Below are 57,671 nucleotides of genomic sequence, written 5' to 3'. Positions count from 1 at the left end.
AGGCGTTGATGCACACCCCGATGCGCGAGGCGTCGACGCCCGCGGCGGCGAGCGCCTTGGCGCCGGCCTCGACCGCGGCGTCGGTGTAGTCCTCGTCCTTGCCGAACCAGCGGCGGGCCTTGACGCCGGCCAGTCGTTCGATCTGCCCGGCGAGCATGCCCGTCGAGTCGTACACCGGCCGAAGCATCTCGTCCAGCTGATCCGAGGTGACCACCTCGGGTGCTTCGACCGTGCTCACCGACAGGATGGAGACGTTGGTGAGGCGGTACGACGCGTTCTCGCTCATGAAGGTTCCTTTCGAAGGACACCGGCGTCGGGCCGAAAGTCGCACGATCTTACCCACCGGCATCGCACACCCTCCCACGACGATCACGGCCTCGGCACATGGAGTCGCGCTCGTCGTCGGCGACGACGGAAGGGTGCCGCCATCCCCGTGGGAGGACGGGGACGGCGGCACCCGCGGAGAACGCCGAGTTCAGCAGCAGGTCAGCGGTCGGTCAAGGACTGGTCGCGGGCCGGTCAGGAGAGGGCCGGCGGCTGCTCCGGAGACGGTCGGGAGACCGGTCGGCGGTCGGGCGTCTCGCCCTTGCCCGCGGCGGTGTCTCCGACAGCGGAATCCCGGACCGCAGAATCCCCGGCGGCCGTCTCCCCGAGGGCGGTGCTCCCGGAGGTACGGACGACGTCGAACTCGTCCCCCTCGGCGAGTTCGAGGGCGAGCTCACGACGGAACGCCGCCCGCTCCAGTCGCAGGGTGCGGCGGTGCTCCTCGTGAAGGGAACGCGTGAGCGAGACGCACATCGCGATCATGATGAGCGAGAACGGCGCCGCGACGAGGATCGCCATCGTCTGCAACGCCCCCAGACCGTCGGTGAGGGCTCCCTCCCGGGCTCCGACCCACAGCAGCACCGCGGCGACGGCGCCCTGCAGCACACCCCAGAACACGCGGATGCCCACGTGGGGTGCGGGGTCGCCACCGGCGCTGAGCATCGAGACGACGAACGAGCCGGAGTCCGAACTCGTCACGAAGAACACGGTGAGCAGGAGGAGGAACAACCCGATGAGGACGGGTGCGCCGGGCAGTTCACGGAGCATCTGGAACAACGCCCCCTCGGTGGACACGCTGCCGTCGGCGGCGATGAGGCCACCCCCGGTGAGCTGCTGGTAGATCGCCGTGCCACCGAGGACGGAGAACCAGAAGAAGGTGAGCAGCGTCGGCACGAGCAGCACGCCGAGGACGAACTCGCGCACGGTCCGGCCGCGGGAGATGCGGGCGATGAAGATGCCGACGAAGGGCGACCAGCTGATCCACCAGCCCCAGTAGTACGTCGTCCAGGCCCCGAGCCACGTCTCGCCCGGCTCGCCGCGGAACGGCAGGGTGCGGAAGCTCAGGTCGAGGAACCGGGAGAGGTAGGTACCGAGGTTCTGCACCGACTCGCGCAGGATGAACAGCGTCGGCCCGAGGACGAGGATCGCGACCATGAGGACGCCGGCGAGGACGAGGTTGCCGGTGGAGAGCCACTTGATGCCGACGTCGAGGCCGCTGACGACCGAGAGCAGCGCGAGCGCGCTGATGACCGCGGTGAGGACGAGGATGATGCCGATGCCGGCCTCGCCGATGATGCCGATGTCGGTGAGCCCCGCCGCGAGCTGGACGACGCCGAAGCCGAGCGAGGTGGCGACACCGAACAGGGTCCCGACGACCGCGACGACGTCGACGAGGTCACCGAGACGCCCGCGCATGCGGTCTCCGAACACGGGGGCCAGGGCCCACCGGATCGAGACCGGGTAACCGCGGCGATGCACGGCGTAGGCCACGGCGAGGCCGACGACGGCGTAGATCGCCCAGGCGTGCAGACCCCAGTGGAGGTAGGTCGTCGCCATCGCGTTCTGCGCAGCGGCGGCGGGATCGACGTCGAGACCCGGCTCCCCCGGCGCGGGGTGCGCGACGTGGTTGAGCGGCTCGGCGACGCCCCAGAACACGAGACCGATGCCCATGCCGGCCGCGAAGAGCATCGCGAACCACGGCAACACCCGGTAGGCGGGGGGTTCGTCGTCGTTCCCCAGGGTGATGTCGCCGTACCGGGACAGCCCGCAGTACAGGCTGAACGCGACGAACCCGGCGACGAGCAGCACGTAGTACCACCCGATGCTGTTGACGACGGCCGTGTTGATCCCCTGCAGGAACGCGTTGAAGGGGCCCGGCAGCAGCGCCGCGACCAGGACGAACACGACGATGATGGCCCCCGAGGGGCCGAGGACGGGCCAGTAGGCGCCGGAGCCCCGACGTTCGGAGGCAGCCTCGGCCGGGGCGCTCGAGGCGTCGGGGGCGTGGTCCAGCGGTGACGACGTGGGCGGTGAGCCCTGAGACGATGACGGATTGTTCGAGGTCATGATTCTTTCCTCAGCGACGTGGTCGAAACGAGCGTCGGTTGCTCCAGCTCGCAGGTGAGGCCCACGACCGCGGGCGCGAACGCCTCCGCGGGCGGGCGGCCGGGGGAGGACCGGCACCGTGACGACACACGACGAGCCCTGGCCCCCGAGAGACTGGAGCCAGGTTACGGAACGGACGTCCTGGTCGGGGAACGCGGGTGTGGTGCCGAGCGAACGCGGACCCCGCTCCCCTAGGCTGGAGGAACCCGGCCGCGACCGGCGCGGCCCCCTTCGGCGAGGACCTCACATGCCCACCGATGTCGCCTCCCTCACTCGGGAGGAATGCTGGGAACTGTTGAAGCGCGAGGAGTTCGGACGCCTCGCCTACACCCTCGACGGTGAGGCCGCCATCGTGCCCATCAACTACGCCGTCGACGACGGCCGCCTCGTCTTCCGCACGGCCCAGGGCAGCAAACTGTCCGCAGTCCTGCGCGGCGGCACCGTCGCGTTCGAGATCGACGACATCGGCTCCGAGTGGGCCTCGAGCGTCATCGTGCGCGGCTCCGCCGCCGAGCTCCCCGAGGAGGAGGCGCGCTGGGCCGACCAGCTGCGCCTGCGCCCGTGGATCCGCTCCGAGAAGCAGCACGTCGTCGCCATCACCCCGAGCGAGATGTCCGGTCTGCGGTTCCGCATGCACCGCCCCTGGATGTCGATCTACCCACAGGACTGACTCCCCCGGATCGTCGAGGACGTCCCCGAGCGCGCCCCCACGACGCTCGGGGATATCCACAACCCCACCCGTGACGTCGCCCCCGCGCCGGGTGCTGTGGACGACGACACGACCCCTCGGGCCGAGGTCGCAGCCTGGTGACCTGACGACGTCCCGGAGGTCACCGTGTCATTCCACCGCCGCGCATCTCGACCTGACGCATCTCGCCGCCACGCATCCCGCCGCCAGGCAGCTCGACGTGAGATGTCTCGCCACGGCTCATCTCGCCGTGGACCCCTGCGTGCGAGTGGGGCCGGGGGTCTCGCCGCGCTCCTCGTCCTGGTCGTCCTCGTCCTCGGCGGCGGGGCGCACCTCGCGGGCGCCGACCCGGAGAGACCGGAGCGTCGGGGTGCGGACCCCGTGGCAGGAGAGGGTGCCGACGCGGGCGTCGCTGACGTCGGTGGTGTCGCTGACGGCGATGGTGTCGCTGACGGCGATGACGGCGGTGGTGCCGGTGACGGCAGGGGCCCGTGCACCGATCTCGCCCGCCGCTACGCCGACCAGCTCCCCGCGGGGTGGACGCTGGAATGCCGGGCGGCCCTCCCACCCGAATGGTCCCCGGTCGAGGGCGGGTCGTCGATGGGCGACCGGCGCACGAGGCGCATCGTCGTCGTCGACGGGCAGACGGCGGAGTACACCGAGGCCTCCATCGCCCACGAGATCGCCCACGCCGAGGCCTCCGGGTGGCCGCCGCGGCTGCGGGCCGACGTCGCTGCCGCCCTCGGTGGCACGAGCTGGACCGGTCAGGGTGGCCCCGCCTCCCCTCGGGAGGTCGTCGCCGAGAGCAGCGTGCGGTGCCGGGGCCTGCCCATCCACGCACGCTTTCCCCTCGTGCCGTGCGACGTGCTGGAGGCCATGCGCACCGCCGGCGGCGCCACCGGCCCGCTGCCCGTCACCGGCTCGCACCCGAGGTCATGAGGTCATGAGGAGACGCGACGACGCCGGGGCCGGCAGGGACCCGGGCGCGCGGGCCAGGGGCGCCTCAGAAGATGCGGTCGTCGGCGCGCATGGCCCGTTGGATCGGGCCGTAGTCGGCCATCGGGTCCTGTCCGAGGACGCCCGCCCACAGGGGCACGAGGTCCTCCTGATAGCGGTGGCCCTCGCCGCCCGGCACGCGGACCGATCGGGGCATGTCGCTCGCGATCTGGCTGAACGTCACCCACGGGATCCACCGCATCGAACTCGTCACGCGGGTGCTCGCCCGCTCACGGAGCCAGTCGGGCTCGCGCCACAGCAGGTCGGGGGACCACCACACGATGGGGTCGGTCGGGTTCTGCGCGAACGCGATCCGAGGAGTGCGCCATTGCCCCAGGGGCCGGCCGTAGAAGTCGTTGACGGCGTTCTGCCGCTCGGTGATGAAGCGGATGTGGCGGCCGCCGTCGATGACCGGGGCGACCTCGGGCGACCCGGCCCGACGCTGCGCGGTGAGCTCCCGCCACAACCCGCTCGTCCGCGGCGTCCCGGTCCACATCGCCCCGTCGACGCGTCTCAGCAGATCGCTCTTGTCGGCGAACACGGCCTGCCCGCCGTAGGCCCCGAGGGACTCCCCCGCGATGTAGAGCTTGGGCCGTGCGCCCGGGGGCCGACGGTCGACCGCCGCCTCGACCTTGTCGAACAGCACGCGGGCCGCCTTCTCGGCGGTGTCCTGGTCGGTGATGTAGGCGAGGGCGCTGGGAAGGTACGTGTACTGCATCGACGCGATCGCGCTGTTCCCCCGGGTGAGGTACTCGACGGCGCTCGGGTGCCACTCGGGGATCCAGCCCTCACCGGCGGGCATCATCACGACGAGCACCGAGCGGTCGAACGCCTTCGTGCGCTCGAGTTCGGCCACGACGGCGTCCGCCGTCTGCTCCAGGGTGCGGTCGCCGCGCTTGCCCGCGTAGACCCGGATCGGATCCATCGCCTTCTCCCGGGTCACCTGCTCGATACGCGCCCGGCGCGGACCGTCGGCGACGACCGCCTGACCCTGACGACCGAGGGTGTCCCACGTCTCGGGCGATCCCGGTCCGCCGGAGCGGATCGACTCCGTCGGCGGCACCCGCCCGGGTGGGGTCTCGGCGTTCACCTGTGCCGCCTTGCGAGAGGCGTACTCGACGAACTGGGCGAAGAACACGTCGTTCGAGACGAACACGACGAGCCACACGACGAGCGCGAGGGAGATCACGGCCGACAGGAGCCCCGGCAGAAAGCGCTGGGAGGCGCGCCGCACGAACCGGAACAATCCCCGCAGGGCACGGAACAGGAGCACGAGCAGGCCGAATCCGGCCACCCCGGCGGCGATGCCGAGCAGGTGGTCCGAGACGGGGAAGGGTGTGGCTCCGATCCGGCGGGCGATGTCGTCCTGCAGCAGGATGCTTCGGCGCACGCCGTCGACCAGGAGGGCGAGGACGAGGAGACCGAAACCGAGGCGCACGTGTCGCACGGCCCCGGCGCGCATCTGCACGACGAGACCCGTCCGCCGGGCGAACAACCGCAGGAGCCAGGCGATGAGCACTCCCACGCCGTACCCGAGGGTGAGGCAGAGCGCGAGGTTGAAGGCCGTCATCCACCAGGTGCGGGGGATGAAGCTCGGCGACAGGGCCGACAATCCGAGCACACCGGCTCCGAACAACCCGGTCCAGCGCAGGCGCGCCGTGACGAGCCTGTCGGGCGCGGTGGAGGATCCGGCCTCGTCGTCGGCGGAGAGGAGCGTGGATTCCCGCCCCGTCCGCTCCCCCACCACCGCATCTGCCACGCGTGCATTATCCCGACGCCGGTCGTCCACGCCACCATCCGTGACCGGCCGCCTCGGCGGCGCGCCTCCGACCGCAGGCCACCGGGCAGTTGGACGGCAGGTGAACGGTGCCTCGGCGGCGGGAGAAGGGCGAGGCGGGCTCCACACGCCCGCCTAGACTGGCCCCGAAACGGTCGGTCGTTCTCCGGGGGCGGGCGACATCCACGAGCACAGCCCAGCGCCGCGGAAGGAGTCCGCCCTGTTCATCGTCATCGCCCTCGCGCTCGCGCCGATCGCGGCGGTGCTCTTCGCGATCGGCGCCGCGGTGCAGTCCACGGCGGTGGGACGAGCCGTCACGGCTCACACCGCCGGGTCGTCGGGGCAGCGCCTCGTCGGCGGCAGGGCGATGTCCTCCCTCCTGCGCAACCCCACGTGGCTGGGCTCCGTGGGCATCATCGTCCTCGCGGGCGCCCTCCACGCCGTCGCGCTGGCGCTCGCGCCCATCTCGATCGTCCAACCCGTCGGAGTCCTCGCCATTCCGTTCGCGGTGCTCATCGCCTCGCGAGCGGCGCGGCGACGCCCGCCCGGCACCGTGATGCTGGCCGTGACCGTCACCGTCCTCGCCGTCGTCGCCTTCGTCCTCGCCGCGGCGAGCGACGGCGACAACGCCTCCGAGATCGACGCCGTCGAGATCGCCATCTCGACCCTCGGGATCGGCGCGCTCGCGCTCGTCCTCGCCGCGGTCGGCGCGTTCGGGCCCCTGTGGTCGCGGTGCGTGGCCTGGGCGTCGGCGGGGGCCGTCGTCTACGGGCTCGCCTCGGCCCTGCTGCGGACCGACACCATGCTCATCCACCAGGGCGGACTCTCCTGGCACGTGTTCGGCTACACCGTGGCGATCCTCGTCGCCTACGCGGTCGGCGGGTGGATGATCCAGCACGCCCACGCCAACGGTCCGCCCGCCGTCGTCCTCGGCAGCCTCACCGTCGTCGACCCCATCGTCGCCGTGCTGTTCGGCATCGCGTTCCTCGGCGAGGGTGCCCGTCTCTCCTCACTCCACTACGCCGTAATGGTGATCGCCGGGCTCGCGGCCGCCGTCGGCGTGCTCCTGCTCGCCCGTCACCACCCCGAGGGCCACCCGCACCACGAGGTCGATCCCGCCGGCGTCAGCCCCGAGTCCTCCGCCACGCCCGACGTCCCCGACCTCCGCGGCGGTGTCCCCGCCGTCCGCGGCGACGTCCCCGCAGGTCGTGACGTTCCCGTCATCCGAGACGACGTGGGAACCCTCCACGCCTCCGCCACCGTTCACCCCACCGGCGGGCCCGACGGCCACCGCCCCCCGGATGCCCCGGGTCCGCCCACCGCCCGGCACTCCGAGGGCGATCTCGTCCGCACGATCCGGTCCGATCCCACGGCGCGACTCGACCCCGCCACCACGTCAACGCAGCACCCGGCACCCACACGAGAGGAGCACCCCCAGTGAGAATCCTGATCGGGTGTGACACGTATCCCACCGACGTCAACGGCGCCGCGAGGTTCGCCGAGCGTCTCGCCATCGGGTTGCACGGGCGCAGGCACGAGGTTCACGTCGTCGCCCCGTCGACGACCGGCCCGGTCGGCATCGAGGAGCGCGACGGCGTGATCGTCCACCGGGTCCGGTCGGTGCGCTACCCCTTCCATGAGGAGTTCCGGGTCTGCCTCCCGTGGCACATCGGCCCCCAGGTCCAGGACGTCGTGGAGCGAGTGCGGCCGGACGTCGTCCACGCGCAGGCGCACTTCGTCGTCGGTCGCTACGCGTGCCGCAGCGCCGCCGCGCTCGGCATCCCGCTCATCGCCACCAACCACTTCATGCCGGAGAACCTCACCGACCAGCTGCCGGTCCCCGTGCACGGCCGCATCGCCGCGCTCGGCTGCCGACTCGCCTGGCGCGATCTCGCCCGCGTGTTCTCGGCCGCCGAGGTCGTCACCGCGCCCACCCCGCGCGCGACCGAGCTGCTGGCGAGCGAAGCCGGCATCACCGACGCACTGCCGATCTCCTGCGGCATCGACGCCGCCCCGTACGCCGCCGCCACCGAGGCGGCGCCCGCGCACGAGGTGCCGCGGATCCTCTTCGTCGGCCGCCTCGACCAGGAGAAGCGTGTCGGTGAGCTCATCGACGCCTGCGCGCGCCTCGCCCCCGGCACCCCGTTCGAGCTCGAGATCGTCGGCGACGGCACGATGCGTGAGCAGTGGAAGGCCCAGGTGCGCGAGCGCGGGCTCGCGGACCGCGCCACGTTCCGCGGGTTCGTCACGGAGAGTGAACTCCTCGAGGCCTACGGGCGCAGCGACATCTTCTGCATGCCCGGTGTCGCCGAGCTGCAGAGCCTCGTCACGCTCGAGGCGATGTCGGCGGGCAAACCCGTCGTCGCGGCCGACGCGATGGCGCTCCCACACCTCGTCCACCCCGGCCGCAACGGGTGGCTCTACACGCCGGGTGACGTCGACGAACTGGCCCAGCGACTGCAGTGCCTGCTCGATGACCCACAGATGCGTCACAGGATGGGGCAGGCCGGGCGCGAGATCGTCCGTCGGCACAGTCTCGATGAGACACTGGACCGGTTCGAGGGCCTGTACCACCAGGTGCAGTCGAACGCAGGCGCGGGTCGCCGCGCCGCCTGACCCGCCCGGAGGCGAATGACCGGATGAGCAAGGAGAGTCTCGCCGACGCACTCGACCGAATCGCCGCCGACCTGGGGGCCACCCTCGCGGACGCCCGCCTCGCGCACGACGGCTTCGCCGGACTCCCCCGGCGTCTCGACGCCCTCGGTGAGGAGATCCTCGCCGGCCGAACCCGCGTCGAACTCCTCTGGGCCGAACGCCTCGTGGCCGACCTCAGGGCCGAGGCCGACATCGTCCGACGCCGAGCCCCGCGGCTCACGGTCAGTGGGGCGCCCCTGCCACCCCGCCCGCCGAGCGACGACCCCGCCGTCGTCGCGTCGTGGTGGGAGTCGATGACGCCACAGGAACGCGACGACGTCCTCATCTCCGGCCCGGCGTTCGTCGGGGGCGCCGACGGCGTGCCGTTCGACGTCCGCCACCGGGCGAACCTGCTCGTCCTCGACGAGGAGATCGACCGACTCTCGGCGCAGCTCGACCCGGGCGAGTTGATCGCCGGCGGTGCCTACCCCGTCCGACGCGAGACGGTCGGCCTCGGTGCGGAGTCCGACGAGGAACTCCAGCGGGAACGCGACGAGAGCGACCTGCGTGGCCTGTTCAAGCTCAGAGCGCTGTTCACCCCCGAGGCGGCCGAGGACGACTGGTCCGACGACCGGATCCGCGAGGATCTGGCCCGTGTCACCACCCCGGTGGACCAGCGATGGCTGTACCTCCTCGACACGGCCGAGAACCCCCTCAAGGCTGCGGTCCTCCTCGGTGACCTGCACACCGCCGACCACGTCGTCCTCCACGTCCCCGGCGCCACGACGACGGTCGACGCCCGGCTGCTGCGGGAGATGGCGTGGATGTCGAACCTGCGTGCGGAGGCGGGACGCTACGTCGGGGTCGATCGCGTCGCCATCCTCGACTGGATCGGCTACCAGGCGCCCCAGGACATCGCGGTCCGACGGCCGCTGGGCGACTCCGGCCTGCCCCTGTGGCTGCCCGGCCAGGCGGCCGACCCGCACTACGCCCAGGAGGCCACCCCCGCACTCGTCCGGTGCGCCGAGGGGTTGCGCACGATCTGCCGGCCCGACACCCGGCTCGTCGGGTCCGGGCACTCCTACGGGGGCTCGGTCCTCGGCCTCGCGCTCGCTGCCACCGACGTCTTCGACGCCGCGGCCGTCACCGGGTGCCCGGGCTTGTTCACCACCGACGTCGCCACCCTGCAGGTGCCGGAGGACGAGGTCTACGCCGCCGCCGCCCCTGGAGACCTCGTCGCCCTCCTCGGCGTCTTCGGCGCTCCGACCCACCAGGTCACGGGAATCCGGTCGTTGTCGACGCGGTCCCGTCCGGCGACCTACCCCGACGGTGGCCGTTCGTTGCTGATGCCGGTGTTCGGCCACGAGGCTTACTACAACGCCGGTTCGGTCACCCTCCACGGCGTCGGCGCCGTCGTCGCCGGAGCCACGTCCGCGGTCCGTGCCACCCGGCGGGGAGCGAGCCGGACCGGGAGCACACTCGCCCGGTGGACCAGTGCGGTCGTCGAGCCCTTCGACGAGACGGAACAGGGAGCGACGGCTTCCTCGCCGGGGTCTGCGCCGAGCGCCTAGACTGAGCCGCCGTACAGCGGAGAGGTCGGGATCGTGAACCACAGACAGGGCCGGGGCGAGCCGTCACTCAGGCCGGACGAGGCGAACGCCACCAGCGGCGCCTCCGGTTACGTCACTCCGCCGGAGCGCGGCCTCTCGGGGGCGGAGATGCGGGGGATCGACCCCGCCCCCCGCTACCGCATCGGCGAGGTCGCCGAACGCATCGGTCTGTCGCTGCGCAGCATCCGGTACTACGAGGAGGCCGGGCTCATCACGCCGAGCGCGCGCACGAGCGGCGGTTTCCGCATGTACTCGGAGATCGACGTGCAGCGTCTGCTCGCCGTCATGCAGATGAAACCCCTGGGGTTCAGTCTCGAGGGGATGCGCGGGATCCTCGCGGACCTCGACGTGATGCGCAGCGCGGAGGCCTCGGCCGAGGACCGTCGCGCGGTCCACACGCGCCTCGCCGAACTCAACAGCGAGATGCACTCCCGGCTTTTCGACCTCGCTCAACAGCTCGAGGTCGCCACCCAGTTCACCTCGCGTCTCGACGACGAACTCGCCGGCTTCGACGACGCCGGCTGATCTCCTCCCGCCCGTCACAGCGAGCGCCCCGCCTCATCGACCGGACGCCCTCGATCCCACGTCGTCCGACCGGGTGGGGGCTCCCGGCGGCGACGACGGGGTCGCGGGACCGACACGGCGTGCGGCGAGGTACTCCCGCAGACCCACGTAGGAGGTGTCGTCGGCGATGACGGCCGTCTGGTTCGCTGCGGCCTCGAGCCACCGCTGCGCCGACGGGGGCCGCTCGGCGAGGGCGTCGAGGACGTCCTTCGTCGTCACCACGCCCCCGGACCGACTCTCGGCGCCACGGATCCCGCTGACGAGGTCGCGCCCGGAGTACCCCCGCGAACGCCGCGCGACCTGCGGGATGTCGACCTCGGGGTGATCCCCGAGCTGCTGGTGGAGGACGACCTCCCGGGTCGTCCGGTCCGGCGGCAGGACCAGGAGCGACTGCTCCAGCCGGCCCGGGCGCCGGAGCGCGGGATCGACCTCCCACGGCGCGTTCGTCGTCCCCATGACCGTGACGCCCAGGTTGCCCTCGGGACCCTTGTCGAGTTCGGCCGTGAGGGCACCGACCGCGCGCGGCGTCGCCCCCCGGCGATCGGCGGCGCGGGGACCACCCAGGTGCTCGACGCCGACGAGGCACAGGACGACCGGCGCCTGATCCCGGGCGGCCTGGAACACCTCGGCGATCTCCTGGACCTGCTCGGCGGGTGTCCTCCCCTCGAACGTCACCGACAGGAAGCGGGAGTCGAGCTCGCCCGCCGTCGCGCGGGCGAGGAACGTCTTGCCGCACCCCGGCGGCCCGTAGAGGAGCACGCCGCCCGTGCGGCTCTGCCGGTAGAGGCGACGGAGTTCGGGGTTGCGCATCGGGGCGAGAACCGCGGCCTGCAGACGCTCCTTCGCCGTGTCCATCCCCCCGATGTCGGCGAGGGTGACGTTGACGCGCTCGGCCCACCGTTCGTCGGGTTCGTCGCCCTCCTCCCGCCCGGGTCCTTCTCCGCCGCCCGCGGGGCCGTGCTGCCGCAGGTCGTGCTGCCGAGGGTCGTGAGGCCCCGGAGCGTGGCGGGCGGTGGAGGCGTCCTGGGAATCGGTGGTCCGGACGGGTGCGTTCGGGACCTCGTCGACCCGGACGTCGTTGTCCCGAGCGCGGCCGTCCCGAGCATCGCCGACCCCCATGGCGGCGGGTCCGTCCTCGCCCTGCTCACCGCGACTGCGGTCGGGCCCGGACTCGCCGGTCCTGCCGCGGAGGACGGAGGACGTCGAGAACGTGCCCCTCGCATCCGGAGACTCCTGGCTGCTGGGGGTCGCGGCGCGGGCGACGATGTGCGCCCCATCCAGCCCTGCGGCCGTGACGACCGCGGCGGCCTGGGACCCCGGGACGGGCGCCGCCGCGGGGTGGGGGACGGTGGCCTCCGAGGACGGCGGGGTGCCGCGGTCCAACGGGGGCGGGGCCTCGCCGAGGAGCTCTCGCATCATCGTCCGCACCGGAACGGCGCTCGGGTCGACCGCCAGCGCGGTCGCACAGTGCCGGACGGCCTCGACGAACTCGCCGTGCTCCCGGAGCAGTTCGACGACGTGCAGCCGGAGCGTCACATCGGTGGGCGCGGCGTCCGCCGCCGCCAGGAGGCTCACGAGGAGTGGTCGCATGGGCACGCCCTCAGGCTACGGCCAGGTTCTGTCGATTCGCCTACGTACACAGGTGCATTCGCGCCACGACGGGGCCCTCACGTCAGTCGCAGCCGCATCTCCGGGTACGCGTGCTCACGGAAACCCAGGCGCTCGTACATCCCTCGCCCCTGGGCGGTCGCGAACAGCGACGCGGCCCCGGCCCCGGACTCCGCGCGAACCCAGGACATCAGCTCCTCCAGCGCACGCGAGGCGTATCCGTGGCCCCGGTGCTCTGGCAGTGTGCAGACGTTCGAGACGATCACCGACCGGCCCGAGGGGACACTCGGGGACGGCGCCCGCTCGACGACCTCGCCCATCGCGCAGGCCACGACCGTGCCGTCGACGTCGACGACGACCACCTCGACCTCCGGGGCGGTGCAGTGCGCTTCGAACCACGCCCCCGCCTCACGCTGCCAGCCGAGCTGATCGACGTCGGGGACGCCCATCGCCGCGAACATCACCGTCCGCAACCGCACGAACGCCTCCCGGTCGCCCGGAGTCGCCGTCCGCACGTTCACCTGCGCCGTCATCGTCTCAGGCTAGAGGCGACCGCCGGCCCGGCGGTCCGTGACCTCGAAACGGAGCCCGGCGCTCGGACCGGAGCACCCAGCCTCCGGTGTGAGCGCCGGGCTCCGGTGCGAGGTGGGCGTGGGGGACGGCGTCACCCCCGCCCGACGTCAGGTGCGGCTGCGGTGGAGGTCGACGAGGAGGGCGGCGGTGAGGTCGTTGCCGACGTCGCCGAGGGTGCCGACGTCGACGGCCTCGTACCGCTGCTGCACCGTGGGGGCGTCACCGTCGGGCTCCGCCTCGCCCGCCGCCGCGGCGGCCGAGGCGAGGGTGTCGCGCAGTTCCTTCGAGAGCACCCCACCCCGACGCTCACCCACCCGCGCGACCTCGAGGGCGTAGCGCTCGGCCTTGGCCGCGGTGGCCGCGTCCTCGGTGAGGAGCATGTGGGCGGTGCGCTCCAGGAGCGCGATCCCCCGGTTGAGGTCGCCCTCACCGAGGTCGGCGACGCCGCGTCGCAGGAGTGGGAACTCCTCGCCGGTCGCCCGGATCGCGAGGTTCTGCAGTTCGAGCCCCAGCAGGCGTTCCTTCGTGCGGGCCTCGCCCGCGCGGCGGCGTTCGGCGTGGCGCTCGTCATCGGCGCTGGACTGGCCGAGCCCGTCGAGGAGTTCACGCCCCGCCCCCTCGCCGGGCGAGCCGCCACCGAGGGTGTCGCGCAGCGGCACGGCCTTGATGAACAGGGTCGCGACGAACACGAGCGCGGCGATCGGCAGACCGATGAGGAACACCTCGTGCAACGCGTCGCCGAGGCCCTGGCGCACGGCGGTCGCGATGGGGGCGGGCATCTTGGCGAGCAGGCTCGGGTCGAGGACCGCCCCGGCGTCGAGTCCGCCCTCGGGCATGTGCGCCGCCGCCTGCTTGGGGAGGTGCCCGGCGATGGCGTCGCCGACCCGGGAGGTCATGACCGTGCCGAAGACCGCGATGCCGATGGTCGAGCCGACGTTGCGGAAGAACTGGGTGGCCGCCGTGGCGACACCGAGATCGGCGCGCGGGACGATGTTCTGCACGACGAGCGTGTACACCTGCATGCTGATGCCGAGGCCGGCGCCGAGCACGACCATGGCGGCCGTGAGCTCCAGGTTGGAGGAGCCGTAGTGCATCCGCGTGAGCATCCAGTACCCGACACCGAGGATCGCGACGCCGAGCAGCGTCTGCTCCTTGTACCGGCCGGTGCGGGTGATGACCATGCCGGCGATGATCGACAGGCCGATCATCGTGACGCTCATCGGCATGAGGATGAGACCGGACTGCGTGGCGTCGACGCCGAGCACCCCCTGTGCGTATACGGGGATGTAGATCAGCGCACCGAACATGAGCATCGAGACACCGAAGCTCGCGATGTTGCTGAAGGTGAACACCGAGCTGCGGAACAGGCGCAGCGGCAGCACGGGCTCGACGGCCTTGCGTTCGACGGCGATGAAGACGGCGAGGCCGATGGTGCCGGCGACGTACAGGCCGATGATCTGGGCAGAGCTCCACGCCCATGTCGTCCCGCCGAGGGAGGTCGCGAGCAGGAGCGCGAGCAGCGTGAACGTGAGGACGACGATGCCGGCCCAGTCGATCTTGGCGTCGCGGCGTTCCTGATCGAGGTGGAGGAACCGGAAGATCGCGCCGAAGGCCGCGATGCCGACCGGGAGGCTGATGTAGAACAGCCAGCGCCACCCCCAGTGGTCGGTGACGACACCGCCGACCAGCGGGCCGACGATCGAGCTCACCCCGAACATCGCCCCCATGAGGCCCTGGTACTTGCCACGGGCGCGGGGCGGGATGATGTCACCGATGATCGTCTGCGACAACGGCATCAGCGTGCCCATGCCGATGCCCTGCACGGCGCGGGAGAAGACGAGGAACCAGAAGTTCTGGCTCATCCCGGCGAGGACCGACCCCAACATGAACACGAGCAGACCGGCGAGGTAGAACGGTCGACGCCCGTAGAGGTCGGAGAGTTTGCCGACGATCGGCACCGTGATGGCGGACACGAGCATCGCCGAGGTCGCGAGCCACGAGTAGTGCTCCATGCCCCCGAGCTCGGCGACGATGCGCGGCATCGCGGGCGAGACGATGGTCTGGCTGATGGAGGCGACGAGCATGCCGAGCATGAGCCCGATGAAGACGCGCCGGCCGGAGGCGTCGAGGTGGAAGGGCTCGGCGGCGCCGGTGGCTGCGGGCGAGGGGGCCGATGAGGCCCGGGTCGACGACGGGGTCGACACGTCGGAAGTGCGAGTTGTCACGTCACCATGATGCGCTAAGATTACAGTCACTGCAAGTTTGCACTGGGTGCACGGTAAACGCCTGGTGCGCGAAGAACGGGGATCTCCCCGGAAGGGTTCGGCGTGGCCACATCCACGAAGTCGACGTCCACGCGGGCGTCCATGCGGGCGAGTTCCACCGCCGACGGGGCATGCGACCCCGACGGTCTGCGCGCCCGCAAGAAGCGCGAGACCCGTCGCGCCATCCACGAGGCGGCGCTGCGTCTGGTCGCCGATCGAGGTCTGGACGGGGTGACGGCCGAGGAGATCGCCTCGGCCGCAACGGTGTCGGCCCGCACGTTCTTCAACTACTACGGCACGAAGGACGCCGCGGTCCTCGGCCTCCCACCTGATCTGCCGGAGACCCTCGGCGCGGCGCTCCTCGCCCGGCCCGGCTCCGAAGACCTGTTCACCGCGCTCACCACCGTCGTCTGCTCGTGGTTCGTCGCCATCGAGGAGGACCCGCTACGCGACCTGAGGCGACTCGTCGTCGGCCGCGACCCGCGTCTCGGAGCGGCCCTCATGGGTGCCAACCGCGAGATCGAGACGGCCCTCGTCGAGGCCGCCGCTCGGCGGGCCGACCCGGTCGAGGACCTCCGTGCCCGCGTCACGGCGGCCGCGGTCCTCGCCTCGGCCCGTGCGACCTACCTGCACGTGCAGCACGGCCAACAGACCGGCCTCGGCACACAGGGCGAGGGCGACGAGTACGACGGCGGTCCGCGCGAGGACGGCACCGCGGCGACCACGCCCGACACGCATCCCCGGCGCGTCGCCGAGGCACTGCGTGAGGCGTTCACGCTCATCGGCGACGGCCTCGCCCCTCGACCGGACGTGTCGGCGACCGACCCCGAGACCGGGACGACGGACGCACCGACCGCGTAGTCACGACCGCGGCGTCAGGGCCGCGTGGACGCGGCCGTGTGGACGTGGAGCCGACCGCGCGAACCTGACGGCGCCGTGACGACGGTGCGGGGACGAACGCGACGGCAGCACGACGCGACGGCAGCACGACGCGACCGCAGAGCACGCTCGCGCTGGTCCGCCGGCGCGACGACCGGGGTCGCGGCGACGACGTGAGCGAGTCGGTCGGCGCGGTGACTCCCCTCGGCGTCGCCCCGGGCGAGCCCCGCCCGACGCCCGGTCAGCCCACGTCGCGGGCGGCGGCACGGCCGGCGACGCGACCGGAGAAGAGGCAACCGCCGAGGAAGGTGCCCTCGAGGGCGTTGTAGCCCATCATCCCGCCACCGCCGAAGCCGCTGACCTCGCCCGCGGCGTAGAGACCGGGTAGCGGGGTACCGCCGACGGTGAGGCAACGGCCCGACAGGTCGGTCTCGAGCCCGCCGAGGGTCTTGCGGGTGAGGACGTTGAGCCGCACGGCGATGAGAGGGCCGGCCTCCGGGTCGAGCAACCGGTGGGGTGAGGCGACGCGGATGAGCCGGTCGCCGCGGTAACGACGCGCCCCGTGGATGGCCGTGACCTGGGCGTCCTTGGTGAACGTGTTGTCGAGCTCGCGGTCCCGGGCCTCGATGGTCCGCTGCAGCTCCGCGACCTCGAGGCGTGGGACGTCGTCGTCGGCGATGGCGTTCATGCCCTCGACGAGGTCGGTGAGGCTGTCGGCGACGATGAAGTCCTCGCCGTGGTTCATGAAGGCCTCGACCGGTGCGGAGGGGCCGGGCCGGGCGCGGGAGAGTACGAGCCGGATGTCCCTGCCGGTGAGGTCGGGGTTCTGCTCCGAGCCCGAGAGCGCGAACTCCTTCTCGATGATCTTGCGGGTGAGGATGAACCACGAGTAGTCGTACCCGCTGCGCCGCAGGTGGGCGAGGGTGCCGAGAGTGTCGAAGCCGGGGAAGAACGGCGCGGGCAACCGGTGTCCGGCCGCGTCGAGCCACAGCGAGGAGGGCCCGGGCAGGATGCGGATGCCGTGGTTCTCCCACACCGGGTCCCAGTTGCGCACCCCCTCGACGTAGTGCCACATGCGGTCGGCGTTGATGAGGCGCGCGCCGCCCTCCTCGGCGATGCGCAGCATGCGCCCGTCGACGTGGGCGGGGACGCCCGCGACCATGCGGCGCGGCGGGCTGCCGAGCCGCTCCGGCCACGCGCGACGGACGAGGTCGTGATTGCCGCCGATGCCGCCGCTCGTGACGACCGTCGCCTGGGCGCCGAGCTCGAACTCGCCGACGGCCTCCCGACTGGAGGCGACGCCGCGCGGGGCGTCGGTCGGCTCGAGCAGGGTGCCGCGGACGCCGACGACCGCACCTCCGTCCTTGACGAGCTCGTCGACGCGGTGACGGAACGCGAACCGGATGCGCCCGGTCTCGACATGCGCGCGGACCCGGCGCTCGAACGGCGCGACGATGCCGGGCCCGGTGCCCCAGGTGATGTGGAATCGGGGAACGGAGTTGCCGTGCCCGTCGGCACGGCCGTCCCCCCGCTCGGCCCAGCCGACGACGGGGAAGAAGCGATGACCCATCGTGCGCAACCACGCCCGCTTCTCACCGGCCGCGAAGTCGAGGTAGGCCGCCGCCCAGGCCCGGGGCCAGTAGTCCTCGGCGCGATCGAACCGGGCGCTCCCGAACCAGTCCTGAGCAGCGAGTTCCCGGCTGTCGCGGACCCCGAGCCGCCGCTGCTCGGGGGAGTCGACGAGGAACAGCCCGCCGAGGCTCCACCAGGCCTGGGCGCCCAGGTTGTGCTCCCCCTCCTGGTCGATGAGGATGACCGTGCGCCCAGCGTCGGCGGCCTCGGCCGCGGCGACCAGCCCAGCGAGTCCTGCCCCGACGACGACGACGTCCGCATCCATGGCCGTCATGCTTCCCGGCGCCCCTGGCGCTCACAACCCCGATCTCGACCCCCGGGCGCGGCACCGTCGGGCCTGCATGGGCGACCCCCACCCCCGACCGACCCGCGGCCTCCCTGCAGGATCTCCTGGCCCTCCCTCCCCTCGGGTCTCCCTCGGTCCTCCTGACCAGCGCCGATGCGCCCACCAGGACAGACGAAAATGAGTCCAGTACAATATTGATAAGCCAACAAGGACGAGGAGTCACCATGACGAACCCCATCCGCTACCACGCCGACGTCGAAGTGCCCGTCGAGAACGAGGCCGAGATCTCCCAGCGAATCGTCGAACGAATGGCCGCCACCCAGGCGGAGAACGCCGACCGTCACCGCCACGCCCACCGCGACGCGCACGCCAAGAGCCACGCGATCATCACCGGGCAACTCACCGTCCACGACGACCTGCCGCACGAGCTCGCGCAGGGCATCTTCGCCACCCCCGGCACCCACGAGGTCGTCGCCCGCCTCTCGTCGGCACCCGGCGACATCCACTCCGACGAGATCCCCGCCCCGCGGGGTTTCGCGCTCAAGATCATCGGCGTGGAGGGCGAGCGCCTGTCCCCCGAACTCGGTGGCGCCAACCAGGACTTCCTCATGGTGAACTTCCCGACGCTCGCGTTCGGCACCGTGACCAAGTACGAGGACATGCTCGACATCCTCGAGAAGAACGCGAGCAACCCGGCCGCCGCGCAGAAGGCGGTCTCCGCCGCCGCCCGGGGCATCGCCTCGATCACCGAGAAACTCGGTCGCACCCCCGGCGCGACCGTCCAGGGCCTCGCGAACGACTACTCCCACATGCTCGGTGAGACCTTCTACACCCAGGCCGCGATCCGTTACGGCGACCACGTCGCCAAGATGTCCCTCGCGCCGACCCGGGAGGTCGCCGAGCTCACCGGCGTCGACGTCGGCGACGACTTCGACGCGATGCGTACCGCGGTCGTCCGCCACTTCATGACCAAGGGCGCGACGTACGAGCTGCGGGCGCAGCTGTGCACCGACCTGGAGACCATGCCCGTCGAGGACGCCGCCGTGCTCTGGGACGAGGACGAGTCCCCGTTCCGCGTGGTCGCGACGGTCCGTTTCGACCCGCAGGACGTCGGCGGACCCGCCCGTCGGGTCGCCGGTGACGACCACCTCGCGTTCAACCCGTGGAACGGAGTCGAGGCCCATCGGCCCCTCGGGTCGATCATGCGCGTGCGCAAGCTCGCCTACGAGTCGTCCTCGCGGCAGCGCCACGACCTCAACGCCGTGCCGCGCGAGGAGCCCGACTCCCTCACCGAGATCCCCACCTGAACTCCGAACCGGAGGAGAGAACCGTGACCGACCACTCCGACACGACGACCGGCGACCCCCGCATCGCACACGAATCCAAGCTGGAGGAACTCCGCCGCCTCATCGGCGAGATCGCGGAGGACGCCCCGCAGATCGGTCGGATCGCCGCCGAGGCCATCCTCGCCGACCGCGAACCCGACCTCGAGGGCACGGCGCATTCCGCCGGCCGCGCGGGCATCCAGTCCGGCAACGTCTCCGAACTCACCGCCATCGCCGACCTCAAGCCCGGTGGCGCCAACCGCCTTCGCCGGATCTTCTCGCTCACCGGCGGCAACTTCGACGGAGCCCAGCGCGTCTCCACCCTGCACAACATGCGGTTCGTGTTCCTCGACGACGACACCCGCATCCTCTTCGCGACCGCCTACGACGGGGACTGGGACACCTACATCGACGACTTCGCGACGAAGATCCCCGAGCTCATGGACCTGTTGTTCGCCAACGTCGAGGGGTGGCCCGGTATCGACTCGCCCGACGTCAAGGACTACATCGCGAATCACCAGATCGATGCGGCCGGCTGGTTCGTCGCCAATCCGCAGGCCACCGTCGTCGACGTGCGCCGCTACCAGCGCACCGACAAGGCTCTGCAGACCTTCCTCGACCGCATGGCGGAGAACTCCGCCATGGACGCGACGACCCGCGAGGCGCTCACCGAGCTGACGAAGGCGCTGTCGACGCCCGAGGGAGTGGATTATTGATGGCGGGGCTGCTGCAGCACCTGCGCGAACGGTTCCGGCAGGAACGCGTCACGGTCGACCTCGAGGACATCCAGGCGCTCATCCTGCGCTCGCGCCCGGAACCGTACGTCGGCATCCACGCCGCGCTGCGCATCGACGAGGCGGAGGGTGGCCGCGCCCTGCTCGGCAAGCTCGTCGACCACGTGCCCTCGGCGAAGGACTGGACCGAGGAGCTGCACGCGTGGACCGGGGTCGCCCTCAGCCACGACGGCCTCACAGCACTCGGACTCCCCGAGGAGTCGCTCTCGAGCTTCCCCCTGCCGTTCCGTCAGGGGATGGCCGCGCGGGCGGAGCAGCTCCGCGACACCGGCGAGAACGCGCCGGAGACGTGGGAGGAGCTGTACCGCGGAGACGACTTCCACATCGCCGTGACGATCTACGCCGACGGTGAGGAGGCCCTCGAGGAGGCGAGGTCGAAGGCCCTCGGCGTCCTCGACGACACCCCCGGCGTCACCCTGTTGCGGTCGCACCCCTTCGGCGCCGACGAGGACGCCGAGAACCCGTTCGGGTTCCGTGACTCGATCAGCCAGCCCGTCGTCGCGGGTGCGGGCGTCGAGGCCCTCCCCGGGGAGGGTCCGGCGATCGCCGCGGGCGAGTTCATCCTCGGCGAGGACAGCGAAACCGGCGCGCCCGTCGCGATGCCGAGTCCTGACGTCCTCGGCCGCAACGGTTCGTTCGTGGTGTTCCGCAAGTACGACAGTCGCGTGGGCGCGTGGAACGACTTCCTGCGGGAGCACGGCGACAGCGTCGAGGCGCAGGACCGGCTCGGCGCGAAGATGGTCGGACGGTGGCGTTCCGGAGCGCCGCTCGAGCTGGCCCCCCAGGCCGACGATCCCGAGCTCGGCGCCGACCCGATGCGCAACAACGACTTCGACTACGACGACGACGCGACCGGGTTCGTGTGTCCGCACGCGGCCCACTCCCGTCGTCTCAATCCGCGCGGTTCAGAGCTCACCATCCTCTCGGACGAGAACATCCACCGGATCATCCGGCGCTCCTCGACGTTCGGCCCCAAGTGGACCCGCGACGTCACGGCGGCGGACGACGACGGATCGCGCGGCATCGTGTTCATCTTCATCAGCGCCCGCGCCTACGACACGGTGGAATTCCTCCAGCAGGAGTGGATCAACCGGGGCAACTTCATCGACCTCGGCACGGAACGAGACCCCGTCGTGGGCCTCCACGAAGAGCCGGGCGTGTTCACCATCCCCGCGGAGCCGGTGCGCCGCCGTGTCGACGGCGTGACGACGTTCAACCGCCTCCGCGGCGGGCAGAACATGTTCATGCCCTCCCTCACCGCCCTGCGCTGGATCGCCGACGCGGGCTGGGAGAGCTGACCAGGCCGGCGGATCGAGACCGGTGCTCGCCCGGTCGTCCGCACCGGCGATGAACGAGAGGCCCCCTCCCAACCCGGGAGGGGGCCTCTCGACTTGGAACGCCGTGGCTCTGGGGCCGTCCGCGCCCTCGGACCTCACGAGGGCGAGCACGCGCTCGACGCGCTCAGCCGTGTCGATGGCCCCCCTGCCCCCTTCCTCACCCCGCATGACGTCATCGATGACGTCATCCGGGGGGCGGGGGTCAGGTGGTCGCGAGTTCCAGGACCTGGGCGGCGACCTCGCGGGCGGCGGGGACGGCGGACTCGACGAAGGAGGTGCGGGTGCGGCGTTCGACGAGGTCCTCCACCGTGAGGGCGCCCTCCGCCAGCACGCCGAAGAGCATCTCCGCACCGGTGTAGGCGACGCCCTCGGCGACGGGGCCCGCGAACCGGGGGTACCGACGGCCCAACTCCGCGACACGACCGGCCTCGGTGCCGTAACGGCGCACGAGACGGGTCGGTTCCTCGAGACGGGCCAGCACCTCCCGCGGCGTCGCGCCCACGAGCGGGAGCGTCCTCGTCCGGCACTCCCGGTCCGTCCCGAGACGACGGCAGGCGGCGTCCACGGCGTCCTCGGCCATCGTGCGATAGGTCGTGAGCTTGCCCCCGGCGATCGTCAGGGGCCGGCCAGGTTCGTCGATGAGCAGGTGCCGTCGGGACACGTCGGCGGTCGCGCCCGCCTCGACGAGTGCGCGCTCCGCGCCCTCCGACAGATCCCCCGACGCGCCGTGTTCGCGCCTCTCCCCGAACCCGTGCCTCCCGATCCGCCTCTTCGTCCCTCCCGTCGACCCGCCCGACGGAGTCGGCAGCACCAACGGCCGCAGCCCGGCGAACCGGCCCACCACGTCCTGCCTGGTCAGGGGGCGCTCCAGCGCGCGGTTGATCGTGGCGAGGAGGAAGTCCTCGTCGGATTCCGGCACCGGCGGAGCGATGCCGTCGACCCCGGGAGCGGCGTCGTCGGTGAGGCCGACGAGCACGAGGCCGTCGCTCTGTGGCAGAGCGAACACGAACCGGCCGAAGTGACCCGGCACCGGCGCGGTGAACACGGCGCTGGGACACCCGAGCGCCTCGGCCCGCACGACCAGGTGGGATCCGCGGCTCGGCGAGATCCGCAACGACGGGTCGTGTTCACCGGCCCACACGCCGGTCGCCGAGACGACCGTGCCCCGAGCCTCGACGCTCTCGCCCGTCGTCTCGTCCGTGAGGGTGAGTCGGTCCTCACGCAGGTCGGTCGCGGCGCACCGGGTGAGGACGTCCGCGCCGTGCGCCGCGGCGGTGCGGGCCAGCGCGATCACGAGGCGGGCGTCGTCCTCGAGCTGACCGTCGGTGTAGTAGACGGCACCGCGCAATGCCTCGGAACGCAGACCGGGGGCCAAGCGCAACGTGGCCTCACGCCCGATCCGACGGGGCACGGGCAGCAGCGACCCCGGGGTGCGGGTGAGCATCCGCAACACGTCGGCGAATCGCACACCGGCCTCGGTGAGGACCCCCATCGGCGGGGAGGTGTTCTCACCGAGCGGCACGAGGTAGCCGGTGGGGCGGGTGAGGTGCGGGGCGATCGTCGTCATGAGGTGACGACGCTCGACCGCGGACTCCCACGCGACGGCCAGGTCGGCCTTGGCCAGGTACCGCAGTCCGCCGTGGACGAGCTTGCTGCTCCACCGGCTGGTGCCGGCGGCGAGGTCGACGCGTTCGACGAGGGCGGTGCGCAGTCCTCGGGACGCGGCGTCGAGGGCCACGCCGGCGCCGGTGACACCCCCGCCCACGACGATGACGTCGTAGGGAGTCTCGGCGAGTCGGGCGAGGATCTGCGGACGGGCGGACGCGCGCAGGTCGGTGGGTCGGGTGGTCACGAGGGGTCCTCCTCCGAGGACGCGGCGAGATAACCGCTGATCAGTCGGTGCAACTGGGCCTGAACGGCGGCGCGCCCGATCTCGCCGTCGAGCAGGCGTTCGGCCGTGGCGAAGGGGGTGAGTGCGTGCAACAGTACGGTCGCGAGCACCCGGGGCTCGCCGGGGGCGATGCTGCCGTCGGTGATGCCGCGCTCGAGCTCGGGGAGCATCGCGTCGATCATGGCGCGCTGACTGGAACCGAGGTGCTCGGTGAGGTAGGGCTCGAGGAGGCCGCGGTGGGCGACGACGAGCGCGTTGAGGAACGGGGACGCGGCGAAGGCCTCCATGAGGCCGAAGGCCAGGATGATCGCGCGGTCGCGGCCGGAGCGGTCGGGGAGGGCCCGGCGCAGCGGGGTGATGATGTCGGCCATCTCCTGCGTGATCGCGTTGAGCACGAGACGCTCCACGCCACCGGCCCGGCGATACAGCGTGACGCGGGAGATGCCGGCGCGGTGGGCGACGGCGGTGGCGGTGGTGCGCGGCAACCCGACGGTGACGACCTCTGCCCGCACGGCGTCGATCAACGCCGCGTCGATGCCCGCGGGCTCGGCGGTGTCGGCGGGCTCGGCGGACGCCGTGGCTCCGCCGCTCTCCTCGCCGTGCCCCGCCGGGCTGATGGGTCCGTTCGTGTGCTCGTCGGGGACGTTCTCGCCGTGGTCGGAGGTCTCCGGGAGCGGGCTCATGCCCGTCATCGTGACACACGCCTCCTGCAATTTGAAACACTTCGTGGCAATCTGTTTCACATGGCTGAGGCCCTGACGCATTCCATCCCCCGGTCCGTCTGGTACGGCTGGGGAGACCCCGGGCACGACCGCACCCTGCCGCCCGCCGCATGGACGCAACTCCGTCGCCGCCTGGGCGTCAGGCCGCTGTCACTGCCGCGCCGCCCGGTCGATCTCGCGGACGTGCGACTCCCGGCCTCCGGGCTGACCGATGAGGGCCGCGCCGCCCTGGAATCCGTCGTCGGCGCCAGACACGTTCTCGACGACCGCGAGGAGCTCATCTCCCGGGCCGGCGGCAAGAGCTGGCCCGACCTGTACCGGTTGTGGACGGGAGACGGCAGGGCCGCTGCGGATGTCGTCGTGCTGCCGGGCGATGCGGACGAGGTGGCCCGGGTGCTCGCCGTCTGTGCCGAACACCGGATCGCCGTGATCCCCCGCGGGGGTGGGACGTCGGTGGTCGGGGGTCTCACCCGCCCGGCCGATGCCGCCGGGCTACGCGGCGTCGCGCTGCTCGACCTGCAGCGACTCGACCGGATGCTCCACTGCGACCCGATCTCCCGGCTCGCCACCTTCCAACCGGGCCTGCGCGGGCCCGACATCGAGGCCGCCCTGCACCCGCTCGGGTTGACCCTCGGGCACTACCCGCAGAGCCATCAGGAGGCGACGTTCGGGGGCTACCTCGCGACGCGATCGGCCGGTCAGGCCTCGACGGGCTACGGGCGTCCCGACCAGCACGTCGTCGGGGTGCGGTTGGCCACCCCCGCCGGAGAACTCGTCGTCGAGCCGCGTACCCCGGCCTCCGCGGCGGGACCGCGGTTGCTCGATCTCGTCCTCGGCAGCGAGGGCGCGTTCGGGGTCATCACGCAGGCGACCGTGCGGGTGCAGCCCCTGCCCACCGAGAAGCGACACGGCGCCTTCATGTTCGACTCCTACGACGAGGGCTGGGCGGCCCTGCGGGTGCTGGCCCAGGACCTGGGCAAGGGCGTCATCCCCGATGTCTGCCGCCTCTCCGACGAGGAGGAGACCGCGGTCAACCTCGGGCACGCCGGGCGGGCGGGCACGGCGATGCTGCGGTACGCCCGCCTTCGGGGTCGCCACCGACCCGCGCTGCTCATCTGCGTGTGGGAGGGCACGGACGCCTCGACGCTCAGGGCGCGGCAGCGGGCATCTGAGCGGGCGTTGCGTCGCGCCGGCGGGGTGCGGATGCCGTCCGTGGTGGCCACGTCGTGGGAGAAGCACCGGTTCGACGGGCCCTACGCGCGCGACGTGCTGCTCGCGCACCACGTGCTGGCCGACACCCTCGAGACCGCGACGACCTGGGACAACCTCGGCGCGCTCCACGACCGGGTGGGCGCGGCGATCCGCGGGGCCCTCGAGGTCGAGGGGCGTCGCGCCGTCGTGATGTGCCACGTCAGCCACGTCTACGCCGCGGGGGCCTCGCTCTACTACACGTTCGTCAGCCCGGAGGCGGCCGACCCGCTCGCGCAGTGGCAGAGCGTCAAGGATGCCGCCTGCGCCGCGATCATCGAGGGGGGCGGCACCATCACCCACCACCACGCGGTGGGGCGCGACCACCGAGCCTGGGCCGAGGAGGAGGCCGGCGACCTCGGCGTCCGCACCCTGCGGGCCGTCAAGTGGGAACTCGACCCCGTGGGCGTGATGAACCCCGGCGCGCTCATCGCCGTCGACCCGTCGACGAAGGCCGGGACAGACGTGGCGGGGAGGAGCGCCGCGACGACACCGACGGGGCGAGACGCGGGGGCGGCGGCGTCGGCGAGTCGTGATGACGACGGGGGCCGGTGATGACGCGAGACGCGGTGCTGGTCGCCAACCCGACCGCCGGTGGGGGACGTGCCGCCGCCCTGCGGCCCGCCGTGCTCGACGCGCTGCGGGCCGGCGGGTGGGCGGTGCGCAGCGTGACGAGCCGTGACGGTGCCGACGCGGCACGGATCGCCGCCGAGGCCGACCCCGACGAACTGGTCGTCAGCCTGGGCGGGGACGGTATGCACGCCCTCGTCGCCTCCGGGGTGGCGACGAGCGGGGCCTGCCTCGCGGCCCTGCCCGGCGGCCGCGGCGACGACTTCGTGCGCGCCGTCGGACTTCCGCGCGACCCGGTGCAGGCGGCACTCACGCTGTCGGTCGCCCGGGAGCGCCGTATCGGCCTGGGCGAGGCCGACGGGCGCACCTTCCTCGGCGTCCTCAGCATCGGGTTCTCGGCTCGGGCCTCGCGCCTCGCGCACAGCTCCCGCGTGCGGGGGCGCTACGCGTATCACGTCGCGGCCGTCCGAGCGCTGGCCGGAGTGCCCCCACAGCATTTCTCGATCGGCCTCGACGGACGCCGCTTCGACTGGGAGGGCCTCGAACTCGCCGTGGGCCATTCGGGGTGGTACGGCGGCGGCCTGCACGTGTGCCCGGACGCCGAACTCACCGACGACGTCCTCGACGTCACCGCCATCGCCGGGCACAAACGCGCGTTCCCGGCCGTGATGACGGGCATGTTCGACGGCACGCACGTGCGCCGGCCCGAGGTCGAGACGTTCCGCGCCCGCGAGGTGGGCATCGACGGCGAGGGCGAGGTGTGGGCCGACGGCGACCTGCTCTGCCGGTTGCCGGTCCAGGCCCGCGTGCGCCCCGACGCCGTCCGACTACTCGCCTGATCACCTGCGTGGCGCGTGCCGCACCTCGTCGCGTCTGAGCACGGGCCCCGCGACTCCCCTACCAGGCCACGACAACCCGCGGCGCCGCCCCGTCATGACGTGATGGCACCGGGCACCGGGCACCCGGGGGCACCGGGAGGGTGAGCACGTCAGCGCGGAAGGACGTCCACGACGCGTGCGCACCCACGACGGGGGTGCACCCACGGCGACAGCACCACCCGGATGCGCCGGCCCTCCCTCAGGGAGAGCCGGCGCATCCGGGTGGTGGGGTCGGGCCTCAGGCGGGTGGGGCGGGGCGCGACCCGTCCTGCGGCCACGAGGACTCGGGGCCCGGGACCTCCGTGGACGGTGACGACGTGGACTGCACCGAGGTGTGCTCCGACGCGCGGGAGTCCACCGCGTGCGACCCGGACGCGTGCGGGGGCGAGGACACGTGCTCCGGCGACGGCGACTCCTGCCCCGGTGAGGTGCCCTCGGGCCGCCCGTCCTCACCGTCCGGCACCGACGCCCCGGCCTCGGCGCGCGAGGGAGCGTTCTCGCTCGCCGGGGAGTGATCGGTCGTGGGGACGGCACGGCTGCCCTGGATCGGGGAGTCGATGACGTCGGCGCTGGGGCGGGGGATGCCCGCGGCGGCGTAGACGTCGGCCTCGTCGAGGGTCTCCTTCTCGAGGACGGCGGCGGTGATGCGCTCGAGCTTGTCGCGGTGCTCGCGGAGCAGCCGCACGGCCTCGGAGTAGCACCCGTCGACGATGCGACGCACCTCGTCGTCGGCGCGGGCGAGGATGTCCTCGCTGAACCCGGCCGAGCGGGGGTCGCCCTCGTTCGGGTAGATCTGCACCGGGCCGACGCGCTCGCTCATGCCCCACCGGCCGACCATGCTGCGGGCGATGTTCGTGCTGCTGTCGAGGTCGGACTCCGCTCCCGTGGTGATGACGCCGAAGATGAGCTCCTCGGCCGCCATACCGCCGAGGGCGCCGATGATGCGGCCGCGCAGGTACTCCTCGTCGTAGCCGTACCGGTCGTCGTCCGGCGTCGAGAGCGTGACGCCGAGCGCGCGACCACGCGGGATGATCGAGACCTTGCGCACCGGGTCGGCCCCCGGCTGGAGCATGCCGAGCAGGGCGTGACCGGCCTCGTGGTAGGCCGTGCGCCGGCGCTCCTCCGGCGGCATGACGACGTTGCGCGCGGCGCCCAGCTGGACCTTCTCCAGCGCCTCGAACAGGTCGGACTGGTCGACGTTCTTCGCGGCCTTGCGAGCCGCGAGCAGTGCGGCCTCGTTGACGAGGTTCGCGAGCTCGGCACCCGTCATCCCTGGCGTCGACTTGGCGACGGCCATGAGGTCGACGTTCTCGGCGAGCGGCACCTCACGGCTGTGCACGGCGAGGATCTGCTCACGGCCGTTGGCGTCGGGCGCGTGGACCTGGATGGTGCGGTCGAACCGGCCGGGACGCAGCAGCGCCGGGTCGAGGACGTCGGCGCGGTTCGTCGCGGCGAGGACGACGACGCCCTCGCTGCCGGAGAATCCGTCCATCTCGGTGAGGATCTGGTTGAGCGTCTGTTCGCGCTCGTCGTGACCGCCCATCGCGCGCGATCCCCCGCGGGCGCGGCCGATGGTGTCGATCTCGTCGATGAAGATGATCGAGGGCGCCACCTTGCGGGCCTCTTCGAACAGCTCACGGACGCGCTGGGCGCCGACGCCGACGATCATCTCGATGAACTCCGACGCGCTCGCCGAGAAGAACGGCACCCCCGCCTCGCCGGCGGTGGCTCGCGCGAGCAGCGTCTTGCCGGTACCGGGCTGCCCGGCGAGGAGGACGCCCTTGGGAGCGCGGGCGCCGAGGCGGCGATACTTCTCGGGGTTGGTGAGGAAGTCGACGATCTCGTAGATCTCGTTCTCGACCTCGTCGATGCCGGCGACGTCGTCGAACGTCACCCGCACGGTCTCGGGGTCGACCGGGCCCTTCTTCTTGCCGCCCATGAGGCCGCCCGCCATCATCGATCGGCTGCGGCGCATGAAGAAGACGAGCATGCCGAGGATGAGCAGCACGGGACCGAACGAGAAGAGCAGGCTGAGGAACACGTTGCCCTGCTCGACGACGCTGTCGGCGCTCACCACCGCGTCGGAGTCGTCGAGCATCTTGCCGACGTCGTCCTTGGCCCAGGTGGGGCGCTCGGTGGTGAAGTTCTTGTAGGTCACGTCCTGTTCACCGGGGTAGGGCGCCTCGGTGCGCAGGGTGCCGGTGAAGGTGTCGCCCTTGGACTGGACCTTCTCGACGTTCTTGGCCGTGAGCTGATGGGTGAACTCGGTGTAGGTGATGTCGCGGGGTGCGTTGGCGGCGTTCTGCATCTGCAGCACGCCGAAGAGCAGCAGCCACAGGATGCCCATGGCGACCGCGAGCCACTTCCAGTTCGGCGACTTCTTGCCGTCGGTGCCCTCGGGCATGCCCTCGGTGCGCCACGGCTTGGGCGCCTTGGGGTCGTCCCGACCGTCCCGCCCGTCCTGGCGGTGGGCGGCCCGGCGGACACCGTCGTCGCGCCGACCGGAATCGGTGGGGGGTGTGGCCGAAGCTGGCATGAGATTCCTTCGTACGGTGGTGCGCGATCGCGTCGATCTCGCGTGGGTCAACGCGTGAGGGCCGTGGATCTTTCCCGGTTCGCCTCATCAGTGTGCCGCCGTGCCTCGACGCGGTCGACCCGGCGCCCGTCGAGTTCGAGCACCCGGAGGGTGAACGGACCCCAGTCGACCTCGTCGCCGACCTCCGGGAGGCGTCCGAGTAGGTGCATGACGAGTCCGCCGAGGGTGTCGAACGGACCCTCGGGCAGGCCGAGTCCGAGGACCTTCGCGGCCTCCGCACGGCCGAGGAGCCCGGAGACCTCCCGGCGCCCCGGGCGCACGATCCGCACGGGCTCGTCGGTCGCGTCGTACTCGTCCTCGATCTCGCCGACGAACTCCTCCATGACGTCCTCGAGGGTGACGATGCCGTCGGTCCCGCCGTACTCGTCGACGACGAGGACGAGGTGGCTGCGGGTCTCGCGCATCTGCGCGAAGGCGGAGAACAGCGGCTTGCTGCCGGGGAGCACGAGGATCTCCCGCACGAGGTCGCCGACCCGGAGGGCGTCGCCGACGATCGTCTGGGCCTCGTCGACGAGCAGATCACGGATGTGGAGGAATCCGAGGATGTCGTCCACGCCCTTGCCGGTGACGGGGTAGCGGGAGCGTTCGAGGGTCTGGACGACGGCGCGCGCCTCCGCGACCGGCATGTCGGCGTCGAGGAAGTCGACCTCGGTGCGGGGCGTCATGATCTCGGACACCGTGCGCTCCCCCGCGGCGAGGATGTCGACGACCATGCCGCGTTCGTCCTCGCCGAGGTCCTCCTGTTCGGCGACGATGGCGCGCAGCTCCGCGGCGTCCATCGACTCCTTCTGCTCGTGGGGGTCGCGCCCGAGCAACCGCATGACGACGTTCGTCGACAGGCCGAGGAACCACACGACCGGCCGCAGGATCCGCGCGATGGCGTCGAGGGGGCGGGCGACGACGAGCGCGAACGACTCGGCGCTCTGCATCGCGAGGCGCTTGGGGGCGAGTTCTCCCAGCACCAGCGACAGGTAGGAGATGACGAGGGTGACGACCACGAACGCCACCGTCGCGGCGGCACCCGCCGGCACCCCCCAGCCGCGGAGGATCGGCTCGAGGTAGGGCGCGATCGTCGCGGCGCCGAAGGAAGCCGAGAAGAAGCCCGCGAGGGTCACCCCCACCTGCACCGCGGAGAGGAACCGGTTGCTGTCCTGAGTGAGCCGCTGGACGACGACGCCTGCGCCACCGCGCTCGGCGAGACCGTTGACCTGGCTCTCCCGCAGGGACACCAAGGCGATCTCGGACGCCGCGAACACCCCTCCGAGGAGGATGAACACGAGCACGAGAGCGACATTGGGCAGCAGACCGTCCACGGCACCATTGTGCCGGGAGGCCGCATCCGCACCCACAGGCCGCCGCTGTACCCCGCCGCAGACAAGGTCATGAGCGACATCGCGGACGACGGCACCGTGGGCGACGTGCCGTGCAGCCGGACCCTCAGTCCATCGGAGGCGGCGGGGTGGGGGCGCCCTCGGGCGGGGCGACGCGGGCGAAGCGTCGTCCGCCACCGGCCCCACCCGGCACCCCACGCGACGACGCCGCACCACCGGACTTCGCCGCACCACCCGACGCCGCACCGGCCCCCGCGGCCGAGGAGGAGACGGCGGTGCGGCGGGCGGGCGCCGGATCCCACCGCACGTCGACGAGACGACGCTGCACGAGGATCGCCGCACCGAGCACCGCGGCGCCGATGAGGGCGAGGATGACGGCACCGACCGTGCCGCCCGCGCGAGCACCGACGCCGATGAGGATGCCGAACCAGCCGAAGTCGGCGTCTCCGAACGTCGTGTTCGCCTCGCCGAAATCGCCCATGACGAGCATGAGGATCGACGGCAGGAACGTGATGATGAGGCCGTTGACGAAGGCCCCGGCGATCGCGCCACGCCGCCCGCCGGTGGCGTTGCCGTAGACGCCGGCCGCGCCGCCGGTGAAGAAGTGCGGCACGAGGCCAGGGAGGATGAGCGCGAGACCGAAGACGGGCCCGAGGAACACACCGAGGACGAACAGGCCGACGAGTCCACCGGCGAAGCTCGCGAGGAACCCGATGAGCACGGCGTTCTGGGCGTAGGGGAACACGATCGGGCAGTCGAGGGCCGGTACGGCGCCGGGGACGACCTTCTCGGCGATGCCCTGGAACGCGGGGACGAGCTCGCCGAGGATCGTGCGGACGCCGAAGAGGATGACCGCGACGGAGATGCCGAACTGGAGTCCCTGGGTCACCGACTGCATGAGGTAGTTGCCGACGCCGGTCGCGCCGTCGGGGAACGCGGCGAACGCGTCTTCGCCGACGCGGGCGAGGTAGGCCGTCGCGACGACGAGGTACATGACGACCATCGACAGGGCGGTCGCGACCATCGAATCGCGGAGGAAGCGCAGGCCCTCGGGCACCTTGACGTCCTCGGTCGAGGGGCTGCTCCCCCGGGGGTCGACGAGCCGACCCGTCGCGCCCGCCGCGATGTACCCGGCGGTGCCGAAGTGTCCGATGGCGATGGAGTCGTCCCCGGTGATCTTGCGGGTCCACGGGTGGGCGAGGGCCGGCAACGCGACCATGAGAACACCGAGGAGTGCCGCACCGAGCCCGACGGTGAGACCCGAGGACATGCCCGCCGACATCATGACGACGGTGATGAGCGTCGCCATGAACAGCAGGTGGTGGCCGGTGAGGAACACGTACCGCAGCGGCGTGAACCGGGCGAGGACGAGCGCGACGACGAACCCGAGGATCATCAGCCACGACACCTGCGCGCCGAACCGTTCCTGCACGATGCCGACGATCGCCTCGTTCGTCGGAACGACGCCGTGAGCGCCCAACGCGCCCTGGATCATCACGCCGAGGGGTTCGAGGGAGGCGACGACGAGCCCCGCGCCCGCCCCGATGAGGAGGAACCCGAGGACGGCCTTGATGGCGCTGCCGAGCACCGCGGGGGCCGGGCGCCGTAGGGCGATGAGGCCGACCGCCGTGATGATGCCGACGAGGAACGCCGGCACCGAGAGGATCTCGTCGACGAGGAACTGCGCGATCGAGACGAGCGGATTCATGGGTTTCTCCTGTCGGACGGCGTCGAGGGGGTGAGGAGGGGAGGGTCGGGCTGCGCTGTCCCGCTCCTCCTCACTCCCCGGGCGGGCTCACCACGCGCACCGCGCGGCTGCTCAGCGGGCGTGGGCGCGCCTGGCGTCGCTCCTCGCACAGCGCTTGTCGCATAGCGTGACGACTGGGCCGGCGCGGTGACTCAGACGGCGTAGACACGGCGCAGGGCCGCATCGACCTGGGCGCGGGAGGTGAAGTCGTCGACGACCTCGACCGGGGCGGGGACGTCACCGAGAGCCTCCGCGATCGCCCCGGAGGTGAGCAGGACGTCGGCCTCGCCCGCGCGCCCACGTGCGGAGATCGTGTCGGTCGCCTCGACGCGGACGTGTGCACCCCAGCCCCACCGGTCGAGGACCTGCTCGAGGGTGTTCTTGAGGAACAGACTCGTCCCCAACCCGTTGCCGCACACCGTGAGGATGAACCCCTTGCTCGGCACGGCGTCCTCGGTCGGCACGGTGTCACCGGTCGGCATGGAGCCGGGATCCGTCGTCGCCGGCGCCTCGCCGGCACCGGTGGGAGCGTTCCGGGAGGCGGCTCCGGTCGCGGGCCGACCCGTGTCACCGAGCGCGGCCCGCAGGTCCTCTCCGGTGCGGGCCGCGTCGAGGCGGCGTCGCCGGTCGGGGTCGCCGAGGAGGCGGGCGAGGGCGGCGAGGGCCTCCTGGTGGGTGTCGGCGTCGACGGCCGCGAGCGCGAGGACGAGCGTCACGGGGTCGTTGGTCTCGTGCCCGAACGCGACCGGCTCGGCGAGGCGCACGATGCTCATCCCGGTCCGTGTCACCGAGGAGTCCGGCCGCGAATGCGCGAAGGCGAACCCGGGGGCGACGACGATGTAGGGACCGTGCTCGTCGACGTTATCGATCATCGCCTGCGTGTAGGAGTCACCGGCGACCCCCGCCCGGACGAGCAGCTCCCCCGCGGCCCGGATCGCCTCGTCCCGACTGGTCGCCACCACATCGACGCGGGCACTGCCCGGCTCGATCAGCTCCGTCAACGAGCGCATCGCACAACCCCTTTCGAGCGGTGCCGCTCCACGCGGCGGCGGTCCGCCCACCCTAAGCCGGGCCCTTCCCGACGTCGGGGGTCCTGCGCAGTGTCACGACGAACGGTCTCGCACATCGGGTCCGTCACCGACCCCGCAGCACGGTGCGCCGTGGGGCCGAATCTGGCGGTCTCGGGTCCGGTGGCCGACGGGGCGACGCCACGTCAGTGATCGGCCCGGGCGCCCGCGCCGAGCCGCCCGCTTCGCGACGTCTCCCTCACCGTGGGCGGCGGAGCCGTCGACGTCGTCACCCACGCCGAGAGGAGGGGGACCGGCTGCACAGAGCGCAGCGACCGGTCGAGGTCGCATCGCTCGGACCGACCCCGGGCCACCGGGGCGCGACCGGCCTCAGGACGCGGGACTCAGGGCGGCGACGAGGGCCGGGAGTGCCGTGGCCGCGGTGGCACGCCACACGTGGTCGACCCCGGCGGACAGCTCGGTGTCGGCGGGGTTGATCTCGACGACGGGAACGCCGTGGCCGCGGGCGATGTCGGGCAGCGACGCGAAGGGGTAGACGATCCCCGAGGTGCCGACGACGAGCACGAGGTCGGCCTCGAGGCAGGCGTCGAGGGCCGCGTCGAACGCCCCCTCGGGCAGCATCTCGCCGAACCAGACGACGCCGGGACGCACGTACTCCCCGCACTCCTCGCACAGCGGCGGTTCGAGGCGCTGCACCGCCTCCTCGGGGATGACGACCTCGCCGGTGAACTCGGTGCCGCACTCGGCGCATCGCAGGGCGAACAGGTCGCCGTGGACGTGGGAGAGGACGGCGCTGCCCGCGCGTTCATGGAGGTCGTCGACGTTCTGGGTCGCGATGGTGATCGCCGCGTCTCCGCGGGCCGCCCATTCCGCGAGCGCGCGGTGCCCCGCGTTCGGCTCCACCCCTCGCACGAGACCCATACGCCACGCGTACCAGGCCCACACGAGCTCGGGGTCGGCGTCCCAGCCTTTCGGCGAGGCGAGGGCCATCGGGTCGAACTCCTCCCAGAGGCTCCCCTGCGCGCCGCGGAAGGTCGGGACGCCGCTCTCGGCCGACATCCCGGCCCCGGTGAGCACGGTGATCCGCCCGGCCACGCGGGCGAGGTCGAGGATCGCGGGTGGGACGACCGTGTCGTCGGAGGGGTCGGCGGCGACGTCGAAAGGCATGTCCCCATCATGAACCTTCTGGTGACGGTCAAGAATTCGTCGCCAACGGGTATGAACCGTCGATCTGGACGCTCGCCTCGGAGGCCCGCCACTACGGTCGTGCACATGCATCGGGGAGGCCGGGTCGATCGCCCGCACGTCACGCCGAGCACGCTGTGGATCTTCGTCGTGGTCTCCGTCCTGTCCCTCGCCGGAACGCGGCTGGCGGCCATCGCCGTCCCCTGGTACGTGCTCACCTCCACGGGCAGCCCGACGCTCACCGGCGTCGTCGCCTTCGCGGAACTGGCGCCGTACGTCGTCGTCAAGGCCCTGGCCGGTCCCTTCATCGACCGTCTCGGACCCGTCCGTGTCGCCCTCGCCGGTGACGCCGCGAGTGCTGCCGCGATCGCGTGCGTGCCGCTCCTGCACGGCGCCGGCCTGCTCACCTACCCGACGCTCATCGCCCTCGTCGCGCTCATCGGCGTCCTTCGCGCGCCCGGCGACGGCGCCAAGACGACCCTCGTGCCGCTCGTCGCCATCGCCTCAGGCGCCTCGCTCGAACGGGTCGGCGGAGCGTACGGCGCCGTCGACCGACTCGCCGCCACCCTCGGCGCCGCGTTCGGTGGGCTCGTCATCGGCCTCGTCGGAGGGGCCAACGCCCTGTGGCTCACGGTCGCCGCGCTCGTGCTCGATCTCGTCGTCCTCGTCTTCGCCCTCGGGCCCCGCCTCTCCGGGCACAGCCTCGCGGCCCCGCTCGCCGGCCCTCCGGTCCGCCTCGACGCACGCCCCACCGGCGCCGACGGCCGCACGTCCACAGAAGGCGACACGGCGACGGCCACGGCCTCCGACGCGGCCACGAGGGCCGAGGCCCGCTTCGACGCCCAGGTCGACGCTCGCGCGGGAGCCTCGGCGCCCCCCACCCCGGCACGCGACCGCCCCTCCGAGGCCGACTCCCCCGGGATCGTCCCGGAGGTCCTACCCGCCCCCGGCGTCCCCGTCACCGAGGGCGGCAACCCCCCGCCGCGCGCGTCCTATCTCACCGATCTGCAGGCGGGTTGGCGATTCCTGCGCGGTGACGCCGTCCTCGTCGCGATCGTCGTCATGCTCGCATTCACGAACATGCTCGAGCAGGCGTTCGGGGTCGCGCTCGTGCCCATGTGGGCATGGCTCTCCGGCGGCGGGCCCCGCGCGATCGGGTATCTGTTCGCCACGAGCGCCCTGTTCTCGGCCGTCGGGGCCGTCGTCGCCGCCGGGCTCGGGGACCGGCTCGCGCGACGCCCCGTCTACGTGATCGCCTACCTGCTCGTGGGCCTGCCGCGGTTCGCGATCCTCGCCGTCGACGCGCCGATGCCCGTGACGATCGCCGTCCTCGCTGTCGGCGGCTTCGCGGCCGGGTTCATCAACCCGATCCTCGGGGCGGTCATCGTCGAGCGGATCCCCGGTCCGCTCATGGGGCGCGTCAACACGCTCGCGATGGCGTGCGCCTGGGCGCTGCTGCCTTTCGGCGGGCTCCTCGGCGGCGTCCTCGTCTCGAGCCTGGGCCTGTCTCCGGCACTGTGGGTCGTCGGGGTGCTCTACGTCGTCGCCACCCTCGCCCCGACCCTGCTGCCGGCCTGGCGTCAGATCGACCGCCGCCCCGGCCCCCCGGCCGATTCGGCCGAGCGCTCCCGCCCGGACGACTCCCGCCGGCGGGCCGCCCGTCCGTCGTACAACGATGGCGGCGGCGCCCGTCGCGGACTCACGTCAACCCCGTGACCAGCGCTTTCGCGGGCCCAGTCTCAGCGAGAGGATGCGGTCGCACATCGACGTACGACGCAAGGGCGCCCCGACGTCAGTCTTCGCCTTCGCGGGGAGGTAGCCGCCAGGGCCGGCGGCCTCCGGGAATGGTCTCGCGAGCGGGGATCCAGGCCAGGACGGCGAGGAGGGTGATGGAACCGGTGACGGCGAAGGCGGGGCCGAACCCCACGGTGTCGGCGATGAGGCCGGTGAGCAGGGGTCCCGTGATCGTGCCGACGTCCTGCGACATCTGGAAGCCGGCGAGCACCTTGCCGCCGTTGCGGTCGGAGCCGACGACGTCCGCCACCGAGGCCTGTTGCGCAGGGTTGAGCAGTCCGGACCCGATGCCCGCGACGACGGCGAGCGCGAAGAACGGCAGCCGCGTGTCGACGTAGCCCAGCGGCAGGGTCCCCACCGAGCAGATGAGCAACCCGACGATGAGGACGCGCTTGCGGCCGCGGTCATCGACGAGTCGGCCCGCGGTCTGGAGGGCGGCCGCGTTGCCGGCGGCCATGAGGGTCAGCGCGATCCCCGCCGAGCCGATGCCGAGGGCGGGTGAGGCAGCCGCGAAGATCGGCAGGAGGGAGTTGCGGACGCCGAAGTTCACCCAACCGTTGGCGAACCCGGAGACGAGCGCCGCACGGTAGGCACTGTCGCGCACGGCCTCCCTGACCTGCATGACCGCCAGCGGGGCCGTTCCGTTCGCCGGTCGCAGTGACGCCCCGCCGAGGAACCGGGCGACGACGGCTGCGGCGACGAGCAGCGCCACGGCGTAGATGAAGAAGGGCACCCGGTAGCCGAAGGGCGCGAGCGCGCCGCCGAGGGCCGGACCGAGGATCCCGCCCATGAGGAACGCCGTCGAGTAGTAGCCCGACACCCGTCCACGGATCGCCCGGGGGGACAGGCGCACGATGAGCCCCATCGCCGAGACGGTGAACATCGTCGACCCGATACCGCCGAGCCCACGGAACAGCAGGAGCTGGCCGTACGTCTGCGCGAAACCGGTCGCCGCCGTCGAGAGCGCGACGATGAGCAGGCCCGCGACGTAGATCGGACGCTCACCGAACCGCGAGATGAGCGCCCCGCCCCCCGGGGCGAACACGAGCCGGGCGACCGCGAAGGCACTGATGATGACCGATGCCGCGGTGATCCCCACCCCGAAGCTGCGTGCGTACTGCGGCAGGACGGGGGCGACGATGCCGAACCCCAGGGCGATGACGAAGGCCGCCGCGATGAGGACCTTGAGTTCGCCGGGGACCGAGGGCCGCTCGGATTCGGTGGTGACCGCCGCACGTCCGGGGGGTGTGAGCCCACCGGAGGCGGCGTCATCGGAGGCGGGGGACGGGGAGGAAGTCGTCATGGCCCGCCCAGTATCACCCCGGGCCTGCAGGGACCTGGGCTTGATCCCGAATCCTCCACCGCCGCAAGCACTTCCCCTCACGTCCCAGGCCTCGCGGCCGATGGGACGAGGACGAGACGACTGGGAGGTTGCCATGCGGATCACCCCGAACGTGCCGCCGAACGCCCCGACACCGCCGGCGCCGATCCCCCGCGCCGAGGCGACGGCTCCCGTCCGGGCGGCGTTCTCGGTGCTCAACGACTTCCGTTACCTCACCGAGAGCGACAAGGAGATGCTGCGGTACGCCACCGGCGAGATCGTCGAGCCGGGGCTCATCGACCGCCGCGGCGAGGCGAGCGCGTTCACCCAGCAGCTCGCGCTCGACCGGCGCACGGGCGAGCTCGCCCCCCACCAGGAGGTGAGCGGCGTCTACCTGCGCAACGCCGCCGCAGCGATGGAGGAGTTCGGCAAGGGGCGGCCCGGCTTCACCAACCCCTATTCCGGCCCGACGTTCGAGCGCGCCCTCGCCTGGCTCGATGCGCACGGCCGCTCCCGCGCCGACATCCGCATGTGATTCGACCGCGGTCCGCCACCCCGTCGCCGTGACGTCCCGGCGCCTCAGTCCCCGAACAGCGGCATCGCGGCGATGCGGTCGAAGGCCTCGTCGATGCGGTCGCGGCCGACGGTCATGGCGAGTCGCAGGTACCCCTCGCCGCAGTCTCCGAACGCGGGGCCGGGCAGGGTGAGGACGTGTGCCTCCTCGAAGAGACGGTCGGCGACCTCGGTGCTCGAGAGACCCGTCTGCGTGATGTTGACCCAGAGGTAGATCGACCCACCGGGTTCGAGGGCGCTCATCGCCGGGAGCTCGCAGACGCGCTGGTAGGCGCGCATGATCCGTTCGCGGTAGAGAGCCGAGATGGGCGGCACGATGTCGTGCCGCAGCCGGAGGGCGTGCAGCGCCGCCCGTTGCGAGATCGACGGAGCGGTGAAGACGTTGTTCTCGTTGACGTCCTTCATCGCCCGGATCACCTCGGCGGGGCCGAGGGCGTAGCCGATGCGCCACCCCGTCATGACGAAGTCCTTGGACAGGGAGTTGAGCGTGATCGTGCGCTCGACCATGCCGGGGATCGTGACGAAGGGCTCGAACGGCTCGGCGTAGCTGAACGCGGTGTAGATCTCGTCGGCGATGACGACGAGGTCGTGCTTGTCGGCGAGCCGGGCGATCTGCTCGGATGTCGAGCGCCTCAGACACGCACCCGTCGGGTTGGACGGGGTGTTGAGGATGATCGCGCGGGTGCGCGGGGTGATCGCCGCCTCGAGGGCGTCGAGGCGCACCTGGTAACCGTCCTCCTCGCGGGTGTCGACGACGACGGGGACGCCGCGGGCCAGGCGGATCTGGTGCGGGTAGGGCGTGAAGTAGGGAGCGAGGATGATGACCTCGTCGCCGTCGTCGAGGATCGTCTCGAGCGCGAGCCACATGCCGTGGCAGGCCGACGTCGTCACGAGGACGCCGGCCGGGTCGTGGGTGTGCCCGTGGTCGTCGGCGTAGACGCGGAGGATCTCCTCGCGCAGGTCGGGGTAGCCGAACGTGTCGGTGTAGTGGGTGTGCCCGCGGTGGGCGTCGGCCATCGCCGCGTCGATGACCCGTCCGTCGGTGGTGAGTTCGGGGTCGCCGAGGCTGAAGTTGATGACGTCCGCGTACCGCGTGGCCCGGTCGACCGAGCTGCTCATGGGCGTGGACGCCTGCCCGCGGTAGCGCGAGGAGACGAACCGGTCACTCATGCGCGGCCCTCAGGATCGCGACCCTCAGACACACGACCCTCGGACGTGGCCGTCGCGGCGCCGGCGGCCTCGCTGTCGGCGTCGGCAGGGGGAAGCTGCTCGAGCTCGGCCTCGTCGACCTCGGTGTTGGGGGCGACCTTGTTCGGGTCGAGGGCGGTGACGACCGCGTAGACGACCACGCCGATGGCCATGCCGACCATGATCGGGTAGTTGCCGCCGATGACCCAGTCCGCGGCCGCGTCGGGTCCGAGGAGGGCCTTGGCCTGGCCGAATTCGCCGAAGACCATCGACCCGGCGACGCCGATCGCACTGAGCAGCAACGCGAGCAGACCGGCCTTGGGCGAGACGCGGCGCAGGAAGAACGCGGCGACGACCGGCACGAACACACAGCCGGAGAGGAATCCGTAGGCGAGGTCGAGGGCGCGGAAGATGTCCTTGATGACGAGCGACAGCGCGATGACGAGGACGCCGATGAGCAGGGCGATGCCGCGGTTGATCCAGACTTCGCGGGCGACATGCCCGTCCTTTCCTCGCGCACCGGAGGCGCTCGCGTCGAGGTCGCGCTGGACCGCCGAGCTGCCGAGGGCGACGCGGTCGTCCGCGGCGGCCTCGACACCCGAACTGCGCTCACCGCGGAGGAGGCGCAGGTAGACGTCGTTGTAGATGACGGTGGAGCAGGCGAGGATCGTTCCGGAGGCCACCGACATCGACGCGGCGAGAGCGGCCGCGAGCAGCAGTCCTGCGATACCCGGCGGCAGGAACAGCTCGACACCGAGGGCGAAGGTCTGCGACGGCTCGGCGGGCGTGGCGCCGACCGCGAGGACTGCCATGCCGAGCAGCACGGCCGCGAGCCCGTAGATGATCGAGTACACGCCGGCGAGGATCGTGCCGGTGCGGGCGATCTTCTCGTTGCGGGCGGTGAACATGCGCTGCCAGATGTCCTGACCGATGACGAGGCCGGGCACGTACAGGAGGATCCAGTAGAGGGTGCCCGAGAAGCCCAGGGACCACGGGTCCCAGTGCTCGGCGGGGAGCTGCGACATCAGGGTGGGCACGTCGCCGTGGGCCTTGCTGAGGACGAGGAAGATCGGGACGAGGATGATGATGCCGAGCGTCTTGATGACGAACTGGACGATGTCGGTCATCGTCACCGCCCACATTCCGCCGAGGAACGTGTAGAACACGACGACCGCGCCGCTGATGATCATCGCCGTCTGCTCGGTGAGCCCGGGGAACATGAGGGCGAGGATGCTGCCCATCGCGATGACCTGCACGACCGTGAGCGAGACCGTGTAGATGATCGTGAGGACCGCGCCGAGCATGCGGGCGCTCGTGCCGTAGTTGCGTTCGATGACCTCGTTGATCGACAGCGCCCGCAGCTTGGCCAGCTTGGAGCTGATGAGCAGGCCGAGCACGATGAGGCCGAGACCCAGACTGCCACCGACCCAGAGGCCGGCGATGCCGACCTTGTATCCCCGTTGAGCACCACCGACGGTGACGGCCCCACCGACGGCCATCGCCGCCATGCAGCCGAAGAACAGCGGGAACTTCAGCCGCCGGCCGGCGAGGAGGAAGTCATCGCGGTCCTTGGCGAAGAACGTCGACGCGACGCCGATGCCGAGCATCGCGAGCACGTAGAGACCGATGACGACGTAGTCGATCGTGTGGACGACACCCATGGGACACCTGCCCCCCTCGGCCGCCTCGGGACGGCCTCGCTGGCCGCGGCGAACCGCGGTCCGGCCACGGCGCCGGACGCGTTCATGGTGACAAAGAGGCAACGCCCACACCGGCGTTTCCGGCACTGATGCCTCGCCGTGTTGCCTGGAGGTGATCAGATTCACACTCCTGGGCGTACGGTCAGACCATGGACGACAGGCCCCTCGACGCGGCGATGCGAGAGCCGATCACGCTCATGCGCGACGGCACCGTCAAACAGGTGAACCCCCTCTCGGGGACCGAGGTGTGGACCGTGCCGGGACGCGCGAATCGCCCCCTGGTCGCGCGTGGGTCCGGCGCGGTGGCGGAGGGACCTCCGGGGCGCGGAGTGCCGTGCGCGTTCTGCCTGGATCGCCTCGAGGAGGTGCCGCCGGAGAAGGCGCGACTCATCCGCGCCGACGGGGGCTTTCGGACGCTCACCGCCCTCCCACCCGAGGAGCTGCGGACGACCACCCCGGAGTTCCGACGTCTGCCCAACCTGTTCGAGATCGTCTCGTTCGACTACTGGCGCGGAAACCACGGGCACGAACCGGGCGCCGCGGCCCATGCCCACCACGAGGCGTGGCTCGCCTCACCCCTCGGGCGGGGCATCCTCGCCGACCTTCTGCGGGCACGCGATCGGGCCGGTGGAGGTGCCGACCCTGCGGCGGGCGAGAGGCCGGCCCCTGACCGGGAGGCGAGGTCTCTCGCCTTCTTCGCCGGAGGCCACGACCTCATCGTCCCCCGCCGACACCTCACCGAGGATGGGCAGCTCGCCGCCGCGGGGTCGCTCACCCCGGCCGCGCACGCGGCCTACATCCGTTTCACGGTGCAGACCCTCGGACACCTCTACGCCGAGATCCCCGCGGCCCGTTACGTCGCGACCTTCCAGAACTGGCTCGCCCCGGCCGGGGCCTCCTTCGACCACCTGCACAAGCAGCTCGTCGCCATCGACGAGCACGGCGATCAGGTGGGGCGGGAGCTCACCCGCCTCGCGAGGCGTCCCCACCTGTACGCCGATCACCTCGCCTACGCCCGCCGCCAGGGGCTCGTCCTCGCCGAGAACGCCCATGCCGTCGCGTTCGCGGGATTCGGTCACCGCTACCCGACGCTCGAGGTGTGGGCGAAGGACACGACGGCGCGCCCGTTCGAGATGACCGTCGCCCAGGTCGACGGCGTCTCCGACCTCGTGCACGCGATGCACCTCGCGACGGGCGCCGAGATCCCCAGCAACGAGGAATGGCATCACCGCCCGATCGACGTCGACCAGCCGATGCCCTGGCGCGTCGAACTCAAGTGGCGGGTGTCGACGCTCGCCGGGTTCGAGGGTGGCACGCGCATCTTCGTCACGACGATCACCCCGTGGGACCTGCGCGACCGTGCCCTCGACGCCCTCCGCCCCCTCGCCGCCGCCGGCGCACTCGGCCCGTCGGTGGAGCTGCCCTGACACCTCGCCGCTCGCGCCTCGCCGCTCGGTCATCGGGATGAGGTGGCAATCTCGACGGAGTCGAGGGGGTTCCGCCGGGGATTGCTCGGCGTCGGCGCAGGTCACGCGATGGTGAGGGGATCGGCGTGCCCGCCGACTCCGCTGACATTGCCACATCACCGGCGGCGCCGGGCGCGGACACGGGAGCTGTCATGCCCGGCCGGGAGGGAGGCCACCGCGACGACGCCGTCGAGACCGGTCGTCACACCCCCACCGTGCCTACGGCCAGCCCACGTGTCCGACGAGGAGGGCGTAGCCGACGAAGGCGACGACGTCGAGGATCGTGTGGGCGACGACGAGAGGGCCGACGCGGCCCCACCGACGGTAGGCCCAGGCGACGATGAGGCCCATCGCGACGTTGCCGACGAACCCGCCGATGCCCTGGTAGAGGTGGTAGGTGCCGCGGATGAGCGCCGAGGTGAGCGCGACGCTCCAGAACGACCACCCCGCCTGCCGCCACCGGGTGAAGAGGTAGCCGACCATGACGACCTCCTCGAGCACGGCGTTCTGCACGGCGGCGAGGACGAGAACCGGCACCGCCCACCACACGGCGGTGAGGTTCGCGGCCGCGACGGTCGTGTTGAGGCCGAGCTGTCGCGCGAGCAGATACAGCCCGAGACCGGGGATCCCGATCGCCGCGGCGAGCAGCGCCCCGCGGAGCAGATCGGAGACGGGACGCCGGACGTCTGCGCCGATGCGTCGGAGTGCCCCCGCGTCGTCGCGGGCGAGGAGGTACACGGCGAGGAGCGCGGGCACGACCCCGAGAACGACCCCGGCGAGCTGGTAGGCGAGGTCGAGCCAGGGTCGGTCCGGCGTCACCGAGGAGTTCATCGCCGTCGTCTGCTGTGACAGCGCCACCTGCGCGGTGACCTTGCGGATGAACGAGAGCACGGCGTAGATCGCCGAGCTGCCGAGCGACACCCCGAGCACGAGGACGGTCTCGAGGACGAGCGTGCGCGGCCGCATCCGGGGTGGGGGGAGCGCGTCGCCGTCGTCGACGCCCGTGGACACGTTCGCCGCGACAGGAGCACTCCCCGAGGCCTCGGGCCTCCGAGGCGCCGCAGGCACCTCCGATGGTGGTGTCGAGCCGGACGGCTGGGGCGTGGGCGCGCTCACCGGCGGTCCCGCAGGTCGGCGAGAAGATCATGACGGTGTTGCGCGGCGGGGAGGGAGACGTCGCGCTTGTAGGCGGCGAGTTGGGTGAGGCCGCGGGCCTCGAGGGCGGCGATCTCCCCGGCGACGTCGGCGGGCGTCTTGTTCTGGCTCATCTTCGCCTTGCCGACGAGTCGGCTGATCCGGAGTTCGACCCCGACGACGGCACGAAGCATCCGGTCGACGAAGTCCTGCGGTGCGTCGTCGACGGCCCACGTGGGGGCGGCGCCGGACGCCTGTCCCCGCGGGTCGCCGGCGGCCCAGTCCTCCTCGTGGCGGGTGGTGAGGGGACGCATCGAATCGAGGATCCAGGCGGGGTCGTCGTGGACGGTGAGCTCCCCGTGAACGTGGACGGTGACGTAGTCCCAGGTGGGCACGACCCGGCCGCCGTCATCGTGACTCGGGAGGTCGACGGGTGAGACGTAGTGGTCGCCGCCGTGGACGACGACGGTCGCCGGCCCGATGACCGGCCTGCGGACCTGGGGGTTGTTGCGGGCGAGGTGCCCGACGAGGCAGCCGAGTCCCCCGCCGACCTCGCCACCGCCCGCCTCCTCCGAGGCCGCCGCCCCCGGGCCGGGCACGTACTCCCACGGCAGGAAGGTCACGTCGGGTTCGGGCGTCCCGTCCTCGCCGGCATGGACGGTGACGAGGTCCCCGGCTCCCATGCGCGTGAGGATCCCGACGCACTCGGCGTCGGTGAGGGCGAAATGCGCAGGCACGTACACGGCACCAGCATGCCCGAGCCGCTGCGCCCGCCGGGACGGGTACGTTCGTAGGCTGCGGTCATGGACGCGACCAATCCGCTGGGGCTCGATGAGGAGTCCGGCAGCTACTACCGCCGCATCGACGACGACACGTACATGCCGACGCTGCATGCGCAGGGGGCGTGGCAGGCGCACGAGCAGCACATGGCGCCGGTGGCGGGTCTGATCGCCCACTGCATGGAGACGTTCAACGGCCGCGAGGACATGCAGCTCTCGCGCATCACGTTCGACATCCTCGGGATGATCCCCGCGGCGCCGAGTACGGTCGAGTGCCGCACGATCCGGCCCGGTCGCACGATCGAGCTCGACGAGGGCGTCCTGAGCGTGGACGGCAAGCCGGTCGTCCGGGCGCGGGGGTGGCGTCTGTCGAGGCAGGACACCACCGATGTCGCGGGGGGCTTCCCCGAGGCGTTGCCACCTCCGGACGCCCTCGAACCGTGGCGCGGATCGACCCTGTGGGGCGGGGGCTACATCCGGTCGTTGGAGTTCCGGCGCGACCCCGGTTCGGTACCGGGCGCAGGACGCCTGTGGCTCCGGTCGACGAAGACGCTCATCGAGGACACCGACGTGAGTGACATGGCCGCGTTCGTCGGCCTCGTCGACACGGCCAACGGCGTCGCGACCCGCGCCCACCCGGACGAGTGGATGTTCCCCAACCTCGACCTCACCATCCACCTGTGGCGTGCGCCCCTGGCCGGGTGGGCGGGTTTCGACACGACGGTGACGTTCGGGGAGAGTGGCGTCGGTCTCACCTCTTCGACCTTGCACGACATCCGCGGACCCCTCGGGCGGGCCGAGCAGATCCTCACCGTGCGGGAGGTGCCGCCCCGCGCGTGAGCAGCCGCGTCACGCAGGGCTGCCGGAATCCCGACTCCGTCCGCAGCCGGTCGGCGACATGTGCCACGTGAGGGCGCCCGGCCGCATAGGCTCGGAGAATGGACCTCAGCTATCGGATCATCAACGTGTTCGCCGCGGCGGACGTCCCGTTCTCCGGCAACGCCCTTTGCGTCTTCCCCGAGGCGGCCGACGCCGACGACGACCTCATGCAGCATCTCGCGCAGCAGGTGAACCTCGAGACCGTGTTCATCCGCGAGACCCGCGACGACGGCGCGAGCATCCGGGTCTTCTCCCCCGGCGGCGAGGGCCGTTTCGCCGGTAGCGCCACGCTCGGCGCGGCCCACGTGGTCGACCAGGTCCTCGGCAATCCCCGCAAGGCGCTGCACCTCACGGCCAAGACGGTCGACGACGTCACGGTGAGCCCGGTGGGCAAGGACAACTGGTCCATCAAGACCACGCACGCGGAGGTCCGTCACCTCAAGTCGACGCCGCAGATCCTCGCTTCGCTCGTCGGGCTGCGCCTGGAATCCATCCAGGGCGAGGTCATGGTCGTCGATTCGGGCCGGTCGGGCATCGTGCTCCCGGTCAAGACGGTCGAGGATGTCCGCAAGGCCCACCTGGACGCCCGGATGCTGCACTCCTACGCGATGCTCCTCAACACCGAGCCGCAGGTGTACGTCTGGGCCGACACCGAGGACGGCCAGATCGAGTCCCGCATGTTCTACGGCCCGCAGGGTGGTGTCATCGAGGTCGCGGCCACCGGTTCCGGCGCGGCGAACCTGGGTCACTGGATGGCGGAGAACGGTCGTTTCGGTCGCCGCCGCATCCACCAGGGCGCGGCGGTCGGTCGCCCCTCCTACCTCGACCTCGTCGTCGAGGAGAGCGGGGACGTGTACGTGGGTGGCCACGTCCACGAGATCGCGAGCGGCACCTTCACCGTCTGATCCGCCGGCGACGGAGGTCACGGCCCCGGGTTCCTCACGGACCGGGGCCGTTCGGCTGCCCGCGCGCGGATCACGTCGACACGATCCGGGAAGCCTCCTGCTGACTCGTGCCCGCTTGGAGGGAGTAGCCCACCTCATCGTCGTCATGACCGCCCCGGGCCGTCGCCGGTCACCTCGAGGACGTGACCCACTGGAGCCTGAAGACGATCGACCGCGCGCGCTACGCCCGCGGCGACAGGTCACCATGCGTATCGTCCGTCCCGCGGCGGAGGAATGCCGTCCGTCGCGGTTCAGGACCTGTCCTCGGTGGCGGCGAGAGCAGCCTCCACAGCGGCGTGTGCGTGGATGGTGGTGGTGGGATAGAGGGGGACCCCGGGCCCCTCTGCATCGTCCGGGCTGATGAGGAGCTCGATCTCGATACAGCCGAGGATGATCCCCTGGGCTCCCCGACGGACGAGTTCGTGAATCACCTCCACGAACCGGCGTCGGGAGCCCTCGCGGACGACGCCGTGGCACAGCTCGTCGTAGATGACTCGATGTACGTCTGCTCGACTGGGTGCGTCGGGGACCAGGACGGTCAGCCCATGGTTCTCGAGCCGGCCACGATAGAAGTCCTGTTCCATCGTGAATGCGGTCCCCAGGAGGCCGACCGTCGCGACACCATCACGCACGACTGCGTCAGCTGTGGCGTCGGCCAGGTGGAGCAAGGGAATCGTGCAGGCGCCCTCGATGGCGGGGGCAACCTTGTGCATGGTCGCCGTACCGCTTGACGAGATGGGTGAACGTCTTGCGACGCGGCTCGATGACCTGCGTCTTGAGCTCGTACTGCACGGTGCCTCCTTGGCAGTCGCCTCAGGCCGCGGCCTGGGATTCGAGGATGAGGAGCATGAGGAGATCGGGCAGCGCCTCGGGCCCGGAGAGTTCGCTCGGCTCGGAGCGGGCGATCCCGTCGCCGACGATCTGCCCGTAGGCGAGGTGGTCGGCGTACATGAGCGAGACGCGGGCGGCCCGACCTCGGTAGCGGATGTTGAACGCGAGTTCCTCGTGGCCGACCTCGTCGTCGAGGGACAGATGATCGGCCTCGGTCGAGATCACCGCGTTCGCCTCGCACACGAGCTGCTCGGCGTAACTGCGGATGGCGACCTGGCGGTCGGTGCCGGTGCCGATGTCCCACGCGCGGGCAGGTCGGAGATCGGGTGACGGCCACTCCTCCTCGTCCACGCGCTCGTCGAACGCCTCGGCCACTCGGAGCATGAACGGCGTCATCGCGTCCCCTCTCGCCTCGTTGCGGATGCCCGAGCCTGCGGCGCAGCGCGTGGCGTGCGCCACACGCGTTCCCCTCTCCGGAACGGGTGGGGGCGGTCAGCCGAGCGGGAGGGAGGCGCCCGGGAGGGCGAGATCCGCTGTGAGACCAGCGAGGTGGGGCAGGACGGCGAGGAGGCTGACCAGCACGACGAGGAGAGTGTCGGCACGGGTCCAGGGCGCGGGTTCGAGCCAGGTCCGGGTGACTCCGCGCGTCCCGGCCGAGTACCCCCGCGCCTCCATCGCGACGGTCATCCGCCCGGCTTGTCGGATGGCCTCGACGAGCAGCGAGAACGTCATCGCGCACACATGCCGGAGCCGGGAGATCGGCCCACGTCCGGGGCCGAGTCCCCGCGCGTGGCGGGCGCGGTCGAGCGTCACCCAGTCGTCGGTGAGGGTGTCGAGTCGCTGGAGCGCGGCGACGGTGGCGAGCACGGGCCGGGCGGGAAGCCGGAGCCGCTGCCCGAGGTGGTCCCCGAGGGTGAACGGGTCGAGGTAGGAGACGAACACGAGCCCGCCGACGACGAAGAACGCGACGCGCAGCCCGGCCACCGCGGCGACGGTGAGCGAGCGCGGGTCCGCGAGCAGCCAGTTGCTCCACGTGACGCCGGCCGTCGCGACCACCGCGGGCAGGAGCCGGATCAGCGGGAACCCGGTGCGGCCGACGAGGATGGCGAGGAGCACGACCTCGGCGACGAGCCCGATGAGGACCGGGGTGAGGTCGCCGATGAACAGGCCCCCGACGGTGAGGACGAACGAGGACGCGAGCAGCGACAACGGGCCGCACCGGGAGAGCAGGCCGATCACCGCGGCGCTCCCCGGGTCACGGGTGGACGGACGTCGCCGAGGGGGGCGGGCTCCCCACCCTCGCCCCGACGCCGGCCGGTGTCGCCGCTCTCGGCGTGACGGCGGTCGGTGCCCCGGGCGTCGTGGGCGCCATCGGCATCGAGGCCGTCCGGACGGGTCCCCGCGACGCCGGAGCGCACGCGACCACCCTCGAGGTGGGTGAGGGAGTCGGCGAAGGCGGTGAACTCGTCGTCGTGGGTGCTGACGAGGACGGCGGCGCCCGCGGCGCGGACGGCCGCGGCGAGGCCGACGACGGCGGCCCAGGTGTGTCGGTCCTGGCCGACGGTCGGCTCGTCGAGGGCGAGCACCGGCGCCCGGTGGAGGAGGGCCGAGGCGAGGGCGAGACGACGGGTCTGCCCCCCGGACAGGCTGGCAGGGTGCCGACGTTCGAGACCGCCGAGGCCGAGCAGATCGAGCAGACCCTCGGCGCGGCGGCGGGCGTCGGTCTCGTCGTCGCCGAGCGCGCGGGCGGTGGCGAGGAGGCAGTCGAGCGCCGTCGACCCGGTGAGGGCGAGAGAGGCCTGTTGCGGCACCCACGCGGCGCGGTCGGCGAACTCCCGGGAGGTCCACCGCGACGGCGCGGCCGCGGCCCCGTCGGCGAGGCTCGGGTCGGCGATGACCTCACCCGAGGTCGGCCGCTCCAACCCGACGGTGACCGAGACGAGCGAGGACTTGCCCGCCCCGCTCGCGCCCCGCAGCGCGGTGAGCTCGCCCGGGGGGACGCGCAGGTCCACGTCGGTGAGCGCGGCACGCGGCACCGGCGGACGCCGGTCGATCGCGAGACCCCGCCGCGGCCTGCGCACCAGCCCGACTCCGTGGACGTCCAGGCCGCCGGGTGGACGGCGGAGGTCGGCGAGCAGACTTCCGACCGCCAGCGGGGGCGGAGGCGCGGCGCCCGGCACCCACAGCCCGGCGGTGAGCAGGGCATCGCGCTGCTCGGCGAGCACCCGCGCGGGCGGACCGTCGGCGAGGATCCCGTCGGCGGTGAGGACGACGAGACGGTCGATCAGTCGATCCGCGGGGCCGCTCCCCGCCCCCAGCCACCGATCGAGGCGGTGCTCGACGACGACGAGGGTGCTCCGGCGGTCCTGCACCGCGCGGGCGACCGCGGCCCGCACGAGCGCGGCGGAGGCGTCGTCGAGCATCGAGGTCGGCTCGTCGAGCAGCAACGCGCCCGGACGCATCGCGAGCACCCCCGCGAGAGCGAGACGTTGGGCCTCACCCCCGGAGAGCGCGGTGCTGCGGTGGTCGACGCCGTAGGGGAACCCGACCGCGGCGAGCGCCTCGGCGACGCGGGTCCGGATCTCCGCCCGGGGCAGCCCGAGGTTCTCCGGCCCGAACGCGGTGTCCCGACCCACCCGACCGGCGACGAGCGCGTCGGCGGGGTCCTGCACGAGCAGGCCGACGCGTCCGTCCCCCGCACGCACGGGGTCACCGTCGACGAGCACCTGCCCCGCACGCTCGCCGGGGTCGATCTCCCCGAGCACCCCGGCGAGCGCCTGCAGCAACGTCGACTTGCCCGCCCCGCTCGCCCCGGCGAGCAGCACCCGCTCGCCGGGGTCGACGCGCAGATCGAGGTCGGCGAGCACCGGCGTCGCGCGCCCCAGCGGCGTCCATGAGAGACCCCGCGCCTCGACCGCGGCGGGTGCGGGCCTCACCGGTCGGCCGCGACGAGGTGTTCCTCCCCCGGGGGGAACGCGTCGACCGCGCCGGTCGCGGCGAGCGCCCGCACGAGCAGGTGGCCGCCGACTCCGGCGACGACCGCGCCGGAGATCACACCCGCGGCGAGGTAGACGAGCTTCCACGCCCAGCTGAACTCCGGCACGTAGACCCACCATTCGTAGACGACGATCTCGAGGACCGCGCCGAGCATGCCGCCGCACACGGCGGCGAGGAGGTCGAACCGGCGCCAGCGCCAGAACGCGACGGCGAGCTCGACACCGAGCGCCTGGAGGAACCCCGACACGAGCACCATCGCGGCCCACTGGTTGCCGAGCAACATCTCGACGGAGGCCGCGACCATCTCGCACAGCAGCGCCGCACCCGGGCGGCGCACGAGCAGCGCTCCCGCGACCGCTGGGAGGATCCAGACGCCGAGCATGAGTTCCCGCAGCGGCGGGAACACCGACAGCGCCACCTTGAGGGGCTCGTAGAGGAACGAGTCGAACCCCCAGAAGGCGACGCCGAGGGCGACGCCGAGAACGGCGAGGGTGACGATGTCGACCGCGCGCCAGGCGGTGGGTCCTCCGCGCGCCCCTCTGCGGCCCGGCCGCGTGTGGCCATGGAGATCGGCGATCTTCGTGTTCATGTGGTTCTCCCGTGACGATCCGATGTGTCGATCACCTCGGGGGCAGGCACGCGGACGTGCCATGAGAACTCGACTCCCTCCGCCGGTGTGAACCGGATCAGGTTCGAGGGTCTGCGGCGAACCGCACTCTCAGCGCCGGAGCGCTCCCCTGTCGATGTCCGGTCACTGTAACCGGCGCCTCCCCCGCCCGCAGCCCCCGGCGCCCGATGACCCGGGCGAGAGGGGTGGGCGGGGTGGGCCCGGTGGCGGCGACCGGCGTCCGGGGCGGACACGGGCCGACGGCCGCAGGACCCGCCGGGAGCCCCGATCGCCGTCGCGTCCACGGCCTGGCAGACTGCACCTCATGAGTGACAAGGTGTTCAAGATCGTGGGTACGGGCCTCGCCGTCGGCGCCGGCGTGCTGGCCAAGAAGGTGTCCGAAGGTGGCTGGAAGGCCGTCATGGCGAACGACCCGCCGGCCAACCCCGAGGACCCCGACACCACGCTGGCCGAGGCCATCGCCTGGGCCGCGCTCTCCGGCGCGCTCATCGCGCTCGCGCGCATGCTCGCGACCCGTCAGTGGACGCAGTACTACGCCAAGTCGACCGGACACAAGCCCGCGAACCCGAACGACGTCAGCTGATCGTGCGGGTCTCGCTCGAAGGGAACACGCCGAGCGTCGCTCCCCGCGCGTGGCTGGCGCCGACGGCGGTCGTCGTCGGCGCCGTGAGCGTGGAGGCGCAGGCCGGCCTGTGGTTCGGGGCGGTCGCGCGGGGCGACGGTGACGAGATCCGCATCGGCGCGCGCAGCAACGTCCAGGACAACGCGGTGCTGCACGCCGACCCGGGGTTCCCGTGCCGGCTCGGTGAGGACGTCACGGTCGGCCACTCGGCGGTGGTCCACGGCTGCACGGTGCAGGACCGGGTCATCGTCGGCATGGGCGCGACCGTCATGAACGGTGCCCGCATCGGCAGCGACTCGATCATCGCGGCAGGCACCCTCGTCTCCGAGGGGATGGAGATCCCGCCGCGGTCCCTCGTCATGGGCGTGCCGGGCAAGGTGCGCCGCGAGCTCACCGACGCCGAGCTCGAGAAGGTCGCCCGCAACGCGGCCGTGTACGTCGAGGCGGCGCGGCGCTATGCCGCCTCCGCCGAGGTGGTCGGCGAGGACTCGCCGGTCGACGACGACCTCGGCGGGTCACCCCGCCCCTGAATCGCGCCCGCGACACGCCGTCGGCGCATCGGTCGCGGTGGCTCCGGTCGTGGGGGTGAACGGCACGGTGGGAGAGGCCACATCGGCAGCTCGTCCCGCTCCCCACCGTGGCCAGGTGATCAGGGATACGGTCGTGACATGACCACTCACATCGTCGCGATGGGCGGTGGCGGGTTCTCCTCCTCGGAGGACTACCGGCCTACCAGCCTCGACCGGTACATCCTCTCCCTCACGGACGCGACCAACCCGTTGGTCTGCTTCGTGCCGACGGCCTCGGCGGACGACGGTCTCTACGTGTCGCGCTTCATCAACGCCTACAGCTCGCACGTGCGCACCTCGGTCCTCACGCTGTGGAGTGGGGCGGCCGACGCGATCGCCCGCATGGACGAGGTCGACGTGTTCCTCGTCGGCGGCGGCAACACCCTCAACATGCTCGCTCTCTGGAGCGCGCACGGCCTCGGCCAGCGGTTCCGCTCCTACGCGCAGGACTCCAGTCGTGACGTCGTGCTCGCGGGCGTGAGTGCGGGCGGCGCGGTATGGCACGAGGGCTGCACCACCGACTCCTACGGGTCGGGCATCAGCGCCCTCGCCCTCGGACTCGGGATCGTGCCCGGCAGCTTCTGCCCGCACTACGACTCCGAGGCCGACCGCGCGCCGCAGTACAAGGAGTTCATCGACACGAGCCAGCTCCCCAGCGGGTACGGCGTCGACGACGGCGCGGCGATCCACTACGTCGACGGAAAGCTCGAGGCCTGCGTGGCCGAGCGCGCCGGCGCCGGGGTCCACCGCCTCGAGCAGAACGAGAACGGTGTCCAGATCACCGATCTCGACACCCGCGTGCTCTGAGGCCCGTCTCGCACACGGCGCGCGGCACGCCACCCGCCGCCTTGCCCCCGACGGTGGGTGCGGGTGAGACCCCCGCGTCTCGAGCGCGACACAGGACGCCGCGACCGCCCGGTCACCCCGGGTGGTCGCGGCGTCCTGTGTCGTGGGGCCGGCCTGACCTGCGTGCCGGTGTGGCTGCGTGCCGGTGTTCCTGTGTTCCTGTGTCCCTGTGTCCCTGCGTGCCTGCGTCATCCGCCCGTGACAACGGCTCGCCGAGTCACCGGGGAAGGCGACGGGAGCCCCGTCTCGCGTCCCCACCCCCGCGCCTCGTCACTCCCCTGCGAGCGCGGCGGCGGGCGCGACGAGGGCGGCGTGGCGGGCCGGCAGGACCGAGGCGAGGAGCCCGGCCACGATCGCGACGGCGGCGACGAGGGCGATGCGTGCCCACGGGACGACGAGCGGGACGCCGTCGTCGGCGATGTCGGCGAACAGCGTCGCGATCCCCGCCCAGCCGTACCCGATCCCCATCGCCACCCCGAGGACGACCGCGACCGCGGAGAGCACGGCCGCCTCGACGGCGAGCATCCCGCGCAACTGCCTCCCGGTCAGCCCCAGGGCGCGCAGCAGTGCGGATTCGCGGGTGCGTTCGATGACCGAGAGCCCGAGCGTGTTGCCCACGCCGACGAGGGCGATGAGCACGGCCACGGCCAGGAGGGCGATGGTGACGAGGAGGACGGCGTCGACGGCGCGGTCGAGTTCGGCCCGGGCGGCGGCGGGGCTGGAGACCTGGAGACCTCCCTCGTCGGCGGCGGCACGGTTGAGCGCGTTCGACACCTCGTCGGGGTCGGCGTCGTCGGCCATGCGCAGCCACACCACGGCCCGGCCCTGTCGGCCCGAGACGTCGGAGACCGGCGCCACCGGCGCGCCGACCTTGGCGACACGCGCGGTGGCACGTCCCCAGGGCACCGTCACGGCCCCGCCGTCGACGACACCGGCGTTCGCGGCCGTGGTCGGGTCGAGGAGCACGACGCCGGGCGCGAGACCCTCGACGAGGCGGGGTGCCCGCAGCACGTCGCGCACCTCGGGGTCGACGAGGGACATCGCGACGACGGTCTCCTCCCGGCCGCGGATGGTCGCCTCGGGGATCTCGTGGATCACCGTCGTCGCCTCGATGCCGGGCACGGTGCGCAACCGTTCCACCTGGGCGGCCGTGACCCCCTCACCCGTGGCGGAGGACACGACGGCGTCGACGGGGACCTGACCGGAGATCTCCTCGTCGGACACCGTGCGGGCGATCGTCGCCCCCACGGTCATCATCGTGATGAGCGTGACGCCGATGAGGAGCGCCGACGTCGTCGCCGCAGCGCGCCGGGGGTTGCGGCGCGCGTTCTCGACGGCGAGGGCCCCGGGGGCGCCGACGCTCACCCGGGCGAGTCCCCGCACGGCGCCGACGAGCAGGGGCACGAGGACGGGCCCGAGGGCGAGGACGCCCGCGAAGGAGAGGAATCCGCCCGCGATGCCGCCGGTGAGGTCCCCCTGCGACACGCCCCACCCCAGGAGGCCGACGCCGGCGCCGACGCCGAGAACGCCGAGGACGACCCGCACGACGCGGACCCGACCGGTGGGCGGCGTCTCGGGGCGCAGAGCGGCGAGCGGGGAGGTGCGGGTCGCCCGTACCGCCGGCAGCAGCGCGGCGAGCACGGTGAGCACGATCCCTACGCCGAACGGAGCGAGCAGGGCGACCGGGGACACGACGAGGCCGTCGACGGGCAGCACGTCGGCCAGGTACCGGTCGGCGGCGAACACCCCGAGCTCTCCCAGCCCCACCGCGAGGACGAGGCCGGCGAGCGGGGCGAGCGCGCCGAGGATCACGGCCTCGGCGAGCACGGAGCGCACGATCTGACCCCGTCCCGCCCCGACGCAGCGCAGCAACGCGAGTTGCCGCTGCCGCTGCGCGAGGAGGATCGTGAACGTGTTGGCGACGATGATCATGCAGGTGAAGAGGGCGACGGCCGCGAACCCGACGAGGACCTGGTGAGCAGGTCGTGCCCGCCGGCGAGCTGCTGCACGCGGTGGTCGACCTCCTCGGCGCCGGTGCGGACCGAGGGACCGGGGTCGATCGCGGCGGCGAGCGCATCGCGGAGCTGCTCCGGCGAGGTGCCCGGCGTGCCGACGACGCGAAGCTCGAGGTAGGAGGTCTTGCCGGCGAGGCGGCTCATCGTCGCGTTCGTCGCCACTCCCGCGGGCATCGACGTGGGGAACGTCGTGTCACCGCTGGGTTCGACGACCCCCACGACCCGCAGCACGACGGGTTCCGCCGCCGCGCCCGGCGGCCCCGACTCCGCAGGCACCGACACCGTCCCGCCCACGTCGACACTCAGCGCGGCGAGGGCGTTCTCCGTGAGCGCGATCTCGCCGTCCGTCCGAGGCGCCCGGCCCTGCGGATAGCTGCCGCGGCCCTGTGTCGGAGCCGTGGCCAGACCGACGACCGTGTTGCCGCCGGAGATGATCGTCCTCGACTGCACGGCCTCGACCGCCGCGACCCCGGTGGTGCGTCGAACCGTCTGCTCCTGGGCCGGGGTGATCTCCCCCGAGTCGTCGCTGACGACGGCGGTGTAGTCGCCGATACTGCCCGCGACCTGCGTGCGCAGCCCGGCGGCGAGGGTGTCCGACAGCAGGAGGGTGACGGCGAGGAACATCACGCCGAGTCCGACGGCCAGACCCGCGGACAGCAGCCGGCGCCCCTGGCCGCGGAGTCCGGCTCGGAGGAGGGCCCGCACGTCACGCCCCCAATCCGCGGAGGGCGTCGAGGACGCCGTCGCGGTCGGGATGGTCGAGGTCACCGGCGAGACGGCCGTCGGCGAGGAGCACGACCCGGTCGGCGTATGCGGCGGCCGAGGGGTCGTGGGTGACCATGACGATCGACTGGCCGTACTCGCGGGCGGAGCGCTGCAGGAACGCGAGGAGTTCGGCGCCGGTGACCGAGTCCAGTGCGCCGGTCGGTTCGTCGGCGAACACGACGTCGGGGCGGGTGACGAGAGCACGGGCGACCGCGACTCGTTGCTGCTGACCACCCGAGAGCTCACCGGGACGGTGGGTGAGGCGGTCGCGCAGGCCGAGCACGTCGACGATCTCGTCGTACCACCTCGCGTCGGGGCGTTGTCCCGCGAGCTGCAGCGGCAGCAGGATGTTGTCGGCCGCGCTGAGCGTCGGCAACAGGTTGAAGGACTGGAAGACGAATCCCACCCGGGTGCGCCGGATCTTCGTCAACGCGGAGTCGCCGAGGCCGGTGAGTTCGGTGTCGCCGAGCCAGACCCGACCGGACGTCGGGGTGTCGAGGCCGGCGAGCAGGTGCATGAGCGTCGACTTGCCGGAGCCCGAGGGGCCCATGATCGCGGTGAACCGTCCCCGCCCGAGGGCGAGATCGACGCCGTCGAGCGCGCGGACCGCCGCGTCCTTCGCGCCGTACTCCCGCACGAGTCCCTCGGTGCGGCAGGCGACGCCCTCGCCCGGCACCCCCGATCCGCCCTCGCGCGCCGCCCCCGGCGTGGTCGTCGTGGTCGTCGTGGTCGTCGTGGTCGCCGGCACGGGCCGCGCCGGCCCTGCAGTGTTCGCGCTGCTCATCGTTCTCCTGTCGTCGACCATCCACGTTAGGGAGGGGGAGGATGCGCGGGGATCACTCCGAGGTCTCCTCCCCGATACGACCTGGGTCGTAGGGACGGGCGACGACGTGCTCCCGTGGGACCGGGACGCGAGGCCGGAATCACGCCCCGGAACGCTTGGGTCGAGGCCCTCCCCTGCCGATAGACAGCGGACGACCCCTCTCGTCGGTGTTCACGCATGTCCTGGCGACGGGGGCCCGGCGGGAGAGCCTCGCCGTGGTGAGGCCGAGGAGAACGAATGTCGCGGGCGGGTTCCATGGGGATGGTCGGGCTCGGCCTGGTGGGGGCCGCGCTCGTGTTCGCCGCACCGCTGACGGAGTGGGCGGTCGCCGCGAGCGCCCCGGACCCGAGCCCTGCGACCACGGCGACGGCTGCGACGCACCCCGGTGATCCGGCCTCGGCGAACGGTTCGGGTGCGGTGGCGCCGACCCCTGCACGCGAGACGTGGACGGTCGTCGCGTCCGACCCCACGAGGGCGGCGCCCACGGCGCGGGACGTGCCGCCCACACCGTCGAGCGCCGCCACCCCCCGGGCGGGTGCGACGACCCCCGCGACCTCGACCGGTGCCCCCCTGCCCTCCCGCGAGAAGGTCGCCTACCTCACCTTCGACGACGGCCCGAACCCGGCGCACACCCCGGCGGTGCTGCGGATCCTCGACGCCTACGGCGCGAAGGCCACGTTCTTCATGGTCGGCGAGGAGGCCACGCGCTTCCCGGCGCTCGTGCGGGCGGTCAGGGACTCCGGGCATGCGATCGGCAACCACAGCTACACCCACCCATGGCTCTCCTCACTCCCCGAGCACAAGGCCTACGACGAGGTGGCCAGGACGAACGCGGCGATCGGCGGGCGGGTCACGTGCCTGCGACCGCCGGGTGGCCTGGAGGGGGGCCCCGTCAAGGCGGTGGCCCGCAAGCTCGGGCTGACGATCCACCAGTGGACCGTCGACACCCATGACTGGAGAGCCCCGGCGCCCCGGCGATCGTCGAGAACGGCCTCACGCCGCCCGACGGGGGTGGCGCCGAGCCGCTCGTGATCCTTCTCCACGACGGGGCGGCGACCGCGGTCAGACCGTCGCCGCCCTGCCCCAGGTGCTCGCGAAGCTCAGCGCCCGGGGCTACACCTTCGCGTCCCTCCCCACCTGCACCGCCCCCTGAGCCCTGATCCACCGTCCGGATTCTGTGCTTCGGCTCGGGGGTGAATTTTGC

General features: G+C 72.2%; 48 protein-coding genes and 1 riboswitch (1 of these 49 running past the window's edge). Of the genes, 21 read left to right on the top strand and 27 right to left on the bottom strand.

Features of this window, described 5'->3' with window-relative positions; all coding sequences use genetic code 11:
- Both RT054_RS10125 and RT054_RS10120 read right to left on the bottom strand, forming a co-directional pair.
- Window positions 1-286, bottom strand: the beginning of a protein-coding gene (locus RT054_RS10125; protein WP_312722361.1) for a 3-oxoacyl-ACP synthase III. The gene continues 737 nt to the left of window position 1, outside the view; 286 of the gene's 1,023 nt are visible here — the first part of the coding sequence; the start codon lies at window positions 284-286; its stop codon lies off the left edge, out of view.
- Between the two features lie 233 nt (window positions 287-519).
- The gene (locus tag RT054_RS10120) at window positions 520-2,391 is read right to left on the bottom strand and encodes a BCCT family transporter (protein WP_313023401.1); all 1,872 of its coding nucleotides are present in this window, start codon (window positions 2,389-2,391) and stop codon (window positions 520-522) included.
- A gap of 286 nt (window positions 2,392-2,677) precedes the next feature.
- Here RT054_RS10120 and RT054_RS10115 point away from each other — a divergent pair, with 286 nt between their 5' ends.
- Together RT054_RS10115 and RT054_RS10110 are read left to right on the top strand one after the other, a co-directional pair.
- Window positions 2,678-3,100, top strand: a complete 423-nt coding sequence (locus RT054_RS10115) for a pyridoxamine 5'-phosphate oxidase family protein (RefSeq protein WP_312722363.1) — start codon at window positions 2,678-2,680, stop codon at window positions 3,098-3,100.
- Between the two features lie 243 nt (window positions 3,101-3,343).
- On the top strand, window positions 3,344-4,057 hold the full coding sequence (locus RT054_RS10110; RefSeq protein WP_313023398.1) for a hypothetical protein: 714 nt from the start codon (window positions 3,344-3,346) through the stop codon (window positions 4,055-4,057).
- A gap of 64 nt (window positions 4,058-4,121) precedes the next feature.
- Here RT054_RS10110 and RT054_RS10105 read toward each other — a convergent pair whose 3' ends face one another.
- A complete protein-coding gene (locus tag RT054_RS10105) occupies window positions 4,122-5,873 on the bottom strand; it encodes an alpha/beta-hydrolase family protein (RefSeq protein ID WP_312722365.1) in 1,752 nt (583 codons plus the stop codon).
- A 280-nt stretch (window positions 5,874-6,153) separates the two neighbouring features.
- Here RT054_RS10105 and RT054_RS10100 point away from each other — a divergent pair, with 280 nt between their 5' ends.
- The 4 genes from RT054_RS10100 to RT054_RS10085 are packed head-to-tail and all read left to right on the top strand — an operon-like array spanning window position 6,154 to window position 10,660.
- Window positions 6,154-7,332: a hypothetical protein gene (locus tag RT054_RS10100; RefSeq protein ID WP_312722367.1), complete on the top strand. Its 1,179-nt coding sequence runs from the start codon at window positions 6,154-6,156 to the stop codon at window positions 7,330-7,332.
- A complete protein-coding gene (locus RT054_RS10095; protein ID WP_312722369.1) occupies window positions 7,329-8,507 on the top strand; it encodes a glycosyltransferase in 1,179 nt (392 codons plus the stop codon). The genes RT054_RS10100 and RT054_RS10095 overlap by 4 nt, the downstream gene beginning before the upstream one ends.
- Window positions 8,508-8,530: 23 nt before the next feature.
- The gene (locus RT054_RS10090) at window positions 8,531-10,096 is read left to right on the top strand and encodes an alpha/beta hydrolase (RefSeq protein ID WP_313023397.1); all 1,566 of its coding nucleotides are present in this window, start codon (window positions 8,531-8,533) and stop codon (window positions 10,094-10,096) included.
- A gap of 33 nt (window positions 10,097-10,129) precedes the next feature.
- The gene (locus RT054_RS10085) at window positions 10,130-10,660 is read left to right on the top strand and encodes a MerR family transcriptional regulator (RefSeq protein ID WP_313023396.1); all 531 of its coding nucleotides are present in this window, start codon (window positions 10,130-10,132) and stop codon (window positions 10,658-10,660) included.
- Between the two features lie 33 nt (window positions 10,661-10,693).
- On the opposite strand, the gene RT054_RS10080 is transcribed toward RT054_RS10085, so the two are convergent.
- From RT054_RS10080 to RT054_RS10070, 3 genes are all read right to left on the bottom strand, one after another.
- On the bottom strand, window positions 10,694-12,289 hold the full coding sequence (locus RT054_RS10080) for an AAA family ATPase (protein ID WP_313023469.1): 1,596 nt from the start codon (window positions 12,287-12,289) through the stop codon (window positions 10,694-10,696).
- A gap of 77 nt (window positions 12,290-12,366) precedes the next feature.
- Complete coding sequence (locus tag RT054_RS10075; protein WP_313023395.1) at window positions 12,367-12,840, bottom strand: GNAT family N-acetyltransferase; 474 nt, start codon at window positions 12,838-12,840, stop codon at window positions 12,367-12,369.
- A gap of 147 nt (window positions 12,841-12,987) precedes the next feature.
- A complete protein-coding gene (locus RT054_RS10070; protein WP_396837270.1) occupies window positions 12,988-14,973 on the bottom strand; it encodes an MDR family MFS transporter in 1,986 nt (661 codons plus the stop codon).
- 234 nt (window positions 14,974-15,207) lie between these two features.
- On the opposite strand from RT054_RS10070, the gene RT054_RS10065 reads away from it, so the two are divergent.
- Window positions 15,208-16,005, top strand: a complete 798-nt coding sequence (locus RT054_RS10065; protein WP_313023390.1) for a TetR/AcrR family transcriptional regulator — start codon at window positions 15,208-15,210, stop codon at window positions 16,003-16,005.
- 259 nt (window positions 16,006-16,264) lie between these two features.
- Here the strand turns inward: RT054_RS10065 and RT054_RS10060 are convergent, their stop codons facing one another.
- Window positions 16,265-17,920 carry an FAD-binding dehydrogenase gene (locus RT054_RS10060; protein WP_313023388.1) on the bottom strand — a complete coding sequence of 552 codons (1,656 nt, stop codon included), beginning with the start codon at window positions 17,918-17,920 and terminating at the stop codon, window positions 16,265-16,267.
- A gap of 245 nt (window positions 17,921-18,165) precedes the next feature.
- Here RT054_RS10060 and RT054_RS10055 point away from each other — a divergent pair, with 245 nt between their 5' ends.
- From RT054_RS10055 to RT054_RS10045, 3 genes are all read left to right on the top strand, one after another.
- Window positions 18,166-19,248, top strand: coding sequence for a catalase family protein (locus RT054_RS10055; protein ID WP_313023386.1), 1,083 nt, complete (start codon window positions 18,166-18,168; stop codon window positions 19,246-19,248).
- Between the two features lie 80 nt (window positions 19,249-19,328).
- The gene (locus RT054_RS10050; protein WP_267866079.1) at window positions 19,329-19,982 is read left to right on the top strand and encodes a hypothetical protein; all 654 of its coding nucleotides are present in this window, start codon (window positions 19,329-19,331) and stop codon (window positions 19,980-19,982) included.
- Window positions 19,982-21,358 (top strand): peroxidase, encoded by a 1,377-nt coding sequence (locus RT054_RS10045; RefSeq protein ID WP_019310329.1) that lies wholly within the window; start codon window positions 19,982-19,984, stop codon window positions 21,356-21,358. The genes RT054_RS10050 and RT054_RS10045 overlap by 1 nt, the downstream gene beginning before the upstream one ends.
- 241 nt (window positions 21,359-21,599) lie before the next feature.
- Here RT054_RS10045 and RT054_RS10040 read toward each other — a convergent pair whose 3' ends face one another.
- Both RT054_RS10040 and RT054_RS10035 read right to left on the bottom strand, forming a co-directional pair.
- Window positions 21,600-23,249 (bottom strand): glycerol-3-phosphate dehydrogenase/oxidase, encoded by a 1,650-nt coding sequence (locus tag RT054_RS10040; protein ID WP_312721461.1) that lies wholly within the window; start codon window positions 23,247-23,249, stop codon window positions 21,600-21,602.
- Window positions 23,246-23,971, bottom strand: a complete 726-nt coding sequence (locus RT054_RS10035) for a TetR/AcrR family transcriptional regulator (RefSeq protein ID WP_312721460.1) — start codon at window positions 23,969-23,971, stop codon at window positions 23,246-23,248. Before RT054_RS10035 ends, RT054_RS10040 begins: the two co-directional genes overlap by 4 nt.
- 60 nt (window positions 23,972-24,031) lie before the next feature.
- Between RT054_RS10035 and RT054_RS10030 the strand changes: the two genes are divergently transcribed.
- Complete coding sequence (locus tag RT054_RS10030) at window positions 24,032-25,813, top strand: FAD-binding oxidoreductase (protein WP_313023384.1); 1,782 nt, start codon at window positions 24,032-24,034, stop codon at window positions 25,811-25,813.
- The gene (locus RT054_RS10025) at window positions 25,813-26,667 is read left to right on the top strand and encodes a diacylglycerol kinase family protein (protein ID WP_313023382.1); all 855 of its coding nucleotides are present in this window, start codon (window positions 25,813-25,815) and stop codon (window positions 26,665-26,667) included. Before RT054_RS10030 ends, RT054_RS10025 begins: the two co-directional genes overlap by 1 nt.
- A gap of 277 nt (window positions 26,668-26,944) precedes the next feature.
- On the opposite strand, the gene ftsH is transcribed toward RT054_RS10025, so the two are convergent.
- The 5 genes from ftsH to RT054_RS10000 form a co-directional block, all read right to left on the bottom strand.
- Entirely contained in the window at window positions 26,945-29,242 is a 2,298-nt protein-coding gene (ftsH, locus tag RT054_RS10020) for an ATP-dependent zinc metalloprotease FtsH (RefSeq protein WP_313023381.1), read from the bottom strand.
- Between the two features lie 47 nt (window positions 29,243-29,289).
- A complete protein-coding gene (locus RT054_RS10015; protein ID WP_312721452.1) occupies window positions 29,290-30,615 on the bottom strand; it encodes a hemolysin family protein in 1,326 nt (441 codons plus the stop codon).
- A gap of 124 nt (window positions 30,616-30,739) precedes the next feature.
- The gene (locus tag RT054_RS10010) at window positions 30,740-32,341 is read right to left on the bottom strand and encodes a PTS ascorbate transporter subunit IIC (RefSeq protein ID WP_313023380.1); all 1,602 of its coding nucleotides are present in this window, start codon (window positions 32,339-32,341) and stop codon (window positions 30,740-30,742) included.
- Between the two features lie 191 nt (window positions 32,342-32,532).
- Window positions 32,533-33,390, bottom strand: coding sequence for a PTS sugar transporter subunit IIA (locus RT054_RS10005; RefSeq protein WP_313023378.1), 858 nt, complete (start codon window positions 33,388-33,390; stop codon window positions 32,533-32,535).
- A gap of 387 nt (window positions 33,391-33,777) precedes the next feature.
- A complete protein-coding gene (locus RT054_RS10000) occupies window positions 33,778-34,575 on the bottom strand; it encodes an NAD-dependent deacylase (protein WP_312721082.1) in 798 nt (265 codons plus the stop codon).
- Between the two features lie 105 nt (window positions 34,576-34,680).
- On the opposite strand from RT054_RS10000, the gene RT054_RS09995 reads away from it, so the two are divergent.
- Window positions 34,681-36,309, top strand: coding sequence for an MFS transporter (locus RT054_RS09995; RefSeq protein ID WP_313023377.1), 1,629 nt, complete (start codon window positions 34,681-34,683; stop codon window positions 36,307-36,309).
- Window positions 36,310-36,385: 76 nt separating this feature from the next.
- Here the strand turns inward: RT054_RS09995 and RT054_RS09990 are convergent, their stop codons facing one another.
- The gene (locus tag RT054_RS09990) at window positions 36,386-37,690 is read right to left on the bottom strand and encodes an MFS transporter (RefSeq protein WP_313023376.1); all 1,305 of its coding nucleotides are present in this window, start codon (window positions 37,688-37,690) and stop codon (window positions 36,386-36,388) included.
- Between the two features lie 133 nt (window positions 37,691-37,823).
- Here RT054_RS09990 and RT054_RS09985 point away from each other — a divergent pair, with 133 nt between their 5' ends.
- Window positions 37,824-38,243, top strand: a complete 420-nt coding sequence (locus tag RT054_RS09985) for a hypothetical protein (protein WP_313023375.1) — start codon at window positions 37,824-37,826, stop codon at window positions 38,241-38,243.
- A gap of 44 nt (window positions 38,244-38,287) precedes the next feature.
- Here the strand turns inward: RT054_RS09985 and RT054_RS09980 are convergent, their stop codons facing one another.
- Together RT054_RS09980 and RT054_RS09975 are read right to left on the bottom strand one after the other, a co-directional pair.
- Complete coding sequence (locus tag RT054_RS09980; RefSeq protein ID WP_313023374.1) at window positions 38,288-39,451, bottom strand: aminotransferase class I/II-fold pyridoxal phosphate-dependent enzyme; 1,164 nt, start codon at window positions 39,449-39,451, stop codon at window positions 38,288-38,290.
- Window positions 39,448-41,130: a sodium:solute symporter family transporter gene (locus RT054_RS09975; RefSeq protein WP_313023373.1), complete on the bottom strand. Its 1,683-nt coding sequence runs from the start codon at window positions 41,128-41,130 to the stop codon at window positions 39,448-39,450. The genes RT054_RS09980 and RT054_RS09975 overlap by 4 nt, the downstream gene beginning before the upstream one ends.
- Before the next feature lie 188 nt (window positions 41,131-41,318).
- On the opposite strand from RT054_RS09975, the gene RT054_RS09970 reads away from it, so the two are divergent.
- Complete coding sequence (locus RT054_RS09970) at window positions 41,319-42,596, top strand: DUF4921 family protein (protein ID WP_313023372.1); 1,278 nt, start codon at window positions 41,319-41,321, stop codon at window positions 42,594-42,596.
- A gap of 258 nt (window positions 42,597-42,854) precedes the next feature.
- On the opposite strand, the gene RT054_RS09965 is transcribed toward RT054_RS09970, so the two are convergent.
- Window positions 42,855-43,601 (bottom strand): CPBP family intramembrane glutamic endopeptidase, encoded by a 747-nt coding sequence (locus RT054_RS09965; RefSeq protein ID WP_313023467.1) that lies wholly within the window; start codon window positions 43,599-43,601, stop codon window positions 42,855-42,857.
- A 146-nt stretch (window positions 43,602-43,747) separates the two neighbouring features.
- Entirely contained in the window at window positions 43,748-44,512 is a 765-nt protein-coding gene (locus RT054_RS09960; RefSeq protein WP_313023371.1) for an FMN-binding negative transcriptional regulator, read from the bottom strand.
- Between the two features lie 60 nt (window positions 44,513-44,572).
- Between RT054_RS09960 and RT054_RS09955 the strand changes: the two genes are divergently transcribed.
- Window positions 44,573-45,388: a thioesterase family protein gene (locus tag RT054_RS09955; RefSeq protein WP_313023370.1), complete on the top strand. Its 816-nt coding sequence runs from the start codon at window positions 44,573-44,575 to the stop codon at window positions 45,386-45,388.
- Window positions 45,389-45,486: 98 nt separating this feature from the next.
- The gene (locus tag RT054_RS09950) at window positions 45,487-46,332 is read left to right on the top strand and encodes a PhzF family phenazine biosynthesis protein (protein WP_312721113.1); all 846 of its coding nucleotides are present in this window, start codon (window positions 45,487-45,489) and stop codon (window positions 46,330-46,332) included.
- Between the two features lie 290 nt (window positions 46,333-46,622).
- Here the strand turns inward: RT054_RS09950 and RT054_RS09945 are convergent, their stop codons facing one another.
- The 5 genes from RT054_RS09945 to RT054_RS09925 form a co-directional block, all read right to left on the bottom strand.
- On the bottom strand, window positions 46,623-47,084 hold the full coding sequence (locus tag RT054_RS09945; RefSeq protein WP_313023368.1) for an amino acid racemase: 462 nt from the start codon (window positions 47,082-47,084) through the stop codon (window positions 46,623-46,625).
- A gap of 100 nt (window positions 47,085-47,184) precedes the next feature.
- Window positions 47,185-47,598 carry a hypothetical protein gene (locus RT054_RS09940; RefSeq protein WP_312721117.1) on the bottom strand — a complete coding sequence of 138 codons (414 nt, stop codon included), beginning with the start codon at window positions 47,596-47,598 and terminating at the stop codon, window positions 47,185-47,187.
- A 96-nt stretch (window positions 47,599-47,694) separates the two neighbouring features.
- Window positions 47,695-48,441, bottom strand: a complete 747-nt coding sequence (locus RT054_RS09935) for an energy-coupling factor transporter transmembrane component T (RefSeq protein WP_313023367.1) — start codon at window positions 48,439-48,441, stop codon at window positions 47,695-47,697.
- The gene (locus RT054_RS09930; protein WP_313023366.1) at window positions 48,438-50,138 is read right to left on the bottom strand and encodes an ATP-binding cassette domain-containing protein; all 1,701 of its coding nucleotides are present in this window, start codon (window positions 50,136-50,138) and stop codon (window positions 48,438-48,440) included. Before RT054_RS09930 ends, RT054_RS09935 begins: the two co-directional genes overlap by 4 nt.
- On the bottom strand, window positions 50,135-50,788 hold the full coding sequence (locus tag RT054_RS09925; RefSeq protein WP_312721122.1) for an ECF transporter S component: 654 nt from the start codon (window positions 50,786-50,788) through the stop codon (window positions 50,135-50,137). Before RT054_RS09925 ends, RT054_RS09930 begins: the two co-directional genes overlap by 4 nt.
- Before the next feature lie 57 nt (window positions 50,789-50,845).
- Window positions 50,846-50,948, bottom strand: a riboswitch (TPP riboswitch).
- Window positions 50,949-51,131: 183 nt separating this feature from the next.
- Here RT054_RS09925 and RT054_RS09920 point away from each other — a divergent pair.
- The 3 genes from RT054_RS09920 to RT054_RS09910 all read left to right on the top strand — a co-directional run bounded on the left by RT054_RS09920 (window position 51,132) and on the right by RT054_RS09910 (window position 52,825).
- Window positions 51,132-51,410, top strand: a complete 279-nt coding sequence (locus tag RT054_RS09920) for a DUF4235 domain-containing protein (protein WP_313023364.1) — start codon at window positions 51,132-51,134, stop codon at window positions 51,408-51,410.
- 2 nt (window positions 51,411-51,412) lie between these two features.
- Window positions 51,413-51,979 carry a gamma carbonic anhydrase family protein gene (locus RT054_RS09915; protein WP_313023363.1) on the top strand — a complete coding sequence of 189 codons (567 nt, stop codon included), beginning with the start codon at window positions 51,413-51,415 and terminating at the stop codon, window positions 51,977-51,979.
- 138 nt (window positions 51,980-52,117) lie between these two features.
- Complete coding sequence (locus RT054_RS09910; protein WP_312721125.1) at window positions 52,118-52,825, top strand: peptidase E; 708 nt, start codon at window positions 52,118-52,120, stop codon at window positions 52,823-52,825.
- Window positions 52,826-53,134: 309 nt separating this feature from the next.
- Here the strand turns inward: RT054_RS09910 and RT054_RS09905 are convergent, their stop codons facing one another.
- Genes RT054_RS09905 through RT054_RS09895 form a run of 3 tightly spaced genes read right to left on the bottom strand, consistent with a single transcriptional unit; the run spans window position 53,135 to window position 56,428 of the window.
- Entirely contained in the window at window positions 53,135-54,796 is a 1,662-nt protein-coding gene (locus RT054_RS09905) for an ABC transporter permease (protein WP_313023362.1), read from the bottom strand.
- Window positions 54,793-55,647, bottom strand: a complete 855-nt coding sequence (locus RT054_RS09900; RefSeq protein WP_313023361.1) for an ABC transporter permease — start codon at window positions 55,645-55,647, stop codon at window positions 54,793-54,795. Before RT054_RS09900 ends, RT054_RS09905 begins: the two co-directional genes overlap by 4 nt.
- On the bottom strand, window positions 55,586-56,428 hold the full coding sequence (locus RT054_RS09895) for an ABC transporter ATP-binding protein (RefSeq protein ID WP_312722130.1): 843 nt from the start codon (window positions 56,426-56,428) through the stop codon (window positions 55,586-55,588). The genes RT054_RS09900 and RT054_RS09895 overlap by 62 nt, the downstream gene beginning before the upstream one ends.
- Before the next feature lie 276 nt (window positions 56,429-56,704).
- On the opposite strand from RT054_RS09895, the gene RT054_RS09890 reads away from it, so the two are divergent.
- Entirely contained in the window at window positions 56,705-57,499 is a 795-nt protein-coding gene (locus RT054_RS09890) for a polysaccharide deacetylase family protein (protein WP_313023360.1), read from the top strand.
- The last annotated feature ends 172 nt before the right edge of the window (window positions 57,500-57,671 follow it).

The sequence above is a fragment of the Mobilicoccus sp. genome (assembly GCF_032060985.1).
GTDB lineage: Bacteria > Actinomycetota > Actinomycetes > Actinomycetales > Dermatophilaceae > Mobilicoccus.
This window is presented reverse-complemented; position numbering and strand designations above follow the sequence as displayed.

What these genes read in the sequence shown, in the direction of transcription:
- RT054_RS10120 (WP_313023401.1), bottom strand. Translation starts at nt 2,391, where the DNA reads ATGACCTCGAACAATCCGTCATCGTCTCAGGGCTCACCGCCCACGTCG.
- RT054_RS10115 (WP_312722363.1), top strand. Translation starts at nt 2,678, where the DNA reads ATGCCCACCGATGTCGCCTCCCTCACTCGGGAGGAATGCTGGGAACTG.
- RT054_RS10110 (WP_313023398.1), top strand. Translation starts at nt 3,344, where the DNA reads ATGTCTCGCCACGGCTCATCTCGCCGTGGACCCCTGCGTGCGAGTGGG.
- RT054_RS10090 (WP_313023397.1), top strand. Translation starts at nt 8,531, where the DNA reads ATGAGCAAGGAGAGTCTCGCCGACGCACTCGACCGAATCGCCGCCGAC.
- RT054_RS10080 (WP_313023469.1), bottom strand. Translation starts at nt 12,289, where the DNA reads ATGCGACCACTCCTCGTGAGCCTCCTGGCGGCGGCGGACGCCGCGCCC.
- RT054_RS10075 (WP_313023395.1), bottom strand. Translation starts at nt 12,840, where the DNA reads ATGACGGCGCAGGTGAACGTGCGGACGGCGACTCCGGGCGACCGGGAG.
- RT054_RS10070 (WP_396837270.1), bottom strand. Translation starts at nt 14,973, where the DNA reads ATGCTCGGCATGCTCGTCGCCTCCATCAGCCAGACCATCGTCTCGCCC.
- RT054_RS10060 (WP_313023388.1), bottom strand. Translation starts at nt 17,920, where the DNA reads ATGGATGCGGACGTCGTCGTCGTCGGGGCAGGACTCGCTGGGCTGGTC.
- RT054_RS10055 (WP_313023386.1), top strand. Translation starts at nt 18,166, where the DNA reads ATGACGAACCCCATCCGCTACCACGCCGACGTCGAAGTGCCCGTCGAG.
- RT054_RS10045 (WP_019310329.1), top strand. Translation starts at nt 19,982, where the DNA reads ATGGCGGGGCTGCTGCAGCACCTGCGCGAACGGTTCCGGCAGGAACGC.
- RT054_RS10035 (WP_312721460.1), bottom strand. Translation starts at nt 23,971, where the DNA reads ATGAGCCCGCTCCCGGAGACCTCCGACCACGGCGAGAACGTCCCCGAC.
- RT054_RS10030 (WP_313023384.1), top strand. Translation starts at nt 24,032, where the DNA reads ATGGCTGAGGCCCTGACGCATTCCATCCCCCGGTCCGTCTGGTACGGC.
- RT054_RS10025 (WP_313023382.1), top strand. Translation starts at nt 25,813, where the DNA reads ATGACGCGAGACGCGGTGCTGGTCGCCAACCCGACCGCCGGTGGGGGA.
- ftsH (WP_313023381.1), bottom strand. Translation starts at nt 29,242, where the DNA reads ATGCCAGCTTCGGCCACACCCCCCACCGATTCCGGTCGGCGCGACGAC.
- RT054_RS10010 (WP_313023380.1), bottom strand. Translation starts at nt 32,341, where the DNA reads ATGAATCCGCTCGTCTCGATCGCGCAGTTCCTCGTCGACGAGATCCTC.
- RT054_RS10005 (WP_313023378.1), bottom strand. Translation starts at nt 33,390, where the DNA reads ATGCGCTCGTTGACGGAGCTGATCGAGCCGGGCAGTGCCCGCGTCGAT.
- RT054_RS10000 (WP_312721082.1), bottom strand. Translation starts at nt 34,575, where the DNA reads ATGCCTTTCGACGTCGCCGCCGACCCCTCCGACGACACGGTCGTCCCA.
- RT054_RS09995 (WP_313023377.1), top strand. Translation starts at nt 34,681, where the DNA reads ATGCATCGGGGAGGCCGGGTCGATCGCCCGCACGTCACGCCGAGCACG.
- RT054_RS09990 (WP_313023376.1), bottom strand. Translation starts at nt 37,690, where the DNA reads ATGACGACTTCCTCCCCGTCCCCCGCCTCCGATGACGCCGCCTCCGGT.
- RT054_RS09985 (WP_313023375.1), top strand. Translation starts at nt 37,824, where the DNA reads ATGCGGATCACCCCGAACGTGCCGCCGAACGCCCCGACACCGCCGGCG.
- RT054_RS09980 (WP_313023374.1), bottom strand. Translation starts at nt 39,451, where the DNA reads ATGAGTGACCGGTTCGTCTCCTCGCGCTACCGCGGGCAGGCGTCCACG.
- RT054_RS09975 (WP_313023373.1), bottom strand. Translation starts at nt 41,130, where the DNA reads ATGGGTGTCGTCCACACGATCGACTACGTCGTCATCGGTCTCTACGTG.
- RT054_RS09970 (WP_313023372.1), top strand. Translation starts at nt 41,319, where the DNA reads ATGGACGACAGGCCCCTCGACGCGGCGATGCGAGAGCCGATCACGCTC.
- RT054_RS09965 (WP_313023467.1), bottom strand. Translation starts at nt 43,601, where the DNA reads ATGCGGCCGCGCACGCTCGTCCTCGAGACCGTCCTCGTGCTCGGGGTG.
- RT054_RS09955 (WP_313023370.1), top strand. Translation starts at nt 44,573, where the DNA reads ATGGACGCGACCAATCCGCTGGGGCTCGATGAGGAGTCCGGCAGCTAC.
- RT054_RS09950 (WP_312721113.1), top strand. Translation starts at nt 45,487, where the DNA reads ATGGACCTCAGCTATCGGATCATCAACGTGTTCGCCGCGGCGGACGTC.
- RT054_RS09945 (WP_313023368.1), bottom strand. Translation starts at nt 47,084, where the DNA reads ATGCACAAGGTTGCCCCCGCCATCGAGGGCGCCTGCACGATTCCCTTG.
- RT054_RS09940 (WP_312721117.1), bottom strand. Translation starts at nt 47,598, where the DNA reads ATGACGCCGTTCATGCTCCGAGTGGCCGAGGCGTTCGACGAGCGCGTG.
- RT054_RS09925 (WP_312721122.1), bottom strand. Translation starts at nt 50,788, where the DNA reads ATGAACACGAAGATCGCCGATCTCCATGGCCACACGCGGCCGGGCCGC.
- RT054_RS09920 (WP_313023364.1), top strand. Translation starts at nt 51,132, where the DNA reads ATGAGTGACAAGGTGTTCAAGATCGTGGGTACGGGCCTCGCCGTCGGC.
- RT054_RS09910 (WP_312721125.1), top strand. Translation starts at nt 52,118, where the DNA reads ATGACCACTCACATCGTCGCGATGGGCGGTGGCGGGTTCTCCTCCTCG.
- RT054_RS09905 (WP_313023362.1), bottom strand. Translation starts at nt 54,796, where the DNA reads ATGATCATCGTCGCCAACACGTTCACGATCCTCCTCGCGCAGCGGCAG.
- RT054_RS09895 (WP_312722130.1), bottom strand. Translation starts at nt 56,428, where the DNA reads ATGAGCAGCGCGAACACTGCAGGGCCGGCGCGGCCCGTGCCGGCGACC.
- RT054_RS09890 (WP_313023360.1), top strand. Translation starts at nt 56,705, where the DNA reads ATGTCGCGGGCGGGTTCCATGGGGATGGTCGGGCTCGGCCTGGTGGGG.